This window comes from Ensifer adhaerens (assembly GCF_020035535.1).
Classification (GTDB): Bacteria; Pseudomonadota; Alphaproteobacteria; order Rhizobiales; family Rhizobiaceae; genus Ensifer.
Window position 1 is genome coordinate 3,759,255 of record NZ_CP083349.1, and the last position, 57,357, is coordinate 3,816,611.

Annotated in this window: 52 protein-coding genes (2 of these 52 running past the window's edge); 30 read left to right on the top strand and 22 right to left on the bottom strand. The window is 61.3% G+C overall.

Annotated elements, in window-relative coordinates:
• Both LAC81_RS18275 and LAC81_RS18280 read left to right on the top strand, forming a co-directional pair.
• Nucleotides 1–732, top strand: the 3' portion of a protein-coding gene (locus tag LAC81_RS18275; RefSeq protein WP_223725930.1) for an NAD-glutamate dehydrogenase. Its footprint begins 4,062 nt before the window's first position; the window shows 732 of its 4,794 coding nt (coding positions 4,063–4,794); the start codon falls outside the window, past its left edge; it ends in the stop codon at nt 730–732.
• A gap of 131 nt (nt 733–863) precedes the next feature.
• Entirely contained in the window at nt 864–2,291 is a 1,428-nt protein-coding gene (locus tag LAC81_RS18280; RefSeq protein ID WP_223725931.1) for an MFS transporter, read from the top strand.
• Between the two features lie 58 nt (nt 2,292–2,349).
• On the opposite strand, the gene purH is transcribed toward LAC81_RS18280, so the two are convergent.
• The 4 genes from purH to htpX all read right to left on the bottom strand — a co-directional run bounded on the left by purH (nt 2,350) and on the right by htpX (nt 8,349).
• On the bottom strand, nt 2,350–3,960 hold the full coding sequence (purH, locus tag LAC81_RS18285) for a bifunctional phosphoribosylaminoimidazolecarboxamide formyltransferase/IMP cyclohydrolase (protein ID WP_223725932.1): 1,611 nt from the start codon (nt 3,958–3,960) through the stop codon (nt 2,350–2,352).
• Nucleotides 3,961–4,083: 123 nt separating this feature from the next.
• Nucleotides 4,084–5,769, bottom strand: coding sequence for a heparinase II/III family protein (locus LAC81_RS18290; protein WP_223727855.1), 1,686 nt, complete (start codon nt 5,767–5,769; stop codon nt 4,084–4,086).
• A gap of 211 nt (nt 5,770–5,980) precedes the next feature.
• Nucleotides 5,981–7,390 carry an RsmB/NOP family class I SAM-dependent RNA methyltransferase gene (locus LAC81_RS18295; protein WP_223725933.1) on the bottom strand — a complete coding sequence of 470 codons (1,410 nt, stop codon included), beginning with the start codon at nt 7,388–7,390 and terminating at the stop codon, nt 5,981–5,983.
• Nucleotides 7,390–8,349, bottom strand: coding sequence for a zinc metalloprotease HtpX (gene htpX, locus LAC81_RS18300; RefSeq protein ID WP_223725934.1), 960 nt, complete (start codon nt 8,347–8,349; stop codon nt 7,390–7,392). The genes LAC81_RS18295 and htpX overlap by 1 nt, the downstream gene beginning before the upstream one ends.
• Nucleotides 8,350–8,474: 125 nt before the next feature.
• Between htpX and LAC81_RS18305 the strand changes: the two genes are divergently transcribed.
• Complete coding sequence (locus tag LAC81_RS18305) at nt 8,475–8,675, top strand: DUF1674 domain-containing protein (protein ID WP_223725935.1); 201 nt, start codon at nt 8,475–8,477, stop codon at nt 8,673–8,675.
• Nucleotides 8,676–8,835: 160 nt separating this feature from the next.
• Here the strand turns inward: LAC81_RS18305 and acs are convergent, their stop codons facing one another.
• On the bottom strand, nt 8,836–10,785 hold the full coding sequence (gene acs, locus LAC81_RS18310) for an acetate--CoA ligase (protein WP_223725936.1): 1,950 nt from the start codon (nt 10,783–10,785) through the stop codon (nt 8,836–8,838).
• 227 nt (nt 10,786–11,012) lie between these two features.
• Between acs and LAC81_RS18315 the strand changes: the two genes are divergently transcribed.
• Entirely contained in the window at nt 11,013–11,714 is a 702-nt protein-coding gene (locus tag LAC81_RS18315) for a DUF1013 domain-containing protein (protein WP_043624204.1), read from the top strand.
• A 74-nt stretch (nt 11,715–11,788) separates the two neighbouring features.
• On the opposite strand, the gene LAC81_RS18320 is transcribed toward LAC81_RS18315, so the two are convergent.
• The gene (locus LAC81_RS18320; protein WP_223725937.1) at nt 11,789–12,175 is read right to left on the bottom strand and encodes an ectoine synthase; all 387 of its coding nucleotides are present in this window, start codon (nt 12,173–12,175) and stop codon (nt 11,789–11,791) included.
• Nucleotides 12,176–12,313: 138 nt separating this feature from the next.
• Here LAC81_RS18320 and LAC81_RS18325 point away from each other — a divergent pair, with 138 nt between their 5' ends.
• The gene (locus tag LAC81_RS18325; RefSeq protein WP_419195832.1) at nt 12,314–13,183 is read left to right on the top strand and encodes a LysR substrate-binding domain-containing protein; all 870 of its coding nucleotides are present in this window, start codon (nt 12,314–12,316) and stop codon (nt 13,181–13,183) included.
• A gap of 45 nt (nt 13,184–13,228) precedes the next feature.
• On the opposite strand, the gene LAC81_RS18330 is transcribed toward LAC81_RS18325, so the two are convergent.
• Together LAC81_RS18330 and LAC81_RS18335 are read right to left on the bottom strand one after the other, a co-directional pair.
• On the bottom strand, nt 13,229–15,136 hold the full coding sequence (locus tag LAC81_RS18330) for an AMP-binding protein (protein ID WP_223725938.1): 1,908 nt from the start codon (nt 15,134–15,136) through the stop codon (nt 13,229–13,231).
• A gap of 191 nt (nt 15,137–15,327) precedes the next feature.
• Complete coding sequence (locus tag LAC81_RS18335; RefSeq protein WP_223725939.1) at nt 15,328–15,987, bottom strand: YggS family pyridoxal phosphate-dependent enzyme; 660 nt, start codon at nt 15,985–15,987, stop codon at nt 15,328–15,330.
• A gap of 223 nt (nt 15,988–16,210) precedes the next feature.
• On the opposite strand from LAC81_RS18335, the gene leuS reads away from it, so the two are divergent.
• The 3 genes from leuS to holA are packed head-to-tail and all read left to right on the top strand — an operon-like array spanning nt 16,211 to nt 20,404.
• Entirely contained in the window at nt 16,211–18,838 is a 2,628-nt protein-coding gene (gene leuS, locus LAC81_RS18340) for a leucine--tRNA ligase (RefSeq protein ID WP_223725940.1), read from the top strand.
• Nucleotides 18,825–19,358, top strand: a complete 534-nt coding sequence (lptE, locus tag LAC81_RS18345; protein ID WP_113541286.1) for an LPS assembly lipoprotein LptE — start codon at nt 18,825–18,827, stop codon at nt 19,356–19,358. Before leuS ends, lptE begins: the two co-directional genes overlap by 14 nt.
• 11 nt (nt 19,359–19,369) lie before the next feature.
• Nucleotides 19,370–20,404: a DNA polymerase III subunit delta gene (gene holA / locus LAC81_RS18350; RefSeq protein ID WP_223725941.1), complete on the top strand. Its 1,035-nt coding sequence runs from the start codon at nt 19,370–19,372 to the stop codon at nt 20,402–20,404.
• 200 nt (nt 20,405–20,604) lie between these two features.
• Here holA and LAC81_RS18355 read toward each other — a convergent pair whose 3' ends face one another.
• From LAC81_RS18355 to hemE, 8 genes are all read right to left on the bottom strand, one after another.
• The gene (locus tag LAC81_RS18355; RefSeq protein WP_113541288.1) at nt 20,605–21,495 is read right to left on the bottom strand and encodes a ParB/RepB/Spo0J family partition protein; all 891 of its coding nucleotides are present in this window, start codon (nt 21,493–21,495) and stop codon (nt 20,605–20,607) included.
• Between the two features lie 35 nt (nt 21,496–21,530).
• On the bottom strand, nt 21,531–22,325 hold the full coding sequence (locus LAC81_RS18360; protein ID WP_223725942.1) for a ParA family protein: 795 nt from the start codon (nt 22,323–22,325) through the stop codon (nt 21,531–21,533).
• A 15-nt stretch (nt 22,326–22,340) separates the two neighbouring features.
• On the bottom strand, nt 22,341–22,982 hold the full coding sequence (gene rsmG / locus LAC81_RS18365) for a 16S rRNA (guanine(527)-N(7))-methyltransferase RsmG (RefSeq protein WP_223725943.1): 642 nt from the start codon (nt 22,980–22,982) through the stop codon (nt 22,341–22,343).
• A complete protein-coding gene (mnmG, locus tag LAC81_RS18370) occupies nt 22,979–24,862 on the bottom strand; it encodes a tRNA uridine-5-carboxymethylaminomethyl(34) synthesis enzyme MnmG (protein ID WP_223725944.1) in 1,884 nt (627 codons plus the stop codon). The genes rsmG and mnmG overlap by 4 nt, the downstream gene beginning before the upstream one ends.
• A gap of 101 nt (nt 24,863–24,963) precedes the next feature.
• Nucleotides 24,964–26,292: a tRNA uridine-5-carboxymethylaminomethyl(34) synthesis GTPase MnmE gene (gene mnmE / locus LAC81_RS18375; protein WP_223725945.1), complete on the bottom strand. Its 1,329-nt coding sequence runs from the start codon at nt 26,290–26,292 to the stop codon at nt 24,964–24,966.
• 369 nt (nt 26,293–26,661) lie between these two features.
• The gene (rho, locus tag LAC81_RS18380) at nt 26,662–27,927 is read right to left on the bottom strand and encodes a transcription termination factor Rho (RefSeq protein ID WP_093233478.1); all 1,266 of its coding nucleotides are present in this window, start codon (nt 27,925–27,927) and stop codon (nt 26,662–26,664) included.
• 193 nt (nt 27,928–28,120) lie between these two features.
• The gene (gene hemJ, locus LAC81_RS18385) at nt 28,121–28,663 is read right to left on the bottom strand and encodes a protoporphyrinogen oxidase HemJ (RefSeq protein ID WP_113541293.1); all 543 of its coding nucleotides are present in this window, start codon (nt 28,661–28,663) and stop codon (nt 28,121–28,123) included.
• Nucleotides 28,660–29,691: a uroporphyrinogen decarboxylase gene (hemE, locus tag LAC81_RS18390; RefSeq protein WP_223725946.1), complete on the bottom strand. Its 1,032-nt coding sequence runs from the start codon at nt 29,689–29,691 to the stop codon at nt 28,660–28,662. The genes hemJ and hemE overlap by 4 nt, the downstream gene beginning before the upstream one ends.
• 405 nt (nt 29,692–30,096) lie before the next feature.
• Here hemE and LAC81_RS18395 point away from each other — a divergent pair, with 405 nt between their 5' ends.
• The 5 genes from LAC81_RS18395 (at nt 30,097) to dnaQ (ending at nt 33,809) form a co-directional block, all read left to right on the top strand.
• Nucleotides 30,097–30,918 carry a pyruvate, water dikinase regulatory protein gene (locus LAC81_RS18395; protein ID WP_113541295.1) on the top strand — a complete coding sequence of 274 codons (822 nt, stop codon included), beginning with the start codon at nt 30,097–30,099 and terminating at the stop codon, nt 30,916–30,918.
• 142 nt (nt 30,919–31,060) lie between these two features.
• Nucleotides 31,061–31,660 (top strand): Maf-like protein, encoded by a 600-nt coding sequence (locus LAC81_RS18400; protein ID WP_223725947.1) that lies wholly within the window; start codon nt 31,061–31,063, stop codon nt 31,658–31,660.
• Entirely contained in the window at nt 31,653–32,510 is an 858-nt protein-coding gene (locus tag LAC81_RS18405; RefSeq protein WP_113541297.1) for a shikimate dehydrogenase, read from the top strand. The genes LAC81_RS18400 and LAC81_RS18405 overlap by 8 nt, the downstream gene beginning before the upstream one ends.
• Nucleotides 32,510–33,112, top strand: coding sequence for a dephospho-CoA kinase (coaE, locus tag LAC81_RS18410; protein ID WP_223725948.1), 603 nt, complete (start codon nt 32,510–32,512; stop codon nt 33,110–33,112). Before LAC81_RS18405 ends, coaE begins: the two co-directional genes overlap by 1 nt.
• Nucleotides 33,105–33,809, top strand: a complete 705-nt coding sequence (gene dnaQ / locus LAC81_RS18415) for a DNA polymerase III subunit epsilon (RefSeq protein ID WP_113541299.1) — start codon at nt 33,105–33,107, stop codon at nt 33,807–33,809. The genes coaE and dnaQ overlap by 8 nt, the downstream gene beginning before the upstream one ends.
• 62 nt (nt 33,810–33,871) lie before the next feature.
• On the opposite strand, the gene secB is transcribed toward dnaQ, so the two are convergent.
• Nucleotides 33,872–34,375: a protein-export chaperone SecB gene (gene secB / locus LAC81_RS18420; protein ID WP_113541300.1), complete on the bottom strand. Its 504-nt coding sequence runs from the start codon at nt 34,373–34,375 to the stop codon at nt 33,872–33,874.
• Between the two features lie 200 nt (nt 34,376–34,575).
• Nucleotides 34,576–35,082: an FxsA family protein gene (locus tag LAC81_RS18425; RefSeq protein ID WP_223725949.1), complete on the bottom strand. Its 507-nt coding sequence runs from the start codon at nt 35,080–35,082 to the stop codon at nt 34,576–34,578.
• A gap of 130 nt (nt 35,083–35,212) precedes the next feature.
• Between LAC81_RS18425 and LAC81_RS18430 the strand changes: the two genes are divergently transcribed.
• From LAC81_RS18430 to gyrB, 5 genes are all read left to right on the top strand, one after another.
• Nucleotides 35,213–35,917, top strand: a complete 705-nt coding sequence (locus LAC81_RS18430; RefSeq protein WP_223725950.1) for a Tim44/TimA family putative adaptor protein — start codon at nt 35,213–35,215, stop codon at nt 35,915–35,917.
• A 15-nt stretch (nt 35,918–35,932) separates the two neighbouring features.
• Nucleotides 35,933–37,036: a murein transglycosylase A gene (locus tag LAC81_RS18435; protein ID WP_223725951.1), complete on the top strand. Its 1,104-nt coding sequence runs from the start codon at nt 35,933–35,935 to the stop codon at nt 37,034–37,036.
• A complete protein-coding gene (locus LAC81_RS18440) occupies nt 37,029–37,598 on the top strand; it encodes a Smr/MutS family protein (protein ID WP_223725952.1) in 570 nt (189 codons plus the stop codon). Before LAC81_RS18435 ends, LAC81_RS18440 begins: the two co-directional genes overlap by 8 nt.
• The gene (locus LAC81_RS18445) at nt 37,595–37,972 is read left to right on the top strand and encodes a helix-turn-helix domain-containing protein (RefSeq protein WP_113541305.1); all 378 of its coding nucleotides are present in this window, start codon (nt 37,595–37,597) and stop codon (nt 37,970–37,972) included. The genes LAC81_RS18440 and LAC81_RS18445 overlap by 4 nt, the downstream gene beginning before the upstream one ends.
• Before the next feature lie 135 nt (nt 37,973–38,107).
• A complete protein-coding gene (gyrB, locus tag LAC81_RS18450; RefSeq protein WP_223725953.1) occupies nt 38,108–40,543 on the top strand; it encodes a DNA topoisomerase (ATP-hydrolyzing) subunit B in 2,436 nt (811 codons plus the stop codon).
• A 63-nt stretch (nt 40,544–40,606) separates the two neighbouring features.
• Here the strand turns inward: gyrB and LAC81_RS18455 are convergent, their stop codons facing one another.
• Nucleotides 40,607–41,200: a nitroreductase family protein gene (locus tag LAC81_RS18455; protein WP_223725954.1), complete on the bottom strand. Its 594-nt coding sequence runs from the start codon at nt 41,198–41,200 to the stop codon at nt 40,607–40,609.
• Nucleotides 41,201–41,451: 251 nt separating this feature from the next.
• Between LAC81_RS18455 and gabD the strand changes: the two genes are divergently transcribed.
• Both gabD and hpaI read left to right on the top strand, forming a co-directional pair.
• Nucleotides 41,452–42,906 carry an NADP-dependent succinate-semialdehyde dehydrogenase gene (gene gabD, locus LAC81_RS18460; protein ID WP_223725955.1) on the top strand — a complete coding sequence of 485 codons (1,455 nt, stop codon included), beginning with the start codon at nt 41,452–41,454 and terminating at the stop codon, nt 42,904–42,906.
• A gap of 127 nt (nt 42,907–43,033) precedes the next feature.
• The gene (gene hpaI, locus LAC81_RS18465; protein WP_223725956.1) at nt 43,034–43,840 is read left to right on the top strand and encodes a 4-hydroxy-2-oxoheptanedioate aldolase; all 807 of its coding nucleotides are present in this window, start codon (nt 43,034–43,036) and stop codon (nt 43,838–43,840) included.
• Here the strand turns inward: hpaI and LAC81_RS18470 are convergent.
• Complete coding sequence (locus LAC81_RS18470) at nt 43,834–44,922, bottom strand: mannitol dehydrogenase family protein (RefSeq protein ID WP_223725957.1); 1,089 nt, start codon at nt 44,920–44,922, stop codon at nt 43,834–43,836. The genes hpaI and LAC81_RS18470 overlap by 7 nt on opposite strands.
• 19 nt (nt 44,923–44,941) lie before the next feature.
• The gene (locus LAC81_RS18475; protein ID WP_223725958.1) at nt 44,942–45,820 is read right to left on the bottom strand and encodes a GntR family transcriptional regulator; all 879 of its coding nucleotides are present in this window, start codon (nt 45,818–45,820) and stop codon (nt 44,942–44,944) included.
• Between the two features lie 219 nt (nt 45,821–46,039).
• Here LAC81_RS18475 and LAC81_RS18480 point away from each other — a divergent pair, with 219 nt between their 5' ends.
• From LAC81_RS18480 to LAC81_RS18520, 9 genes are all read left to right on the top strand, one after another.
• Complete coding sequence (locus LAC81_RS18480; protein ID WP_223725959.1) at nt 46,040–47,545, top strand: UxaA family hydrolase; 1,506 nt, start codon at nt 46,040–46,042, stop codon at nt 47,543–47,545.
• Nucleotides 47,546–47,584: 39 nt separating this feature from the next.
• Entirely contained in the window at nt 47,585–48,604 is a 1,020-nt protein-coding gene (locus LAC81_RS18485; RefSeq protein ID WP_223725960.1) for an aldo/keto reductase, read from the top strand.
• A gap of 168 nt (nt 48,605–48,772) precedes the next feature.
• Nucleotides 48,773–49,762, top strand: a complete 990-nt coding sequence (locus tag LAC81_RS18490) for an ABC transporter substrate-binding protein (RefSeq protein ID WP_034801640.1) — start codon at nt 48,773–48,775, stop codon at nt 49,760–49,762.
• Nucleotides 49,763–49,857: 95 nt separating this feature from the next.
• The gene (locus LAC81_RS18495) at nt 49,858–51,411 is read left to right on the top strand and encodes a sugar ABC transporter ATP-binding protein (protein ID WP_223725961.1); all 1,554 of its coding nucleotides are present in this window, start codon (nt 49,858–49,860) and stop codon (nt 51,409–51,411) included.
• A 39-nt stretch (nt 51,412–51,450) separates the two neighbouring features.
• On the top strand, nt 51,451–52,428 hold the full coding sequence (locus LAC81_RS18500) for an ABC transporter permease (RefSeq protein ID WP_223725962.1): 978 nt from the start codon (nt 51,451–51,453) through the stop codon (nt 52,426–52,428).
• Between the two features lie 32 nt (nt 52,429–52,460).
• A complete protein-coding gene (locus LAC81_RS18505; protein ID WP_223725963.1) occupies nt 52,461–53,483 on the top strand; it encodes a zinc-binding alcohol dehydrogenase family protein in 1,023 nt (340 codons plus the stop codon).
• Between the two features lie 321 nt (nt 53,484–53,804).
• Nucleotides 53,805–55,079, top strand: coding sequence for a polyhydroxyalkanoate depolymerase (gene phaZ, locus LAC81_RS18510; RefSeq protein WP_223725964.1), 1,275 nt, complete (start codon nt 53,805–53,807; stop codon nt 55,077–55,079).
• A 146-nt stretch (nt 55,080–55,225) separates the two neighbouring features.
• Nucleotides 55,226–55,645 carry a DUF2852 domain-containing protein gene (locus tag LAC81_RS18515; protein WP_223725965.1) on the top strand — a complete coding sequence of 140 codons (420 nt, stop codon included), beginning with the start codon at nt 55,226–55,228 and terminating at the stop codon, nt 55,643–55,645.
• 103 nt (nt 55,646–55,748) lie between these two features.
• Nucleotides 55,749–56,501, top strand: a complete 753-nt coding sequence (locus tag LAC81_RS18520) for a M48 family metallopeptidase (protein WP_223725966.1) — start codon at nt 55,749–55,751, stop codon at nt 56,499–56,501.
• A gap of 24 nt (nt 56,502–56,525) precedes the next feature.
• Here LAC81_RS18520 and LAC81_RS18525 read toward each other — a convergent pair whose 3' ends face one another.
• Nucleotides 56,526–56,720 carry a YqaE/Pmp3 family membrane protein gene (locus tag LAC81_RS18525; protein WP_077968711.1) on the bottom strand — a complete coding sequence of 65 codons (195 nt, stop codon included), beginning with the start codon at nt 56,718–56,720 and terminating at the stop codon, nt 56,526–56,528.
• A 157-nt stretch (nt 56,721–56,877) separates the two neighbouring features.
• Here LAC81_RS18525 and LAC81_RS18530 point away from each other — a divergent pair, with 157 nt between their 5' ends.
• Nucleotides 56,878–57,357, top strand: partial view of a phosphoribosylanthranilate isomerase gene (locus LAC81_RS18530; protein ID WP_223725968.1) — the 5' portion only. It continues 195 nt past the right edge of the window; only the first 480 of its 675 coding nucleotides appear in the window; the start codon lies at nt 56,878–56,880; the stop codon falls past the right edge of the window.

Genomic DNA, 57,357 nt, shown 5'->3' on the forward strand with positions numbered 1-57,357 from the left:
GTGCTGGCGCTCGACGGCTTCGACCTGCCGCGGATCTATGACGAGATCGACGCGCTCGACAACAAGATCGGCGGCGGCCTGCAGAACATCCTCTACCAGGAAGTGGGCCGCATCTTTACGCTCGTCACCGAGCGGGCGCTGCGCACCCATGCGGCGACCGGCTCGGTCTCCGAGGCGGTATCGCGCCTCGGCGATGGCCTGCAGAAGCTGCGCGCGACCATGCGCACTGCAGTCTCCGGCGAGAGCGCCGAAGAAGCACGGTTGAAGACCGCAGCCTTCGTCGAGGGCGGCGTCCCCGCCAAGCTCGCCGAGGAAATCTCGGAACTGGCGCTGATGACGCTCGTGCCCGAGATCATGCAGATTGCCGCTGAAACCGGCGAGACGCTGAGCCGCACGGCGCAGGGCTACTTCGCCGTCACCGACACGCTTCGGATCAACCGCCTGCTGGCGGCGTCCGATCGCGTTCCGGCAACCGAGCAGTTCGAGGCCATGGCTCTGTCACGCGCCGTCTCCGATATCGCCGCTGCACGGCGCGATATCACCGCAGCAGCGCTGCGCGAGCAGAAGAAGGAACGCAATCCGGTTGCCGCCTGGGAAGAAAGCGAACGCGTCCGTGTCGCCCAGGCGACCGGTCAGCTCCGACTTTTGACCGAGAAGGGTGAAACCACGCTCGCCAAGATCACCGTCGCTGCAGGTCTCCTCAACGACCTGGCACGCGGTAGGGCGAAGTAACAGGACGAAGGTGGATGCGGGCAGTTTTTTTGTCCGCATCCTGCTCCGGACCTTTGGGAATCGGTTCAATTGAAGATAGGCTGCGCCGCGCGTTCTGAAGACGCGCGGCGCAGTCGTTTCGGGAGGGGACCTTGCAGATTTCGGCCGAGAGGACTGAAGACCAGCCACGCACGTCCCGTGCGGGCATTGCCGGCTGGATGCTGTTCGACTGGGCGGCGCAGCCCTTCTTCACCGTCATCACCACCTTCATCTTCGGCCCCTATTTCGTTTCCCGGCTGACGGAGGACCATGCCGTCGGCCAGGCGATGTGGGGCTATACGCTGACCGTTTCGGGCATCATCATCGCGGTTCTTTCTCCGGTGCTCGGCTCGATCGCCGACGCCACCGGGCCGCGCAAACCCTGGATCGCCTTCTTCGCCGTCATCAAGATCGCATCGCTGGCTATGCTCTGGTTCGCAGCCCCGGGCTCGCCGATCCTCTATCCAGCGATCTTCATGATCCTTGCAAGCATCGCGGCCGAGTTCTCGATCGTCTTCAACGATTCGATGATGCCACGCCTGGTGCCGGAGAAGGACGTGGGGCGCATTTCCAACATCGCCTGGGGGCTCGGCTATCTCGGCGGCATGATCGTGCTCATTGCCGTCGTGGCGCTGCTTGCCGGAAGTCCTGAAACCGGCAAGACGGCCCTTGGCATCGACCCTCTGTTCGGTCTTGATCCGGCAAAGGGGGAGGATGCGCGCATCACCGGACCGATCTCCGCCATCTGGTACCTCGTCTTTATCCTGCCGATGTTCCTGTTCACGCCCGATGCCACCAAGGCGGCGATGTCTCTCAGCAAGGCAACCGTCACTGGCCTCAGGGAGCTCAAGGGCACCCTCGGCGAGCTTCGGGAAAGGCCCGGAATCTTGCGCTTTCTCATCGCGCGCATGATCTTTCAGGACGGGGTCAATGGTCTCCTGGCGCTCGGCGGCACCTTCGCGGCCGCGATGTTCGCGTGGCAGACCCTGGAGCTCGGCGTCTACGGCATCATTCTCAACGTCGTCGCGATCGGCGGCTGCCTCTGTGCGAGCTGGCTGGATGCGCACCTTGGCTCCAAGGTGATCGTCACCGCCAGCCTGATCTGCTTGACGATTGCCACGATCGGCATCGTCTCGACGGGTCCAGGCTTCACGCTCTTCGGGCTGCTACCGCTGTCGATGGAAGATACCGGCGGCCTGTTCGGAACGGCCGCCGAAAAGGCCTACATTCTCTACGGCCTGCTCGTTGGCGTCGCCTTCGGCCCCGTTCAGGCCTCATCGCGCTCCTACCTCGCCCGCAGCGTCAGCCTGGACGAGGCTGGTCGCTACTTCGGCCTCTATGCATTGTCCGGCCGGGCCACATCGTTCCTCGCCCCCGCATCCGTTGCCACGATTACCCTTGCAACGGGGTCGGCAAGAATCGGCATGATGGCACTGATCGCCTTTCTGGTGATCGGCCTGCTGATCCTTCTGCGCACGCCCTATCCGGCCGATGATGGACGCAAAAAAGCCGCCGCATCCTGGGGACGCGACGGCTTCTGACTGGTTGGTGCCTTGGCGGCCAATTCCGGACAGACGCCCAGCGCCCATCCAGACGATCTTAGTGGCGGAAGTGGCGCATGCCGGTGAAGACCATGGCGACGCCATGTTCGTTCGCAGCCGCAATCACCTCTTCGTCGCGCATCGAGCCACCCGGCTGGATGACGGCGGTGGCGCCCGCCGCAATCGCCGAGAGCAGGCCATCGGCAAACGGCAGGAAGGCTTCGGAAGCAACGGCCGAGCCTTTGGTCAGTGGCGTTGCAAGACCCAGCGCCTTGGCGGCTTCTTCGGCCTTGATCGCGGCAATGCGGGCCGAGTCAACACGGCTCATCTGCCCTGCGCCGATGCCGGCCGTCTGGCCGTCCTTGGCGTAGACGATCGCATTCGACTTCACGTGCTTCGCCACCTTGAAGGCGAACTTCATGTCTTCGAGTTCCTGTGCAGTCGGCGCGCGCTTGGTGACGACCTTGAGTTCGAGATCCTCGACCATGCCGTTGTCACGCGTCTGCACCAACAGGCCGCCCGAGACAGTCTTGGCAGCAAGGCCCGGAACACGCGGGTCGGGCAGGCCACCGGTCGCAAGCAGGCGCAGGTTCGGCTTGCGGGCAATCACCGCCTTGGCCGCGTCGCTGACGGCAGGCGCGATGATCACTTCGGTGAAGAGCTTGACGATTTCTTCAGCCGTCTCCGCGTCAAGCTCCTGGTTGAGCGCGATGATGCCCCCAAAAGCCGAGGTGGAATCGCAGGCAAGCGCCCGGCGATAGGCTTCGGCAAGCGTCGGCGCGGTGGCAACGCCGCAAGGATTGGCATGCTTGATGATCGCGACCGCCGGTGCCTTCTCAGGCAGGAACTCAGCCACCAGTTCGAAGGCGGCATCCGTGTCGTTGATGTTGTTGTAGGACAGTTGCTTGCCCTGCAGCAGCGCCGCGGTGGCGACGCCTGGGCGGTTCTCGCCCGTCAGGTAGAAGCCGGCCTTCTGGTGCGGGTTTTCGCCGTAGCGCATTTCTTCCTTGAGCACACCGCCGATGACGCGGTGGCGCGGCATCGGGGTGTCGAGGGCCTCGGCAAACCAGTTGGAAATCGCAGCGTCGTAAGCCGCGGTGCGGGCATAGGCCTTGGCCGCCATCTTCTGGCGGAAGGCATAGGTCGTCTTGCCGGAAGCAAGCTCTTCGAGCAGCACGGAATAGTCGGCCGGATCGGTGACGATCGTCACATAGGCGTGGTTCTTGGCCGAGGCGCGGATCATTGCCGGGCCGCCGATGTCGATGTTTTCGACCGTCGTCGGATAGTCGCCGCCCTTTGCCCGGACTTCCTCGAAGGGATAGAGGTTGATGATCGCGAGGTCGATCGCGGTGATGCCGTGCGTCGACATGGCGGCAACATGATCGGCATCGTCGCGGATCGCCAAGAGGCCGCCATGCACGCCCGGATGCAGCGTCTTGACGCGACCGTCCATGACTTCAGGAAAACCGGTCAGTTCGGAAACGTCGCTTACCGGCAGGCCAGCCTTCGAGAGTGCCTTGTGCGTGCCGCCCGTCGAAACGAGTCGGATGCCCTTTTCGTACAGGGCGCGCGCGAGCTCGACGACGCCGGTCTTATCGGAGACGGAGAGGAGGGCGGTGCGAACCGTAACCTCGTTCGGGGCGGGGATTTTCTTGGAGGCGACAGCCATCACCATGCTCCTTTGGCGGCGCCGGAGGCCCGGGAGAAGGTCCGGCGATTGGGATGGCTGCCCGTTACCATAGCTTGTCTGCCGAAGGAACCTCCGCGGGACGGAAGCGCTAAAATAAGCACCTCAGTTCGCGCGGGAGAAGGTCCACTGGATCTCCGGCTGGCGAGCGACGGTGAAGGTTACGGTCAGTTGCGATGACGCGCGTATGCCCGAGGGATCGGCAAAGAAGATGTCCTCTTCGACGGCGAGCTCCCCATCCTGGCAGGCAAAGAGCCAGATCTCGCCATCCGGCGCCGTCAGAAAGATTTCGCGCGCGTTGTTCTGGCGGATGCCGACAGCCGGATGAATATGGAAGCGCGCCACCGCCGTCGCCGTATCGGCCTCGTCCGGATCACTGCCATCGGCACGCGACAGCCGGTCGCGACCGCGGATCATGCGGCCGCCGTTCAGGACGCCGATGTCGCGCTCGTGCACCAGGCCGAAGGCAGCAAGATAGCCATCATGGCTGGCCGTCACCGACTCCAGACCGCCGGGCTCGTCCTTGCGCGTCACCGCGACCTTGGAGACGCCTGTCGTCATGATCGGCCCGAGGAAACGGGATTGTGAGAAACGCGACGAGGACGTGTCGTTGACGGTGACCGTCGAATGCGCTGCAGTCGTGCGCGAAATCTGCCGGAAACGATCGCCGGCAAACTTCGGTGCGCCAGAATTGACGACAAAGCGCGTCTTGCCCGAGGACATTTCGAACGACAGGCAGCCGGCATGGGCGCTTCGCGAAAGATCAACGGAAAGCGGCCGTCCGGTATCCATGATTACGACCGTGTTCTCGACCGCAAGGCGCTCGTAATGCGCATGCGGCAGCGAACGGAACGGCTCTCCCGCCGTCTCGTCATAGCGCAGCACCGAGGCCAGTTCATGCGCCAGGACAGACGTCGCGCCGTTGAACAGCGCCAGTTCGCCCCCCTGGTGCCGGAAGAAGCGCAGGGCCGGATACATCCGGTCGATGCACGGGATCAGCCGCGACGGCACATCATGGCCGAGATTGACATAGGTTTGCCTAAGCGGCAGCAGGTCGAGCAGCAATTCGAGCCCGGCCCGCGGACTACGCGAGCAATGGCTGCCATCCGGCAGGATCTGTCGGTCGAGCTCGAGATCGAGATGGCGCGAGGCCTTGCGGATGGCGCTCGGCGAAGCGGGCATGGAGACTGATGCCATGGCGAGCGCAAGCCGCACCCTAAGCCTCGCCTCGCCATCACGCACCGTCTCGGCAATATGGCGAAGATAACGTACCTGAAGCGCAAGGCTCTTCAGGAACCGGCGATAGAAGCCATGTTCCGCATTGCGCAGAACCACCGGCGAATGCGAAAGCCAGGCGATGATGCGCTGAGCGATGATATCCGGATCCCAGGCGATGCCGCCAAGATCGCGGCCATGGGTGGCGATCCAGTCGTCGACGATTTGGCGCAAGCGCACATAGCCGGCATCCTCGCGGATCGCACGCAGGTGTCTCAGCCAGCCGAAGGAATGCAAGCGCGCCGCGAATTCGCGTGACGGCAAGTCGATCTCGAACGGCGACTCGCCTTCCGTATCGAGGACGCGGCCGGCAAGCGGAAAGCGCCCGGCGAGAATTTCTTCGGCAACGAAGGGATCGACGGCTCGAAGATCGGTCGGCGCGACAATCAGGCGGTTGGGCGTCGAACCGGTAAAACGCAAAGTGGAGACGCGGCCGATCGATAGCCGGCGCGACACACGACGCCAGCCTTCACGCACATACAGGTAAGAAAGCCTCCGCCTGCCGGAAAACAACATCAACGCCGCCGGTTTCCTCATTTCTGGCACGACCGCTCAAACGTCCGAACGGGCGATGGTCTCGCGCCAGCCGCCGCATGGTGCCAGAGAGACCGTTAAACTTTTATCAATACTGTCATCTTTGATAGGCCTCCGACGCGAAAGCGTCAAATGACGCGACAAAACAGGGCCTTGAGCCCCATTTTGACAGGCCTGAACTCAATCGGCGGTGCTATTTGCGGCGAATCACCGCCGCGTAGAAGCCATCGAGACCGCTTGCGAAGGGTGCATCGAGCGGCAACATGGCCGGCGTGGTGCGCATTTCGCCAAGTGGCGTGATCGCATCCTCAAGCCCCGGCCAATCCGCTGCCGAAATCGCAATGCGTTCATAGGCAGCGCCGGAGCCGACCACTCGTTCGACGACCTCTTCGCCTTCGAGCGGATCGAGAGAGCAATTGGAAAAGACGACAATGCCGCCGGGCTTGACCACGGTAAGCGCGTGGCGGAGCAGACGCTCCTGCAAGGCAGCGAGCTTTGCGATATCCTCCGGCCCCTTTGTCCACAGCACGTCAGGGTGGCGACGCGTCGTACCGGTCGAAGAGCAGGGCGCGTCGAGCAGCGCCGCATCGAACAGCGTTTCCGGCTGGAAGTCGGCCATGTTGACCTCCTTCGTCTCGGCCTCGAGGCCAAGCCGCTTCAGATTGCCCTTCAACCGACGCAAGCGGCTGCCGGACTGATCAAGCGCCGTCACTTCGGCGCCGGCGAGAATGAGTTGAGCAGTCTTGCCGCCCGGTGCTGCACAGAGATCGACGACCCGCTTGCCGGCGAGATCGCCGAACAGTCGCGCCGGTATCGACGCTGCAGCATCCTGCACCCACCAGGTGCCTTCGTCGAATCCGGCTAAGGAAGGGATGGAACCGGAGAATGCGCCAAGACGAACAGAACCGGTCGGCAGGACGGTGCCCCCGAGACGCTCGGCCCAACCAGCGGGTTCGGACTTGACCGACAGATCGATAGCCGCCGGTGTGAGCTGCGCTTCGGCGATCTGCTGGGCTGGTCCTGCGCCGTAGCGGGCAACCAGGCGCTCGAAGAACCAGTCCGGCATCGCTGGTAAATCACGCACGCTTTCGAGAATAGCGTCCTTCTCACGTGACAGGCGCCTGAGAATGGCATTCACCAGATTGGCGAAACGCCGATTGCGTGGGTCCCCCTGCGCTTGCTCCACCGCGAGGTCGACCGCAGAATGGTCCGGCACATCGAGATAGAGGATCTGCGCCGCAGCCACGGCAAGCACGTGCTCGAGCGCCCGCGCACCCTCCGGCAGGGGCGTCTGCAGCAGGGAATTGATGGCGGCTTGGATGCGCGGGAGATGGCGAAGAGCGGAGTTCAGGATCGCCCGAACCAGAGCGCGATCGGCCTCATTGAGTTCGCGATAGGCCGGATTGCCATGCTCATTGTCGAGCATGCCGTCGAGCGACGTCTTGCGGTCGATGACCGCCGCCAGGATCTTCGCGGCGGCCTGACGCGCCCTCAAGCCCGGTTTTTCCGGGCCGCGAGGGGCAGCGGCGGGTTTCGATTTCGCGGCAGCTCCGTTTCGGTGCGATCGTTTCGGGCGTGAATCGTTTTTGTTTTCTGCGGACATCAGGACCAGGGACCTTTGGGCGGTTCGGAACCACCGCGACCCCAACCGGTAGAGGGCACAGAGCGCGATTTGCGCACGGGATTATCAGCACGGACCGGCGGCGTCGAGACCGAAGACATTTCCTGGGCCATTTGCTCCAGGGCCGCAATGCGGTTTTCGGTGTTCGGATGGGTCGAGAACAGGTTGTCCATGCGTTCGCCGGAAAGCGGATTGATGATAAACATGTGCGCCGTCGCCGGGTTGCGCTCGGCATCGTCATTGTGAATCTGATGCGCCGCACCGGCAATCTTCTGCAACGCCGAGGCCAATGCCATAGGTTTGCCGCAGATCTCGGCGCCGCGCCGGTCTGCCGAATATTCACGGGTACGACTGATCGCCATCTGCACCAGCATCGCCGCCATCGGCGCCACGATCATCGCAACCAGCGTGCCGACGAAACCGAGCGGGTTGTTGTTCTCCCGGTTGCCACCGAAGAAGAAGGCAAAGTTGCCGAGCATCGAGATGGCCCCGGCGAGTGTTGCCGTCAGCGTCATCGTGAGCGTATCGCGGTTCTGTACGTGTGCCAGTTCGTGCGCCATCACGCCCGCCACTTCATCATAGGTGAGTGCGTGCAACAGGCCGGTGGAGGCGGCAACCGCAGCGTTTTCCGGGTTGCGACCAGTGGCGAACGCATTCGGCTGCGGGCTGTCGATCACATAGACGCGCGGCATTGGCAAGCCGGCGTTTCGGGCAAGGTCACGGACGATGCCGTAATACTCCGGCGCGCTGCGCTCATCGACCTCTTGGGCGCGATACATACGCAGCACCATCTTGTCGGAGTTCCAGTAGGAGAAGAAGTTCATGCCCGCGGCCATGACGAAGGCGATCATCATGCCGCCGCGTCCGCCGATGACAAAGCCCACCGCCATGAACAGGGCGGTCATGACTGCAAGCAGCATGGCGGTGCGGACAAGGTTCATCAAAGTCTCCGGGGTCGTCGGTGTTTCACGTGAATCAGGGTTCCCGTCGGGGGAACGGCATCCTATATGATGGGTGCAAACGCCCCGTTCTTCAATATTGATGCTCGAATCCGGATACCGTTCAGATGCAGAACGACAATGACAACGCCCCCGATCGCCCGAAAAAGCCATTGCCGCCCGCGGCCATACGCGCGCTGAAGGAGGCCGAGGAGCGGCGACAGACGGAGGCCAAGAAAGAAGCGCCACCGGAGATCGGCGGTCGCGGCGGTGAAGATCCCGCCCGCTACGGCGATTGGGAGATCAAGGGTCGGGCAATCGACTTTTGAATTTGAGGCCGGAATCGTCAGCCTTTAGCTGCCATCTGAATCCGGCTCATGAAATCGAGCTGTGGCAGAACGCTGCCCGTGGCGATGCCGAAATTCTCTTGCCAGACTTGTTCAGTCGAAACAGCCGCTGCACATATGCAATGTGCAGCGGCCGTTAATGTCAGGCCTTGTTCTGGCGGTTGGCGATCAGATCATCGACGACAGCCGGATCGGCGAGCGTCGAGGTGTCGCCGAGCGCGCCGAAATCGTCCTCGGCGATCTTGCGCAGGATGCGCCGCATGATCTTGCCCGAGCGGGTCTTCGGCAGGCCGGGCGCAAACTGGATCTTGTCCGGCGTGGCGATCGGTCCGATCTCTGAGCGGACATGCTTCACCAGTGCCGCACGGAGATCGTCATTGCCGATCTCGCCGGCCATCAGCGAGACGTAGCAGTAGATGCCCTGGCCCTTGATCGGGTGCGGATAGCCGACGACGGCAGCTTCCGAGACCAGGTGATGCGACACCAGTGCGGATTCGACTTCTGCCGTACCGAGGCGGTGGCCGGAGACGTTCAAGACGTCATCGACGCGACCGGTGATCCAGTAGTAGCCGTCTTCATCGCGACGGCAGCCGTCACCGGTGAAATACTTGCCCTTGTAGGTGGCGAAATACGTTTGGCCGAAGCGTGCGTGATCGCCGTAGATCGTGCGCATCTGGCCCGGCCAGCTGTCCGTGATGCAAAGATTGCCGTCGGCAGGACCTTCGAGCACGTTGCCCTCATTGTCGACGAGTTGTGGCTGAACCCCGAAGAACGGCCGGGTGGCGGAGCCGGGCTTGAGGTCGGTCGCACCCGGCAGCGGTGTGATCAGGATGCCGCCGGTCTCCGTCTGCCACCACGTATCGACGATCGGAGACTTCTGCTCGCCGACGACGTTGTAATACCACTCCCAGGCTTCCGGGTTGATCGGCTCGCCGACGGAGCCAAGCAGACGAAGCGACGAGCGCGACGAACGCTTCACGAAGTCGTCGCCAGCCCCCATCAGCGAACGGATCGCAGTCGGCGCCGTATAGAAGACGTTGACCTTGTGCTTGTCGACTATCTCCCAGAAACGTCCGGCATCCGGGAAATTTGGAACACCTTCGAACATGACAGTCGTCGCGGCATTCGCGAGCGGACCATAGACGATATAGGAGTGACCGGTAACCCAGCCGACGTCGGCGGTGCACCAGTAGACCTCTCCATCGCGATAGTCGAAGACGTATTCATGCGTCATCGACGCATAGACGAGGTAGCCGCCGGTCGTATGCAACACGCCCTTCGGCTTGCCGGTCGAACCCGAGGTATAGAGGATGAACAGCGGATCTTCCGCCTTCATCTTCGCCGGCTCGCAATGCGGCTTCACCGTGGCCGTTTCCTGGTGATACCAGAGGTCGCGGCCCGGTGCCCAACCGATCTTGCCGCCGGTGCGGCGCACGACCAGTACCTTGTTGACGATGACATGCTGCTTGGCAGCGATGTCGATCGCCGTGTCGGTGTTTTCCTTGAGCGGGACCGGCTTGCCGCCGCGTACGCCCTCGTCGCAGGTGATGACGAAGGTGCTCTCGCAGTCGACGATACGCCCGGCCAAGGCGTCCGGCGAGAAGCCGCCGAAAACGACCGAATGGATCGCACCGATGCGGGCGCAAGCGAGCATCGCATAGGATGCTTCCGGGATCATCGGCATGTAGATTGTGACGCGGTCGCCCTTCTTCACTCCGTGCTTTTTCAAGACGTTCGCGAGGCGACAAACTTGCTCGTAGAGCTGGTTGTAGGTGATCTTCTTGTCGATATAGGGGTTGTCGCCTTCCCAGATGATCGCCGTCTTCTCACCATGCGTCTTCAGGTGGCGGTCGATGCAATTATAGGAGACGTTGGTCAGGCCGTCTTCATACCACTTGATCGAGACCTTGCCCTTGAAGGAGGTATTCTTGACCTTGGTGTAGGGCTTGAACCAATCGATCCGCTTGCCGTGCTTGCCCCAGAACTTGGCCGGGTCCGAAACACTCTCCTCGTACCACTTCAGGTAAGTGGCGTTATCAAGCAGCGTCCGGCTCTTGGCAGACTTCAACACCGGATAGATCTTGGCGGACATATTTTCCTCCCTACGCATTCCTAGTGCGGCTCGCCCCTCCTAGGGCGACCCCGTTTCGCGCACATTCATAGCAGGTCAAATGCCCGCCGCAATTAGACAAAAGGACATTTGGAACTGAAGAATTGCAATTTCGCGACAACGACGGTATAGAGGCCCACATTTCCCGGAAATCAGTGGTAGACTCCACGGCCCGCGACACCGGCGCGGCGGACAAAAGGACTATATCCATGGCTCAGCAACTGCTTATGCCCAAGGCGACGGCCGTCTGGCTCGTTGACAATACCGCGCTGTCCTTCGACCAGATCGCGCAGTTCTGCAAGCTGCATCCGCTTGAAGTAAAGGCGATCGCCGACGGTGAATCCGCGCAGGGCATCAAGGGCCTCGACCCGATTGCGACGGGCCAGCTTTCGCGTGACGAGATCGCTCGCGCGGAAGGAAACCCCAACCACAAGCTGAAGCTTTCCGAGCCGAAAGTCCGTGTCCCCGATAGCAAGCGCAAAGGTCCGCGTTACACGCCGGTGTCCAAGCGCCAGGATCGCCCGAACGCCATTCTCTGGCTCGTGCGCAACCACCCCGAGTTGAAGGACGCGCAGATTTCTCGCCTCGTCGGCACGACCAAATCGACGATCGAGCAGATCCGCGAACGCACCCACTGGAACTCGGCCAACCTGACGCCGATGGACCCGGTGACCCTCGGCCTCTGCTCGCAGATCGACCTCGACCTCGAAGTCGAACGCGCCTCCAAGGGCCGTCCTCTGCCGACGGCCGCCGAACTCGGCCAGACGCTGGAATCGGCTCAGGAGACCGAAAAGCTGGGCTTCAGCTACGAGCGCGAGGAAGAGAAGGAAATCGACGCCGATGCCGTCTTCGCCAAGCTCAAGTCGCTGAAGTCGGACCGCAAGGACGAGGACGAAGACGATCATTACTGATCGCCGTCCAACGCGATGAAAAAAGCCCGGATCGGCGATCCGGGCTTTTTTGTTGGCCAGTCTCCAGTACGTGTTCAGTAAGCCGAACCGGATGGATCATCGAGGTTATGGCGCTCGGTCCCTTCAAGCGGCGGATTGAAGATGCTGACGAGGATCAGGTCTTCGTCCTTGCCGCCACGCAGATAGTGTTTGTCGTGCTGGTCCAGCACATAGATGTCGCCCTTGTTGATCGGGAAAACCTTGCCCTGCATATCCTCCACCTCACCATGGCCGGCGATGCAGTAACACGCCTCCAGATGGTTGCGGTACTCCAGCAACGATACGGTGCCGGCGCGCACCACAGTGTGGCATACGGTGAAACCCATACCATCCCTTTCAGTCAGCAGGCGATGGCTGGTGCCGCTGCCCCATTCCACGAAATGATCGGTTGCTTCGATCTGCTCCAGGCTGCGCACGAACATGGACCTCTCCATCTGTAAGGATTTCTATTGTCAGCGGACGAGATTTCCGACCCGTTGCCGCGATAGAACCAGTATCCGTTGACAACGGCAGCCAATCAAACGACGATTCCTCAAGGGATTCATGAGGAATATTTACAGATGATGTTGCCTCCGCTCGGCATGCTGCGTGCCTTTGAAGCCGCGGCGCGTCTGGCCAGCTTCTCTCGTGCCGGGGACGAGCTGCACGTGACGCACGCGGCCATCAGTCACCAGATCCGGCTGCTGGAGGAGTGGTTCGGTCGACCGCTCTTCGTGCGCGAGAAGCGTGGCGTAAAACTGGCATCCGAAGCCGAGAGCCTGGCCGCGGTGCTGACATCGACATTCGAGCGCATCGCTGCGGAAACGGAGTTGCTGCGGCAGAATGCCAGAACGCAGGTGAGCGTCGCCTGTATTCCATCGATCGCCACCCGCTGGCTGATACCGGCGCTCGGCGATTTTCTTGGCCGCCACCCCGAGATCGACGTCAAGGTCGTCTACGCGATGGCCGAGCAACAACTGCGCGAAACCGGCTGTGATGTCCTGATCACGCTCGGCGCCGACGACGGCGAGGGGACCCGATCCAACCGGCTGTTTTCACGAATCAACCGGCCGGTTGCGAGCCCGCGTTACATCGAGCGGAAGGGCGGGTTGAACAGCGTGCAGGCGATCGCTTCCGCCGATCTGCTGCATGACGAGACTGCGTCGCGCTGGCGCGATTGGTTCGCGAAGGCGGGGGCGGCAACAGGACAAACTCTGCGGGGGCCCATCTTCCAGGACTTTAACCTTCTCGCCACGGCCGTCATCGCCGGCCATGGTGTGGCCCTTTGCCCGATCGAGGTTTTCCGGCGGGAGATCGAGAACGGCGACCTGGTGATCCTGTCCGATATCGCCACCCTCGAAGAGGAAAGCTACTTTCTCATCACCAAGAAAGCGCGCTCAAAGGCAATCGCCGCGTTTGGCGATTGGTTCGCGGCGATCGTCAATGCCTGATGCGTGCACCGCGATGCATGCATCATAAGCCGGCTCAGAAATCCTCTACAGGCCGATGCCCCGATCATGCAGGACCAGGGTGATCTCGTCGAGAATGACCGGATCATCGATCGTCGCCGGCATCTTCCAGGGTTGCCGATCGGCGATCTTCTGGATCGTGGCCCTGAGGATCTTGCCCGAACGCGTCTTCGGCAACCGCTTGACGCAGATCGCCATCCGGAAAGCCGCCACCGGCCCGATGCGTTCGCGCACGAGGCTGATGACTTCGCGTTCGATTTCCGACGTTTCACGGGAAACATTGGAGTTGATCACCAGGAAGCCCGCCGGCACCTGGCCTTTCAGATCATCGGCAATGCCGATGACGGCGCATTCGGCAACATCCGGATGGCTGGCGCAGACTTCCTCCATCGCCCCCGTCGAAAGCCGGTGGCCAGCAACGTTGATAATGTCGTCGGTCCTGGCCATGATGAAGATATAGCCGTCCTCGTCGAGGTAACCGGCGTCCGCGGTCTTGTAGTATCCAGGGAACTCGTCAAGGTAGGCCGCGCGGAAACGATGGTCGGCGTTCCAGAGCGTCGGCAGACAGCCGGGCGGCAATGGGAGTTTCACGACGACATTGCCGAGCGTGCCCGGGGCGACCGGATGTCCGGCATCGTCGAGAATCTGGACATCATATCCCGGCAACGGGACCGCCGGAGAACCATATTTGACCGGCAGCAGGCCAAGACCCATGGGGTTGCCAGCCACCGGCCAGCCGGTCTCGGTCTGCCACCAATGATCGATGACGGGCACGCCAAGCGCTCTCTCCGCCCAACGGATCGTATCCGGATCCGCCCTTTCACCGGCCAGGAACAGTGCGCGGAAGCGTGACAGGTCGTAGCGGTCGACATAGGAAGCGTCGGGGTCCTCCTTGCGGATCGCCCGTAGCGCTGTCGGCGCGGTAAACATTACCGTCACCCCGTGCTCGGCGATGATCCGCCAATAGGTCCCGGGATCGGGCGTGCCGACAGGTTTGCCTTCGAAGAGGATCGACGTGCTGCCGTTCAAGAGCGGACCATAGACGATATAAGAATGACCCACGACCCAGCCGATATCCGAGGCGGCCCAGAACACTTCGCCGGGCCGCACACCGAAGAAATTCTCCATGGACCATTTGAGTGCGACCATGTGGCCGCCATTGTCACGCACCACGCCCTTAGGCTGGCCTGTCGTGCCCGAGGTATAGAGCACATAGAGTGGATCGGTGGAGGCAACGGGTGTGCATCCAACCTCTTCGCCCGCCTGCTTCGCCGCCGCCAACGCCGCAGCGAAGTCGACGTCGCGTCCCTCGGTCATGGTGGCTTCAGCCATTTCCCGCTGAAAGACGAGGCAATGCGTCGGCTTGTGGGTCGCAATTTCGAGCGCTGCGTCCAGCAGCGGCTTGTAGGCCACGGTTCGGCCAGGCTCGATGCCGCAGCTTGCCGACACCACGAGCTTCGCCTGGCAATCGTCGATGCGGACCGCCAACTCGTTGGCGGCAAATCCGCCGAAGACCACGGAATGCACGGCTCCGATGCGCGCGGCAGCCAGCATGGCAACCGCTGCCTGCGGGATCATCGGCATATAAATGATGATGCGGTCGCCCTTGCCGACCCCGAGCCCCCGATAGACGGCGGCCAGCGCCTTCACATCGGCAAGCAGTGCCGCATAGGAGATGCGTTCCACCCGGCCGGTGACCGGACTGTCATAGATGAAGGCGATCTGCTCGCCGCGCCCCGCCTCGACATGACGGTCGAGACAATTGTAGCAGGTGTTCGTCGAGCCACCGGCATACCAGTGCCCATAGGTGCCGCCTTCGGCATCAAAGGCGCGTTGCGGACGCTCGAACCAGTCGATCGCGTCGGCAGCGCCGGACCAGAAACCTTGCGGATCCGCCTTCCAGGCGGCGTACACTTCGGAATAGCGACTCGCCATTTCCGTTCCTCCCTATGCATGTTGCCGGACATGTTCCGGCCTCCTCGTGCACAAGGATAGGCTAATGAGTGGGCAGGGGAACCCCGACGAAAGCGGTATAAGTCGAGATTGAGCGATTCCAGCGAAGTGAAACGATTTCGCGTCCGCAGTTGCGCAAAACAATGAGGGGGAGCGTCCTCAACGCTCCATCGTCAGCGTGCGCCGAAAATGGCGGAACCGACCCGGACACTGGTGGCGCCGAACAGCACAGCCGTCTCGAAATCGCCAGACATCCCCATCGAGAGTTTTTCGAGCTTGCAGGCGGCGGCAAGCTTGGCGAGCAGAGCGAAATGCGGGCCCGGATTTTCCTCAACCGGGGGAATGCACATCAGCCCCTCAATCTGGAGGCCCAGTTCGTGGCGGCAGAGATCGACGAAGGCAACGGTCTCTTCGGGTCGGATGCCGGCCTTTTGTGGCTCGAGCCCGGTGTTGACCTGGACGTAAAGCCTGAGATTCCGACCTTGCTTCTGCATTTCCGCAGCGAGCGCACGGGCAATCTTGTCGCGGTCGACCGTCTCGATGACATCGAACAGGGCAACCGCCTCGGCCGCCTTGTTCGACTGCAGCGGGCCAATCAGGTGAAGTTCGAGGCCTGCTGTCTCCGCCTTCAGTTCCGGCCACTTGCCCTGAGCTTCCTGCACCCGGTTTTCACCGAAGACCCTCTGGCCTGTCGCGATCACCGGCCGAATGGCATCGGCATCGAAGGTCTTGGAAACAGCGACCAGCGTGACGGCGCCCTCGGCCCGATCAGCAGATTTCTCAGCCGCCTGAATCCGGCTCACGACATCCTGCAACCGCTCTTGAACTTCCATGGACCTGCTCTCCGACACGGGATTTTCAAACCACTCACCGAGGGGCTTAGGCAAAGTTGGTCGACTTGCCAAGCTCACTGCCACACCGGCAGGCTCAAATCCGCCAAAGTGTCGCGGCAAACCCTTCAAAAACTTGACCGTCAGGCGGTTTCGTGGTGAAGGTCACCCCAAACATCATGAGGCGCCCCTATGCGCCGCAGAACTTCCGGAACATCGAAAAGACATGTCTAGCGAACGATACAATCCGCGTGATGCCGAGCCCCGTTGGCAACAGGAATGGGAAAAGAAAGAGGTCTTCCAGACCGAGAACGACGATCCGCGCGAAAAGTACTACGTGCTCGAGATGTTCCCCTATCCCTCGGGCCGCATCCACATGGGCCACGTGCGCAACTACACCATGGGTGACGTAGTGGCGCGCTACAAGCGCGCCCGTGGCTTCAACGTGCTGCATCCCATGGGCTGGGACGCCTTCGGCATGCCGGCCGAGAACGCCGCCATGGAGCGCGGCGTGCATCCGGCAAGCTGGACCTACCAGAACATCGCCTCGATGAAGGCACAGCTGAAGGTCATGGGCCTGTCGCTCGACTGGAACCGCGAATTCGCGACCTGTGACCCCGCCTACTACCAGCGCCAGCAACACCTGTTCCTGGACTTCCTGGAAAAGGGCCTCGTCTATCGCAAGCAGTCCAAGGTCAACTGGGATCCGGTCGACAACACCGTGCTCGCCAACGAGCAGGTAATTGACGGCCGCGGCTGGCGCTCGGGCGCGCTGGTCGAACAACGCGAACTGACGCAATGGTTCTTCCGCATCACCGACTTCAGCCAGGAACTGCTCGACGCCCTCGACACGCTGGATCAGTGGCCCGAGAAGGTGCGCCTGATGCAGAAGAACTGGATCGGGCGTTCGGAAGGTCTGTCGCTGCGTTGGGAACTCGTTGACGGCACCGCGGGCGACGCAACCGAGCTCACCGTCTACACGACCCGACCGGACACGCTCTTCGGTGCCTCGTTCCTGGCGATCGCCGCGGACCATCCGCTGGCCAGGCAGGTAGCGGCCACCAACGCGGAAGTCGACGCATTCTGCGAGGAGTGCCGCCGTGCCGGCACCTCGCTCGCCGCTCTGGAAACGGCCGAAAAGAAGGGCATCGATACCGGAGTTCGCGCCAAGCACCCGCTCGACCCGAGCTGGGAACTGCCGGTCTATGTCGCCAATTTCGTGCTGATGGACTACGGCACGGGCGCCATCTTCGGCTGCCCTTCCGGCGACCAGCGCGACCTCGACTTCGCCCGCAAGTACGACTTGCCGGTCGTTCCCGTCGTCATGCCGAGGGATGGCGATGCCGCGACCTTCGCCATCGGTGACGAGGCCTATATCGGCGACGGCGTAATGATCAATTCGCGCTTCCTCGACGGCCTGTCGACCGAAGAAGCCTTCGAGACGGTCACTTCGAAGCTCGAAAAGGGAACGCTCGACAGCACGCCGCGTGCCGAGCGCAAGGTGAACTTCCGCCTGCGCGACTGGGGCATCTCGCGCCAGCGCTATTGGGGCTGCCCGATCCCGGTCATCCATTGCGAAGACTGCGGCGTCGTGCCGGTTCCCAAGGCAGACCTCCCGGTCGTGCTGCCGCCAGACGTTACCTTCGACAAGCCGGGCAATCCGCTCGACCGTCATCCGACCTGGCGCCACGTTGCCTGCCCGCATTGCGGCAAGGACGCTCGGCGCGAGACGGACACGATGGATACCTTCGTCGATTCGTCGTGGTATTTCACGCGCTTCACCGCGCCGTGGGAAGACAACCCGACCGACCCCAAGGTCGCCAACCATTGGCTGCCGGTGGATCAGTATATCGGCGGCATCGAGCATGCGATCCTGCACCTGCTCTACTCGCGCTTCTTCACCCGCGCGATGAAGGCGACCGGCCATGTGGCAATCGACGAGCCGTTCAAGGGGCTCTTCACCCAGGGCATGGTCGTGCACGAAACCTATAGCCGCGGCGAAGGCGCCCAGCGCGAATGGGTAACGCCTGCCGAGATCCGCATCGAGGAGATCGATGGGCGCCGCCGCGCCACTCTCCTGGAGACCGGCGAAGAAATCGCCATCGGCTCGATCGAGAAGATGTCGAAGTCGAAGAAGAACGTTGTCGACCCCGACGACATCATCGCTTCCTACGGCGCCGATACGGCGCGCTTCTTCGTTCTCTCCGATTCGCCACCGGACCGTGACGTCATCTGGTCCGAAGCCGGTGTCGAAGGTTCACATCGTTTCGTCCAGCGCGTCTGGCGCCTGCTGAGCGAAGCCGCTGAGAAGCTGCGCGCGATCGAAGCTGCGCCGGCACTTGAAGGCGAGGCGCTCCCGGTTTCACAGGCCGCGCACAAGACGCTGCGCGCGGTTGAGGCGGACTACGACAAGCTCGCCTTCAACAAGGCCGTTGCGCGCATCTATGAGCTCGTGAACACGCTTGCCGCGCCGCTGACCCAGGTTGCCGCCGGCAAGGCGGACGCGGCGCTCGCGGGTGCTGTGAAGGACGCCACGTCGATCCTCATCAACCTGATCGCCCCGATGACGCCACACCTCGCCGAGGAATGCTGGCGCGAGATCGGCGGCGAAGGGCTGATCGCGGAGAGCGGCTGGCCGACTTTCAATCCAGCGCTGGTCGTCGAGAACGAAATCACACTTCCGGTGCAGATCAACGGCAAGAAGCGCGCTGATTTGACAATCGCCCGCGATGCAGATCAGAGTACGATCGAAAGCGCCGTCCTGGCGCTCGAGGCCGTCAAGTCCGCGCTCAACGGCAGCAGCCCCAAGAAAATCATCGTTGTGCCCCAGAGGATCGTCAATGTCGTTGTCTGATAGAGCTGGCTTCCGCATTCGGTCGATCCCGATGCTGGCAGGTGTTCTTTTGCTGACCGCGCTCGCCGGCTGCCAGGTCAGGCCGCTTTATTCCGATCCCGTCGGGACCTCCACGGCAATGGCAGCGATCGAGATTTCCGACGCTGACGACCGCGTTGAGCAAGAAGTGCGCAACGCCCTGATCTTCCTGGCGGCAGGCGGACAAGGCGAACCGGTGAACCCGCAATATCACCTGGCGCTTGAGGTCACGACCCGCGCCATGGGCGTGCTCTACGATCAGAACAAGGACCGTGTCGATCGCGCCAGCGCCGGCCGCATCGTCGTCAAGGCGGACTATAACCTGACGAAGATCGGTACGGGCGAGACGATCAAGTCCGGCAACCGCACGGCGGTCGCGCTCGTCGATTTCCCCGTTCAGGAATTTGCCAAGGTGCGCGCCGTTCGCGACGGCGAAAACCGCGCCGCGAAGGAACTGGCAGAGCTGATCCGGGCTGATATCGCCGCAGCCCTCAGCCGCTAGTCGGTGTCGGAATGAGCGAAGTCAAGTCGCACGAATTCGACTCCTTCCTCCAGAAGTCTGCCGGTGTCTATCGGTTGTTCATTTTCTACGGGCCCGATCGCGGGCTCGTTTCCGAACGCGCTTCGGCACTTGCCGCGCGTTGCGGCGTGCCGTTGGATGATCCATTTTCCGTCTTGAAACTCGATGTCAGCGAACTGGCGCAATCGCCTGGCCGCTTGCTCGACGAAGTCAATTCCATTGGTCTCTTTGGCGGCGAAAAGCTCATCTGGGTGCGAGGCGCAGCCAACGAGAAATCGCTCGTCGATGCCATGGGCCTTCTGGCTGCCGAACCACCGTCCGGGAGCTACGTGATCGTCGAGGCCGGTGACCTGAAAAAGGGCGCAGCACTCCGCAAGATCGGCGAGACGGCCCGCTCAGTCGCCTGTATCGCCTGCTACAGCGATGACATCCGCGGCCTGCAGGCCCTGATCGACAAGGAGCTTGGCGACGAGAAGCTGGGAATCACGCCGGCCGCCCGTGCGCGTCTGGTAGAGGCGCTCGGCGGCGACCGCCTGGCATCGCGCAACGAACTGCGCAAGCTTGCCCTGTATTGCCGTGGCAAGAGCGCTGTCGATGAGGAAGACGTGCTCGATATCGTCGGCGACGCCAGCGCCATTTCCGTCGACGACGCGGTCGACGCCGTATTGAAGGGCGATCTCGACGGCCTGCTGCACGCCATGCAAAAGATCACCACCTCAAAAACGCCGGCATTTCTGGTGCTGCAAGCCTGCCTGCGACAGTTCCAGCAGCTCGACGTGATGCGCGCCGAAATGGATGCCAGCCGCCAGCAAGCGGGCCAGGTAATTGCCACGCTGGGCCGCGGTCTGCATTTTCGACGCAAGCCGATCGTCGAAGCCGCATTGAAGCAGTGGACGGCACCGGCAATACGCCGTGAACTCAATCGTCTGCAGACGACCATCTTCCAAAGCCGAAGCCGCGCCAGCCTCGAAGAAAGCCTGGTTCTGCAGAACCTCATGGCAATCGCCGTGCAGTCCGCACGGCGTTGAAGCGATTGGTTCGAAGGCACGCCAGGCCTCTATCTGCCTTCGTCTTTCTAAAACCAAGGCTTTCCTCTAGATCCGGACAGGCATCCTCAAGGGGGTGGCCGACGGGCCTTCGCGCAAAAAGAAAGATAAATCAATAAATAAGACGCGCCTCACGTGCGGGGCGCGCCTGTCCATCGTTCAGAAATGTCGGGGCAATACGCTCAGCGGCGCTCGAGCAGACGGCAAATTTCCTCGAGCTGATCGAGCGTCTTGTAGGCGATGCGAAGATGGCCGCCCGATGCCTTGTGATTGACGGTAACTTCAAGACCAAGGCTATCCGACAGGGTTCGCTCAAGCGCCAGCGTGTCCGCATCCTTTTCGTCACGGCGGGCCGTCTTGCCGAAATTCGGATCGTTCTGGGCACGGATGTCGTTCTGCGCAATGCGTTCGGCGTCACGCACCGAAAGTCCCTTGGCGACAATCGTGCGGGCCAGGGTCGCAGGATCCGATGTGGGAATAAGCGCCCGTGCGTGACCGGCAGAGAGCGCGCCTTCAGACAGCATGTCGCGCACCGGCTCCGGAAGTTTCAGCAGCCGCAGGCTGTTTGCGACGTGACTGCGGCTCTTGCCGATGATTTCACCGAGGTCATTCTGCGTATAACCGTGTTCGGCAATCAACTGCTCGTAGCCGAGAGCCTCGTCGAGCGGGTTGAGATCGGAGCGTTGAACGTTTTCGACGATCGCGATCTCAAGCGCCGTACGATCATCGACGTCACGGATGATAACCGGAATTTCGGTGAATCCGGCTAATTGTGCTGCCCGCCAGCGGCGTTCGCCAGCGATGATCTCGTATCGATCGACGCCGATGGTACGAGCGACAACGGGCTGGACAATACCGTGCTGGCGGATCGAATTGGCGAGATCCTGAAGCTCGGCTTCATCGAATTGCCGGCGTGGGTTGCGCGGGTTGCGCGACACGAACTCAATGGGCACTCGGCGATCGGGATTGACCGGGGCAGGGGCCGAAGCACCCGCCTGCAACGGTTGGTCCATCTCGCCGATCAACGCCGCCAGTCCGCGACCAAGCCGTCTCTTCGAGCTATCGTCGTTCATATCGTCACCCGAGTTAAATTACGCTACCGAAATGATTATGCCGCCTTGCGTTGGCGCTCGCGCTGTATCACTTCCGATGCCAATTGCAGATAGGCCTGGCTTCCAGCGCATTTCAGATCATAAAGGATCGCAGGCTTTCCGTAGGACGGCGCCTCGGAAACGCGAACATTGCGCGGAATTAGCGTGTGATAGACCTTGTCGCCAAGATGGGTCCGTACATCACTGACGACCTGTTGTGCGAGGTTGTTGCGCGAGTCGAACATCGTCAGCACGATGCCCTGAATGTCCAGCGCCGGATTCACCGATCGGCGAACCTGGTCTACGGTCTCCAACAGCTGGCTGAGACCTTCCAGGGCGAAGAACTCGCATTGCAGCGGTACCAGCACCGAATGCGCGGCGGCCATAGCATTCATCGTCAGGAGATTGAACGATGGCGGGCAGTCGACGAGAATGTAGGAGTATTCCATGGCCGCCGGGCTAACCAACGCCTTACGCAGCCGGAAGACCCTGTCGGCTTCCTGCGAGATTTCCATTTCGACGCCGAGTAAGTCCATCGTCGATGGCACGATCGAGAGATTCGGTACGGCAGTTTGCTGCACAATCTCTCCAATACCGTGAGAACCCATCATCAGCTCGTAGGACGAGAGATTCCGATCACGCCGCTGAATGCCCAGGCCCGTACTGGCGTTACCCTGCGGATCGAGATCAACGATGAGAACCCGCTCGCCGATCGCCGCCAAAGCCGTTGCCAGATTGATGGCGGTCGTCGTTTTGCCGACTCCGCCCTTCTGATTTGCGATTGTGATAATCCGATTTCTAGCGCCAAACATGTTTCCGCTCGCCGATCACTGAACCTTGCGTGACAGATTTGCAATCTCGAGCACAACAGAGTCCGGCTCGATGACGCTTGGATGTTTTACCAGATCGAATTGGTAGCGGCCAATGGCTTTGTCGATTTCGCGTTGGTAATCCCGCCCTTTGTGGAAGTAGGCGACGGTTTTGCGCTCCTCAGACAGCATCCATGGTGCGGAATAGTCGAGTAGCAACGTCAAATCGGCGAGCGCACGCGCAGAAACGGCGTCCGCGCGTGGAATCGCTTTTCCGGCTTCCTCGATTCGAATCGGATGAACGGACCCGCGCGCGCCTGTTTCGGCCAAGGCCACACGCAGAAATGCTGCCTTCTTGTTGTTGCTTTCAACGAGATGCACCCAACCGTCTGCGAACTCCGAGAGATAGATTGCCGTAATGATACCTGGGAAACCGCCGCCACTGCCTAGATCAACCCATGTTTTGGGTCCGGGCGACATTTGCACGAGCTGCAAGCTATCCACGATATGGCGGCGCCAGAGATCTTCAATCGTCGAAGGTGCAACGAGATTGATCGACTTTGCCCATTTTTGAAAAAGCCGAGCGAAATGCCCCAATCGTTCATTCGTTTCACGTGAAACACGCAGTCCGTTCAACACATCGACTGGACTCGTCTTCATTGTGCACTTGCCTTATCTTCGCGTTCTACGGTTCCTGGCTGACGCTTCAACCAGGCCAGGATTAACGACGCGGCGGCCGGCGTCATCCCATCCACCTTCATCACCTGCGACAGATTTCGCGGTGCGTGCTGCTTCAGCTTCTGCTTCAACTCATTGGACAATCCGGACAGTTTGTCAAAGTCAAAGCCATCCGGAATGATCAGGTTCTCTTCACGGCGGATGCCGGCAATATCGGCAGCCTGCCGATCCATATAGACCGCATAGGCTGCGTCGATTTCCAGCGCCTCAACAACCCGCGGACCGATCGCCGACAACTCCGGCCAGATCGGCAACAGGGCAGAGATCGACTGTTCCGGATAAGAGAGAATCTCAAAGGCGGTGCGGCGCTGGCCATCCTGATTCAGCTTCAGTCCGTGGCGGTTGCCCTCGGCAGGCGTCACCGAGAGGCTCTTCAACAATCGACGGCCATCATCGAACTGCGCGCGCCAATCGATAAAGCGCTCGCGTCGCGCATCTGAAATGCAGCCGAGCTCCATTGCAAATGGTGTCAGACGCGCATCAGCATTGTCCGCGCGCAGCGACAGACGATACTCGGCGCGAGAGGTGAACATCCGATAGGGCTCGGTAATACCACGCGACGTCAGGTCGTCGATCATGACGCCGATGTAGGAGTTGGTGCGGCTGAAGATTACTTCCGGCCGGTCGGTCGCCAACAATGCCGCATTCAAGCCGGCGACCAATCCCTGCGCACCCGCTTCTTCGTAGCCTGTCGTCCCGTTGATCTGCCCCGCCAGGAACAGGCCGGGCATCTTGCGCACCGCCAGCGTCGCATTCAGCTCGCGCGGATCCACATGATCATACTCGATCGCATAGCCGGGCTGCAGGATCGACACATTCTCCAAGCCGGGGATCGTGCGAATGAACGCCTCCTGGATATCGGCGGGCAGTGATGTCGAGATCCCGTTCGGATAGATGGTGTCATCGTCGAGACCTTCCGGCTCCAGGAAGATCTGATGGCCGTCGCGTTCGCCAAAGCGAACGATCTTGTCTTCGATCGATGGGCAGTAGCGCGGACCGACGCCCTCGATCTGTCCCGAGTACATCGCCGACTTACCGATGTTGTCGGCGATGATCTTGTGCGTCGCCTCAGTCGTACGGGTCACGCCACAATCAATCTGGCGGTTCAGAATATGGTCGGTCATGAACGAGAAGGGTACCGGGTCCTCGTCCGGACCTTGCCGTCCAACCTTGTCCCAGTCAATCGTACGTCCATCCAGGCGCGCCGGCGTGCCGGTCTTCAGTCGGCCGAGCTTCAAACCGTAGCGAAGCAACGTACCCGAAAGACCAATAGAGGGCTCTTCGCCAACGCGGCCCGCGGGGATCTTCTGGTCACCAATATGGATCAGCCCTTTCAGAAAGGTGCCAGTCGTCAAAACTACAGACGTCGATGCAAAGGTCCGGCCGTCCTTCATGACGACGCCGCCGATCTTGCCATCCGCTTCGATTAGGTCGAACGCGTCGCCCTCGACAACCGCTAAGTTGGCAATGGCGTTGATCTCGCGCTGCACCGCTTCGCGGTAAAGCCGACGGTCCGCTTGGGTGCGCGGCCCACGAACAGCCGGCCCCTTGCGTCGGTTAAGGAGCCGAAACTGAATGCCGCCGGCGTCCGCGACACGACCCATCAAGCCATCCATCGCGTCGATCTCGCGCACGAGATGGCCCTTGCCCAACCCACCAATCGCTGGATTGCAGGACATAACGCCGATGGTCGACGCCTTGTGGGTGATCAGTGCTGTGTTGGCCCCGAGCCGTGCAGCGGCAGCGGCCGCTTCGCAACCGGCGTGGCCTCCGCCAATGACGATGACGTCAAACTGGATCATTGCTTCATATCTCCAAGCCAGCACTGCGTCGCACCGGCACGAATCGTTTCACGTGAAACACAACGAAGGACTCGCAAACGTTGTATCGTTGTTTCCACAGACTATTTTCCGATACAGAATTCGGAAAATATCACATCCAATAGGTTCTCGACATCCACCCGACCGGTAATCCGTCCAATTGCGTCACCTGCGAGGCGAAGCTGCTCAGCACGGATATCGAGACCTTGCTTTTCTCCGGCCAAGCTTTGTTCGATGGCGCGGAGAGCCTGGCGCAGGCTATCAACGTGACGTCGGCGTGAGGGCAAGGCGAGCGACGTCCGGCCGCTGAGATCGGGGAGGTGGCCCGCGATCGCATTCAAGAGGCGATCCATGCCTTCACCCGTTCTGGTAGAGATCAAGACATCCGCTTCACCGGTAGCCCAATGCCGATCAGAGCGATCGATTTTCGTCGCCACCCGCAACACGGGTGCGCCGTCATTGCTGATATCGGAGAGAGATCCAAATCCGCGTGCTGTCTCGGACAGGAGAAGGATCAGATCCGCTCGTTCGATAACTTCTCGCGCGCGACGGATACCCTCTTGCTCCACTCGCTCCTCGGTCTCACGCAGTCCGGCAGTGTCGAAGAGTTTAACAGAGAATCCGGCTAATGAAAGATCGACCGAAAGGACATCACGAGTCGTTCCGGCGACTTCGGTAACGATCGCGATATCCCTCTGTGCAAGTGCATTGAGCAAGCTCGACTTGCCGGCATTCGGCGCGCCGGCGATAACGATCTTCAATCCATCCCGAATGATCTCGGCGATCGGTGCATCCGCAATATGTGCGGCGATTTCCTGTGCAAGCGTCGACATGTCGCGCCAGATGCGTTCGCTTACCGAACCAGGCACATCGTCCTCATCGGCAAAGTCGAGCTCGGCTTCGATCATTGCTCGCGCATGGGTCAGACGATTCGCCCAGCTGGCATAAACTTTCGATTGTCCACCACCCGAATGTTCGATCGCGAGGCGACGCTGCATCTCTGTTTCGGCCACGATCAGATCGGCAAGTCCCTCGACTTCCACAAGATCCAGCTTGCCATTCTGGAAGGCGCGTCGTGAAAACTCTCCCGCCTCCGCATGGCGCAATCCTTCGAAACCGGAGAGCGCCTCAAGCAGGGAGTTGACCGCCGCGCGACCGCCATGAATCTGAAACTCAGCGCAATCCTCACCCGTGAAGGAGGCAGGTCCGCGAAAATAGAGAACGAGGCCGCTGTCAATCACGAGACCGTTGCGAGACCGAATCGATTTCAGTGTCGCCGTCCGCGGTGAGGGGAGCTCGCCACACAATGTCTCCAGGACCGTTGCGGTATGCTGCCCGCTGACGCGCACGACAGCCACGCCAGCGGGTAGGGCGCCGCTGGAAAGCGCATATATGGTGTGGATCGCTGTCATTGGTCTACCTGGAAGACCGCGGAGCGGCTAGGCGCCGTCGGTCGGCATATTTGGGATTGTCTTAGTTCCTGACCCGAATGTTCTGCTTCGCGGAAGATACTCACGCGGAGCGAAAGCCGTATCTCGAAGGAGCGGAGTGCTTATGCCGAAACGGCGTTGAAATATCAAGGTCCTGTCGCAACCTGCGTTCCATGATCGACGGCGTGTTTCACGTGAATCAGCGCGCGCGATGCAGGCTAACAGTCATGGAAATCTGAAATTCATTGCGAGACCGAATCGATGCAGGTGTTGAATCCGGCTAACTTTCCGGAAATGAAAAACCGGCCGATGATGCGTCGGCCGGTCTTTGACGTCGATATAGGACGCGTCTTAAGTATTCATCGAGTCGAAGAAATCGCCATTGTTCTTCGTCTGCTTCAGCTTGTCGATGAGGAACTCGATAGCGTCGGTCGTACCCATCGGCGCCAGAATACGGCGGAGAACGAAGATCTTCTGCAGATCCTGGCGCGGCACCAGGAGGTCTTCCTTACGCGTTCCCGACTTGAGGATGTCCATAGCCGGGAAGATGCGCTTGTCTGCGACCTTGCGGTCCAGCACGATTTCCGAGTTACCGGTACCCTTGAACTCTTCGAAGATGACTTCGTCCATGCGGCTGCCGGTATCGATCAGCGCGGTCGCAATGATCGTGAGCGAGCCACCTTCTTCGATGTTGCGGGCCGCACCAAAGAAACGCTTCGGGCGCTGCAGGGCGTTGGCGTCGACACCACCGGTCAGAACCTTGCCGGATGAAGGAACGACCGTGTTGTAGGCGCGGCCGAGACGGGTGATCGAGTCGAGCAGAATGACGACATCGCGGCCGTGCTCGACGAGGCGCTTGGCCTTTTCGATGACCATTTCAGCAACCTGGACGTGGCGCGTCGCCGGCTCGTCAAAGGTCGAGGAGACGACTTCGCCCTTCACAGAACGCTGCATGTCCGTCACTTCTTCCGGGCGTTCGTCAATCAAAAGGACGATCAGATAACATTCCGGATGATTGGCAGTGATCGAATGCGCGATGTTCTGCAAGAGAACGGTCTTACCGGTGCGCGGCGGCGCGACGATCAGGCCACGCTGGCCCTTGCCCAGCGGCGCCACCAGGTCGATGACCCGGGCCGAGAGATCCTTCGAGGTGGGGACCTCGAGTTCCATCTTGAAGCGTTCGTTCGGATAGAGCGGCGTCAGGTTGTCAAAGTGAACCTTGTGTCGGATCTTTTCCGGATCGTCGAAATTGATGGTGTTGACCTTGAGCAGAGCGAAGTAGCGCTCGCCTTCCTTCGGTCCGCGGATCGGGCCCTCGACCGTGTCGCCAGTCTTCAGGGAGAAGCGGCGGATCTGGGAAGGCGAGATGTAGATGTCGTCGGGACCGGGAAGGTAGTTTGCGTTCGCGGACCGGAGAAAGCCGAACCCATCCTGCAGCACTTCAACGACGCCTTCGCCGATGATTTCGATATCCTGTGCCGCGAGCATCTTGAGGATCGCGAACATCAGCTCCTGCTTGCGCATCGTGCTGGCGTTCTCCACCTCGAGCTCCTCGGCAAAGGCGAGCAGATCGGTCGGCGTCTTGTTCTTGAGTTCTTGTAGCTTCATTTCAGCCATGAAGGATCCATGTTTGGTATGGGTAGTGGAGAGATGGCGAGTATTCGTTGGGGAGCTGCGGCTGGAAAGGCAGGCTCTTGTCTTTGTCACAAGCCATGAAGAGGAGATGGTGGAAAATAGCGATTCACGTGAAACCCTGCAAGGGGCTGTCGCAAATTAGAAACGACTATTGCAAATCACGAATCGATTAAATTCAGAACGGCTTCACCACCACCATGATCACGATGAGAATCATCAGCAGCGTCGGAGCCTCGTTCATCAGTCGCCAGTAGCGCGCATCGTGCTTGTTTTCGTCGCGCTGGAATTCACGGACAGCGCGGCTGAAGCGCATGTGGACGGCTGTCAGCAACACCACGAACAGAAGCTTGGCATGCAGCCAACCACCCTGGAAGCCATAGACGCTCCAGGCGAGATAAAGCCCGAGCACCCATGAAATCATCATTGCCGGGTTCATGATGACCTTCAGGAGCCGCATCTCCATCATCTTGAAGGTTTCCGACTGTGCAGAACCCGGCTCGGCGTCGGTGTGGTAGATGAAGAGGCGCGGCATGTAGAGAAGCGCCGCCATCCACGACATCACCGCGATGACATGCAGCGCCTTGATCCAGAGATAGAGATCATCCGGCCGCCAGACAAAAAGACCGACAAGAAGCGCCGCGAAACCGCCGAGCGCAATCGCCGCCCTGAGCCGCGCCCTGTTGCCAGGGGCCTGATCGGTCTGCTTCTCCGCCATTATCGCGCTCCGCGAACTCGTGCGACCAACGCCGACACGTGTTCCGGATCCGCCTGCGGCGTGATGCCGTGGCCGAGATTGAAGATCAGCGGCCCATGGCCGAGCGCGTCGAGAATACGGTCGATACCGTCTTCAAGCGCTCTGCCACCGGCAACGACCCGCATCGGATCGAGATTGCCCTGGATGGGTCCCTCCTTCTGCAGATCCTTGGCGAAGGACAGCGGCACGGTCCAGTCGAGACCGATGGCGTCGGCACCTGTTGCCTGGCGGTAGGTCTTCAAAAGCTGCCCCGCGCCTTTTGCAAAAGCGATGATCTTTGCGTGAGGCCGCTGTGCTCGGACAGAAGCAATCATGCGCTGAACCGGCTTGACTGCGTAACGGGCGAATTCTTCCTCACCGAGAACGCCCGCCCAGGAATCGAAGATCTGCACAGCGTCGGCGCCGGCATCGATCTGCCGCACGAGATAGTCTGCCGAGACATCCGCCAGGAATGACAGCAGCTGATCGAAGACTTCGGGGTTGCGGTAGGCGAAGAGCCGGGCAGGGGCCTGGTCCGGCGTCCCGTGTCCGGCGATCATATAGGTCGCAACCGTCCAGGGAGCGCCACAGAAGCCGAGCAGCGTCGTTTCCGCGGGGAGTTCGGTCCGCAGCCGCGAAACCGTCTCGAAGACAGGCTGGAGGTGCTCAGCGATGCCCTCCGGCTTCAGGCGCAGGATACCGTCGACATCGATGGGATCCATTCGTGGCCCATGACCTTCTTCGAAGCGCACACTGCGTTTCAGGGCATCGGGGATGACCAGGATATCGGAGAAGAGAATGGCGGCATCGAAAGCGTAGCGACGGATCGGTTGCAACGTGACCTCGACTGCGAGGTCGGGCGTGTAGCAGAGATCGAGGAAGCTTCCGGCTTCAGCGCGTGTTGCCCTGTACTCCGGCAAATAACGGCCCGCCTGGCGCATGAGCCAGATCGGAGGAGGCGACACCGTTTTCCCTGCCAAAACCTCCAGAACCTTTCTGCGCGTTTCGGTCACGGATCACTCTCCCAATATAAAATCAAAGATATTTAGAAGGTTTCTATTTCTTAGAGTCGGTGGGTATCAAGGATTAAAACATCCCAGCGAGTTGTCCACGACCATGGTTTGGGATCAGGCGCGGTGGGAGAACGATTGGCCAGTTTGGAAAAACAGTGCGCAGAGGCGAATAAACGCCTTTCGATTCAGTCGATTAGCGAAATCCCACTTTTGGCCAGGCTTGTGGACAAACGGTTGATACGCGTGACACTTTGTCATCGCCGCGAGTCTTTTCCACATTTGCCGCGGAGCGCTTTCCGCGGCTGCGTCAATTGTGAATAAGTCGGCAGTTTTCCCCTTGCCTGGATCGGGGCCGCGTCGTTAGCTGTTCTTATCCCGGCTTATCAACAGCAGCAGGAGAATTGCGTGGAGAACAAGAAAAACTACTTCCACCTTCACCTGATTTCGGACTCGACCGGCGAGACTCTGATCGCTGCGGGGCGTGCAGCGGCCGCTCAGTTTCAGAGTTCGCATGCGCTCGAACATGTCTATCCGCTGATCCGCAACCGCAAACAGTTGCTGCAGGTTCTCGATGCGATCGATGGCGCGCCCGGCATCGTGCTCTATACGATTGTCGACCGGGATCTCGCCGATGTCATCGATCAGCGTTGCCGCGAGATGGGTGTCCCTTGCGTCTCGGTGCTCGATCCGATCATCGACCTCTTCCAGTCCTATCTCGGCTCACCGTCGCGACGTCGCTCCGGCGCCCAGCATGTGATGGATGCGGAGTATTTTGCCCGCATCGACGCGCTCAACTTTACTATGGACCATGACGACGGCCAGTTGCCCGCCGACTTCGACGAGGCGGATGTCGTTCTCGTCGGCATCAGCCGCACATCGAAAACGCCGACCAGCATCTATCTCGCCAACCGCGGCATCAAGACGGCCAATATCCCGATTGTCCCGGGCGTGCCGTTGCCCGAAAGATTGATGGAGGCGACGAAGCCGCTCGTCGTCGGTCTGATTGCCACGGCCGATCGCATCTCGCAGGTGCGTCAGCACCGGGTGCTCGGAACGACGCAAGGGTTCCACGGCGATCAGTATACGGACAAGGCCTCGATTACCGAGGAGCTCAAATATGCCCGCTCGCTCTGCGCCCGTAACAATTGGCCGGTCATCGACGTCACCCGCCGTTCGATCGAGGAGACCGCGGCGGCAATCGTTGCCCTGCGTCCGCGTCTGCGCTAGAGCCGAATAACGAAATGTGCCTGCGGTCTTCCGCCCCGCCATCCCGCTCTTACTTAAAAGAATGGATCACGGCGACGATTTGGGTCGAGCCGACCCCAGGTCACGTGATAGACCCGAATCGAACAATACGGGAACCTGCTTGATGTTACCTTCGCTCGTCTTGGCCTCGGCAAGCCCGTTTCGTCGCGCGCTCCTGGAAAATGCCGGCCTTGTTTTCGAGGCGAAGGCAGCCAGAATCGACGAACGTGCGCTGGAAAAGCCACTCGAAGATGCTGGAGCCGCACCGGAAGCCGTAGCGCTGGCGCTTGCAGAAGCAAAGGCGCGCGATGTGATCAGGCATTTCGGTGATGCGCTGGTGATCGGCTCGGACCAGACCATGTCTTTGGAGGCACGGGTCTATCACAAGCCGAAGGATATGGCGGAAGCGGCCCAGCATCTGCTGTCGCTGTCGGGCAAGACCCATCGCCTGAACAGCGCCATTGTGCTTATGCGCGGCGAAGAGGTCGTCTGGCGGCACGTCTCTTCGGCTCACATGACCGTGCGGCCGCTGACGGCCGACTTCGTAGAGCGTCACTTGCAGCGTGTCGGCGAAAAGGCGCTTTCGAGCGTCGGCGCCTATCAGCTGGAGGGCGAGGGGATTCAGCTCTTCGAAAAGATCGAGGGCGACTACTTCACCATCCTCGGTCTTCCGATGCTGCCGTTGCTCGCCAAACTTCGTGAACTGGGAACGATCGATGCGTGATTCACGTGAAACATTTGTTAACCACGCCTTCGTCACCGGCTATCCGATCAAGCATTCCCGGTCGCCACTTATCCATGGCCACTGGCTGAAACAGCTGGGTCTGCCCGGCAGCTACCGTGCGCATGAGGTCAAGCCGGAAGAATTCGCAGCCTTCATTGCCAGCCTCAAGGACGGAACATCCGGCTTTAGCGGCGGCAACGTCACCATCCCCCACAAGGAGCTTGCCTGTCGCCTGGCGGATCGGCCGGATGAACTGAGCCAGGAACTCGGCGCCGCCAACACTCTATGGGTTAGGGATGGCGAGGTGCATGCCACCAACACCGATGGCCGCGGCTTCGTTGCCAATCTCGATGAGCGGGCGACCGGCTGGGACAAGACGTCGACTGCGGTGGTCCTCGGCGCCGGCGGTGCCAGCCGTGCCATTATCCAGGCCGTCCGTGACCGTGGCATAAATACGATCCATGTCGTCAATCGGACGGTCGAGCGGGCGAGGGAACTCGCCGACCGTTTCGGACCGTCGGTTGAAGCGCATCCGCTGGCCGCGCTGGAAGAGGTCATGACCGGCGCAGGCCTGTTCATCAATACCACCTCGCTCGGCATGGATGGCAGTGAAGCGCCGGCGATCGATTTCGGCGTCATGGCACCCGGCGCCGTCGTCACCGACATTGTCTATGTTCCCCTGAAGACGCCGATCCTCGCTCAGGCGGAGGCGCAAGGTTTTGCGATCGTCGACGGTTTGGGCATGCTTCTCCACCAGGCTGTGCCCGGCTTTGAACTCTGGTTCGGCTGTCGGCCGACGGTCGACGCCACGCTTCGACAACTCATCATCGATGACATGGACAGACACTGATGATTATCCTCGGGCTCACAGGTTCGATCGCCATGGGCAAATCGACGGCGGCCCAGATGTTCCGCGACTTCGGCGTTCCGGTGAACGATGCCGACGAGGTCGTGCATGAACTTTATCGCGGCGAGGCGGTGGCGCCGGTCGAGGCGGCCTTTCCCGGAACGACGAAAGACGGCGAGGTCGACCGGGCCGAACTGTCGCGCCAGCTCATGGGAGCGCCGGGTCGGTTGCGCGAACTGGAGGCGATCGTTCATCCGCTCGTGCGCAAGAGCGAGCAGGAGTTTCTGGCGAAGAACGCGGCCGCCGGCGAGCCTTTTGTCGTCTTGGACATTCCGCTGCTGTTCGAAACGGGCGCGGAAAAGCGGGTCGATCGCGTCGTCGTGGTGACCTGTTCGGCCGATCTCCAGCGGGAGAGGGCACTGAAGCGCCCTGGAATGACCGAGGAAAAACTCGCGATGATCCTTGCGCGGCAGGTGCCGGACAGCGAAAAGCGTAAACGCGCCGACCACATCATCGATACCAGCGACAGTTTCGACGTCACTCGCAGCCAAGTGAAGGCCGTCGTCGACCAACTCGTAGCCAGCAACGGAGACGCGGATGCGTGAGATCATCTTCGATACGGAAACGACCGGCCTCGACAATCGTGAGGACCGAGTGATCGAAATCGGCGGTGTCGAACTCGAGAACCAGTTTCCGACCGGCCGCACGCTGCACATCTTCGTCAATCCCGGCAGCCGCAAGGTTCACCCGGACGCACTCGCGATCCACGGGATTACCGATGACTTCCTGAAGGACAAGCCGCCTTTCGCCGATGTCGTCGATGAGATCCTCGAATTCTTCGGTGATGCCCGGTGGGTCGCGCACAACGCCACCTTCGACATGGGCTTCATCAACGCCGAGTTCGCGCGTCTGGGATTGCCGCCGATTGCAATCGATCGTGTGACGGACACCCTGGCGCTCGCCCGACGCAAGCACCCGATGGGACCGAACTCGCTCGACGCGCTTTGCCGTCGTTACGGTATCGACAATTCGCACCGCGCGAAACACGGCGCTCTTCTCGACTCCGAACTGCTCGCCGAAGTCTATATCGAGATGATCGGCGGTCGCCAGGCGGCACTCGGTCTTGTCTCGACGAAGTCGGCGGGACAGTCGATCGAGCTCGACGATGCGCCGATCGTCATCGGCCAGCGCCCGCGTCCGCTGCCGAACCGGCTCTCGGAGGACGATCTTGCGGCGCACGCTGCGCTGATTGCGAAGATCGGCGGCAAGGCGATCTGGGCGAAATACGAACCCCAGGAATAAGCAGGCATGAAAAAAGCCCGGCGCGAGCCGGGCTTTTTTATCTCAGCGTTCTGAAATTCAGATCAGTTCGCGGTTTCGTTCGAATTGGAAACCTGGGCACGGACCTTTTCTTCGGCCATGCGCTGCGCGAACATCTGCGCGAAGTCGATCGGGTCGATCATCAGCGGCGGGAAGCCACCGTTGCGGGTCGCGTCGGCAACGATCTGACGCGCGAACGGGAACAGCAGACGCGGGCACTCGATGAAGAGCAGCGGCAGCATGTGCTCCTGCGGGAAGCCTGCAACGCGGAAGACCCCGCCATAGGCGAGTTCGACGTTGAAGAGAACGCGGTCGCCGTCCTTGGCCTCGGCATTCAGCGAGAGAACCACGTCGAAATCGTTCTCTGCGAGCGGGTTGGCGTTGACGTTGACGTTGATATTGATCGACGGCGCCTTGTCACGGGCCTGCAGCGAACGCGGAGCGCCCGGGTTTTCGAAGGAAAGATCCTTGATATACTGGGCGAGGATGTTCAGCGTCGGGCTCTGCTGCGCGCTGCCGTTGCCGTTGGATGCGGTATCAGTCGTCATAAGGGTTCCTCGACAAAAATAGGTGAGGCCATCTAGCATTTCGGCCTAGGGCTTACAACCCTGCGGACCCAGCGCTTGCAGCCGGATACGCTGCCTTTGCTCCAAACCGCGAAGCCGGGAATATGCTCCGGAATATGGGCGACAGAGTGCCCTATAAGCACAGAGTGCCCTATAAGCATTGTTTCCAACAATGCTCTTCGCTAGGGCCGGTGGCGATTGCCTGATTGCGGTGGATCCTCCTCGTCCGTGCGCGAAAATTCGCCTTCGTCGAGATCGATGACGCGCGGCGAGGGGCGTGGCTCGCGCGGGTCGTTTTGCGGGTGCCAGCTTGTCCCGGAGGCCGCGGTCACGATCGTCATCTTCTTGCGCAGAAAGGCGGCAACGGCGTTGCGGACAAAGGGCAGGAACAGGAGGAGGCCGATCACGTCGCTGACGAAACCCGGTACGACGAGCAGGATCGCGGCGACGAACAACAAGGCACCGCCAATCACCTCTCGACCCGGGTCACTGCCGGTGCGGGTGGCATCCTGCATCCTGCGAATGACGGTAAATCCCTGGACTCTCAGCAAGATCACACCCACAAATGCGCTGAGCAGCACCAGAAGCAGTGTCATCAAAAGGCCGATCTCGCGACCGACCACGACGAAGCCGGCGATCTCGGCGAATGGAAGCCCGAAGATGATAAGAGGGATAAGAAATGAACGCATCAATGCTGCCCGAATATGAAACTTGGTGTCACATCCCGTTCTAAGGGTGCGACATCGCCATTTGAATGATCTATTCTTGCGGACTATATGGAATAGCCACGAGAAATTCTAACAGCGGTTCCGGGTGGAAATGGGCTCTTTCGACTTCATCACGTTTTTTTTCCTGATCGCCGCGGTGGTCATTTTCCTGCAACTGCGCAGCGTCTTGGGCCGCCGGACGGGGAGCGAACGGCCGCCCTTCGATCCATATTCGTCGCGAGACATGAGCCAGGGGCCGGAAAACGGTGACAAGGGCAAGGTCGTGCAGTTGCCGCGACGCGACAACGCGGACGAAGATGCGGGTCGTTACGAATCGGTCGATGCCTTTGCCAAGGCGGGCACGACGCTGAACACGCAACTTCGGGCGTTGAGCGACGCTGATCCGAGCTTCGACCCCAAGGAGTTCGTCAACGGCGCCAAGATGGCTTACGAGATGATCGTCATGGCGTTTGCGGATGGCGACCGTAAGACGTTGAAAAACCTGTTGTCCCGCGAGGTCTATGAAGGTTTTGATGCGGCGATTACCGATCGCGAGCGCAAGGGCGAAGTCGTCAAGTCCACCTTCGTCGGCATCGACAAGGCCGACATCATTCACGCTGAAGTGAAGGATAGTGAAGAGAACATCACGGTCCGTATCGTCAGCCAACTGATTTCGGCGACCTATGACAAGCAGGGCGGCCTGATCGACGGCGATGCCGAGTCGGTTGCCGAGGTCAACGATCTCTGGACCTTTGCGCGAGACATCCGCTCGCGTGATCCGAACTGGAAGCTGATCGCCACCGAATCCGAAAACTGAGCGGAACTGGCGACGATGTCCTTTCGACTTGAACCCGTCAGTTTCGACGATCTCCCGGGCTGGCGGGACGACGACCCGACAAAAGTGATCGAGGCGATGCGTCGCTGTCGGAAGCACGTCTCGACAGCGAAACCCTATCGCACGGGTTCGCTCGGCATCTCGGTCGATGATCTGACACCGGCCTTTTCGGCTTCATCGGTGGATATCGATTCAGCTGAGGGTGCGCGGACTTTCTTCGAGAAGCACTTCGTACCGTTCCGGATCGGGCCGGAAGCCGGTTCCGGTTTTGTTACCGCCTTCTACGAACCGGAAATCGACGTTCGTGCCCAGGCGGACGAGACCTATCGGTACCCGCTCTACCGCCGCCCTGCGGATTTGATCGATATCGACGATACGAACCGGCCCGACGGCATGGATCCCTATTTCACTTTCGGTCTTTCCGAGGGTGGCCGGATCGGCGAGTATCCGGACAGGAAAGCAATCGAGCAGGGTTGTCTTGCGGGCCGCGGCCTCGAGATCGCCTATGCGAAGTCCAAGGTCGAAGTTTTCTTCGTTCATGTGCAGGGCGCGGCACGCCTCCGATACCCGGATGGTTCGCGTCGCCGTGTCACCTATGCCGCCAAGACCGGCCACTACTTCTCCGCGGTCGGCAAGCTCTTGATCGAGCGCGGCAAGATCGATGCCGCGACCGTCTCGATGATGAGCATTCGCGACTGGCTTGAGGCGCATCCGGACGAGGTCGATGAGGTCCTCTGGCACAACAGGTCATTCATCTTCTTCCGCGAAGCCGCGGTCGAAGACGAGCACTTGGGGCCGATTGCCGCCGCCAAGGTCGCGCTCGAGCCGGGACGCTCGCTGGCGGTGGATCGCCTGATCCACACGTTCGGCGTGCCGTTTTACGTCGCAAGCGACAGCCTGACGCGCCTGGACGAAGGCAAACCCTTCCGGCGCCTGATGCTGGCGCTTGATACCGGTTCGGCGATCGTCGGCCCGGCACGCGGCGATATCTTCACCGGTTCCGGTTTTGAGGCGGGCGAACGGGCAGGAGCGGTCCGTAACACTGCCGATTTTTATGTTTTCGTTCCCAAGGCGGCCGCGGCACGATACGGCAATGCCTAAGGAAAAGAAGCTTTCAGCAGAGGATCGCATTCTCTGGGGCAAGGTTGCCCGTTCGGCGAGACCGATGCCGGGTCGCCTCGACGACCTGATGGACATGCTTGCCGAGGACGAGCAGGCAAAGCCGCAAGAAGAGCTGAAGGCCAAACAACAGCAGCAACCACCGACAGGCGCCGTTGAGCAGCCGGGCATCGCGCTGACGAAGAAGTCTGGCGACAAGGTGCATCACCCGCTTGAGAAGCCGGTCAAGCGCAAACTTGCCAAGGGGCGCCTGACCCTCGAAGCGCGGATCGACCTGCACGGCATGATCCAGAGCGAAGCGCATGGCCTGCTCCTGCAGTTTCTCTTGAGGGCACATGAACGTGGGTTGCGCCATGTCCTTGTGATCACCGGCAAGGGCACTTCTTTCGGCAGCGACGGTGCGTTGAAAAGGGCGGTGCCACTCTGGTTCTCACTTCCCGAGTTCCGCCCGCTGATCTCGTCCTATGAGCAGGCCGCCCGCAACCACGGCGGCGAGGGCGCCCTCTACGTACGGTTGGCGCGTGCGCGAGGCGGCGCGATATGACGCCCTTCGGCGAGGCACTGCGCGAACTCAGGCGCAGGAAAGGCGTGTCGCAAAAACAGATGGCGGCAGCGATCAACGTCTCCGCCGCCTATCTCTCAGCTCTCGAACATGGAAAGCGCGGGGCGCCGAGTTTTGATTTTCTCCAGCGGGTGGCGGGCTATTTCAACGTGATCTGGGATGAGGCGGAGGAATTGTTCCGCATTGCCAACGTTTCCGCCCCGAAAGTTGTTCTGGATACCTCGGGCCTGACGCCGGAACACACGGCCTTTGCCAACCGGCTCAGTGAACAAATCCGCGCTTTGTCGCCGGAGACGATCCGCAAGCTGGAAGATGTTTTGGAAAAAGCCACATTTCCTGATAATGACAGGGGATGAACACCTGTTTCCGGCCGCCGCCCGGCGATCCGGGATTTGGAACCTTGGACAAATTTTCTATAGTCCACGAGGCGTCCGAGACGTGATTCGCAACGAATCACCATGTCCGAAGAACCTGGAAAGACCCGTAGCTGAATGACCGATATTCCTGAGACCGAAGCCGGCGCCAGCGCCGAATATGGTGCCGATTCCATCAAGGTGCTGAAGGGCCTGGATGCCGTCCGCAAGCGGCCGGGCATGTATATCGGCGACACGGACGACGGTTCGGGTCTGCACCACATGGTCTACGAGGTCGTCGACAACGCCATCGACGAGGCGCTGGCCGGCCATGCCGATATCGTGACGGTGACGCTCAATCCGGATGGCTCGGTGACGGTGACGGACAATGGCCGCGGAATCCCCACGGACATTCACAAGGAAGAGGGTGTCTCGGCGGCCGAGGTCATCATGACCCAGCTGCACGCCGGCGGTAAGTTCGACCAGAACTCCTACAAAGTTTCGGGCGGTCTGCACGGCGTCGGCGTGTCGGTGGTCAATGCGCTTTCGGTTTCGCTGAAGCTGAAGATCCGGCGCGCAGGCAAGGTTCACGAGATGAGCTTCACCCACGGTGTTGCTGACGGCTCTCTCGCCGTTACCGGCGAGGCCGGCGATGCGACCGGCACCGAGGTGACGTTCCTGCCGAGCAGCGAGACGTTCACCAAGACCGAGTTCGACTACAACACGCTCGAGCACCGCTTGCGCGAACTCGCTTTTCTGAATTCAGGCGTTCATATCATCCTCACTGACAAGCGCCATTCGGATATCCGCCAGGACGAGATGATGTATGAGGGCGGTCTGGAGGCCTATGTTGCCTATCTCGACCGCGCCAAGAAGCCGTTGGTACACAAGCCAGTATCGATCCGCGGCGAGAAGGACGGCATCACCGTCGAAGTGGCGATGTGGTGGAACGACAGCTATCATGAAAACGTGCTCTGCTTCACCAATAACATACCGCAACGCGACGGCGGCACGCATATGGCGGGCTTCCGCGGTGCGCTGACCCGGCAGGTTACGTCCTATGCCGATACGTCCGGCATCACGAAGAGGGAAAAGGTCACGCTTCAGGGCGAAGACTGCCGCGAAGGCCTGACGGCCGTGCTTTCGGTGAAGGTTCCGGATCCGAAGTTTTCGTCGCAGACGAAGGACAAGCTCGTTTCTTCGGAAGTCCGCCCGGTTGTCGAAAGCCTCGTCAACGAAGCGCTCAGCACTTGGTTTGAAGAGCATCCGACCGAAGCCAAGATCCTCGTCGGCAAGGTGGTCGAAGCGGCGGCCGCCCGCGAAGCCGCCCGCAAGGCGCGCGAACTGACACGCCGCAAGGGCGCGCTCGATATCTCGTCGCTGCCAGGCAAGCTTGCCGACTGCTCCGAACGCGATCCGGCCAAGTCAGAAGTCTTCCTGGTGGAAGGTGACTCGGCAGGTGGCTCCGCCAAGCAGGGCCGTTCGCGCGAAAATCAGGCAATCCTGCCGCTGCGCGGCAAGATCCTCAATGTCGAACGCGCCCGCTTCGACAAGATGCTGTCGAGCCAGGAAATCGGTACGCTGATCACCGCGCTCGGCACCTCGATCGGCAAGGACGAGTTCAACGCCGACAAGCTGCGCTACCACAAGATCATCATCATGACGGACGCCGACGTCGACGGCGCGCACATTCGCACCCTGCTGCTCACCTTCTTCTTCCGTCAGATGCCGGAGTTGATCGAGCGCGGCCACCTCTATATCGCCCAGCCGCCGCTCTACAAGGTGACGCGCGGCAAGTCGGCCCAGTACCTGAAGAACGAGCAGGCACTGGAAGACTACCTGATCACGATGGGCCTGGAAGAAGCCACGCTGGAACTGGAATCGGGCGAAGTGCGGGCCGGCCAGGATCTGCGGGAAGTCATCAACGACGCGCTCCGTCTGCGCAATCTGATGAACGGGCTGCATTCGCGCTACAACCGCTCGATCGTCGAGCAGGCAGCGATCGCCGGCGCCCTGAACGTCGAGCTCAACGGCCAGCGCGATGCCTATGAGGCGGTCGCCGCTGAGGTCGCCCGTCGCCTCGACGTCATCGCCGAGGAAACCGAGCGCGGCTGGACCGGTACGGTCACGGCCGAAGGCGGTCTCCGCCTCGAACGCATGGTCCGCGGCGTCAAGGAAGTTGCCGTGCTCGACATGGCGTTGATCGGTTCGTCCGACGCCCGATACATCGATCAGCTTTCCGCGAAGCTCAAGGAAGTCTACGCCGCCCCGCCGGTCCTGCGCCGTCGCGACGGTACCCTGGAAATCAGCGGACCGCGTGCGCTTCTCGACGCGATTTTCGCGGCCGGTCGCAAGGGTCTCTCGATGCAGCGCTACAAGGGCCTTGGCGAAATGAACGCCGAGCAGCTTTGGGAAACGACGCTCGATCCGAACGTCCGCTCGCTGTTGCAGGTTCGGGTCACCGACGCCACCGATGCCGACGGTCTGTTCTCGCGCCTGATGGGCGACGAGGTCGAGCCGCGCCGCGACTTCATTCAGGAGAACGCACTGAGCGTCGCCAACCTCGACATCTGATCTTTCCGGAGATCATTGGCAGTTGAGATCCCGGTGCCGCGTGGCACCGGGATTTTTTGTTTATTAGCCCTTGAACTGGCCCTCGAAAGCGAACTCGCTGACCGGCTTGCGCTGGCTCGGGATTTCCCGCGCACGCAGATCGTCCGGTAGCGTCGAGGGATCGGCAAGCCGACCGATCGCAACGGCGGCTTCGACGCGGTGGTGCTCGGGAACGTTCAGGGCGTGCATGGCCTTGTCGCGGTCGATACCCGCCATGCCGTGGGCGTGCCAACCGGAAAGCGAAACCTGCAAGGCAAGGCTGTACCAGGCCGAGCCTGTGTCGAAGGCATGCGTATAGGCATGCCGCATCTCGCCGTTCTGCGCCTGGTTATGCGTCCTTGAAATGACGATCAGAAGTGCTGCCGCGTTCTTTGCCCAGCGCTGATTGCCCTCATCAAGAATGTCGAGCAGCACCGGGAAGTGTTCCGTCCCGCGGCGGGCATAGACGAAGCGCCATGGCTGCCGATTGCTCGCGGAGGGCGCCCAGCGAGCCGCTTCGAAGAAGGAAAGGAGTACGCTTTCGTCGATCTCCTCGTTGGTGAAGGCGCGAGGCGACCAGCGCTCCAGGAACATGGCATCGATAGGATAATCGGCTTTTCTGTTGTCGGTCGCCGTCATGGACATGCCTCTTCTCTGTGATCTCTAACTCTTCGGCCGCGCGGCGCCTGATCCGGCCCTGCGCCTATGGCTCGATTCGTTTCGGACGCTACATGAGGTCGCGTGTGGATGAAACGGGGTTGGACGCACGCAGACGTGAGCGCGCTGGCATCCGGTGAGCGCCAGGAAAGTGCAGAAACGGTCGCGTGGGTCATTGCCGTTTCCAAGAAAAAAGTTGTATAAGTTCTGTAGATTTCGAGAGAGGACGGATCATGTCGTTTAAAGACCCATCATTGTTTCGCCAGGCAGCGCTCGTGGGCGGCGAGTGGATCGAGGCGGACTCGGCAAACGCGATCGAGGTGAACAACCCGGCGACGGGTGAGATCATTGGCCGGGTGCCGCGGCTCGGCGCCAAGGAGACCAAGGCTGCGATCGAAGCGGCGCGTCTGGCCCAGAAAACCTGGGCGGCGCGCACGGCCAAGGATCGCGCCGGGGTCCTGCGCAAGTGGTTCGATCTGATGATCGAGAACAAGGAAGACCTCGGCCGCATCCTGACGCTGGAGCAGGGCAAGCCGCTGGCGGAAGCCACCGGCGAGATCGTCTATGGTGCAAGCTTCGTCGAATGGTTCGCCGAAGAGGGTCGCCGCATCTATGGCGACCTGATTCCCGGCCATCAGCCCGACAAGCGTATCCTGGTCATGAAGCAGCCGATCGGGGTCGTCGCGGCGATCACGCCGTGGAACTTCCCCAATGCGATGATTACCCGCAAGGCCGGCCCGGCATTTGCGGCCGGCTGCGCCATGGTGCTGAAGCCGGCGGCCCAGACGCCGTTCTCGGCGATCGCGATCGCCATTCTTGCCGAACGCGCCGGCCTGCCGAAGGGCCTGTTCAGCGTCATCACCGGTTCCGCCCGTGAGATCGGCGCCGAAATGACCTCGAACCCTGTCGTCCGCAAGCTGACCTTCACCGGCTCGACCGAAGTCGGTGCCGAGCTCTATCGCCAGAGTGCCGGCACCATCAAGAAGCTCGGCCTCGAGCTTGGCGGCAATGCGCCGTTCATCGTCTTCGACGATGCCGATCTCGATGCGGCGGTCGAAGGCGCGCTGATCGCCAAGTTCCGCAACAACGGCCAGACCTGCGTCTGCGCCAACCGCATCTATGTGCAGGACAATGTCTATGACGCCTTCTCCGACAAGCTCGCCAAGGCGGTCGCCAAGCTGAGGATCGGCAACGGTCTCGATGAAGGCGTCATCCTCGGCCCGCTGATCGACAAGGCGGCACTGGAAAAGGTGGAAGAACACATTGCTGACGCCACCGCCAAGGGCGCCCGAGTGATCCAGGGCGGCAAGCGCCACACGCTCGGCGGTACTTTCTACGAGGCGACGGTTCTGGCCGATGTCACCCAGGCGATGGCGGTTGCGCGCGAGGAAACCTTCGGGCCGGTCGCTCCGCTCTTCCGCTTCACCGACGAGGCGGATGTGGTCGAGCAGGCAAACGACACCGAATTCGGCCTTGCCTCCTATTTCTACGCCAAGGATCTCGCCCGTGTCTTCCGCGTCGCCGAAGCGCTGGAATACGGCATGGTCGGCGTCAATACCGGGTTGATCTCCACGGCGGAAGCGCCGTTCGGCGGCGTCAAGCTTTCGGGCCTTGGCCGCGAGGGCTCGCGCTACGGCATCGAGGAGTTCACCGAGATCAAGTACGTCTGCCTCGGCGGCGTTGCGTAAGATACGGTACCCAATCTGAAAAACCGGCCGGAAAGTTCTGGCCGGTTTTTTTCTTTGCCGATAGAAATCTCGTGATTGCGGGATTGAGGCATCACTCGTCCCGCCGCATTGCAGGAGGAGACGACCCATGCCGGCACCGAGGAACCCCTTTAAAGCAGCTCTGCGCGAAAACCGCTTCCAGCTGGGGCTGTGGGTGGCGCTTGCCAGCCCCTATGCCGCCGAAGTGGTTTCCGGCAGCGGCTATGACTGGCTGCTGATCGACGGCGAGCACGCGCCGAACGATATTCCGCTGCTGTCGGCGCAGTTTCGCGCCGTCTCCGCATCGAAGAGCCATCCGATGGTTCGTCTGCCGGTTGGCGATACCGTGCTGATCAAGCAGATCCTCGATACCGGCGCGCAAACCCTGCTGATCCCGATGGTCGAGAGCTTGGAGCAAGCACAGCAGCTGGTGCGTGCCACCCGGTATCCGCCGCATGGCGTTCGTGGCGTCGGGGCTGCCCTCGGGCGTGCCTCGCAATTCGGCCGCATCGGCGACTATCTCCAGACCGCCGGCGACGAAATCTGCCTGATCCTGCAGATCGAGAGCAGGGCGGGCCTTGCCGCCATTGATGAAATTGCCGCGCTCGATGGTGTTGACGGCCTCTTCATCGGCCCCTCCGATCTGGCAGCCGACATGGGCTATCTTGGCAAGCCGGGTCATCCGGAGGTGCGTGCGGCGATCGCCGATGCGTTCGAACGCATCAAGAAGGCCGGAAAGGCGCGAGGCATCATGACGCTCGATCTCGAGCAGGCGCGAGACTATCGCGAGATGGGCGCTGATTTCATGGCGATCGGCACGGATGTCACCTCGCTCGTGCGCGCGACGACCATACTGCGCCAGGAGTTTCTCGGCGAGCCGACGTCGGCTCCGAAGAAGCAGGAATCCGGCTACTGATCGCAGATTGCTGCGAGCTCGGGCATGGCTACGCTCGGGCTCCAGCGCCGGAAGTCGGCGATCCGGCGCTCGATCTTTTCTCGGTGATGGTTGGCGATATCGCCTAAACGGTGGTCGAGGAACGGGTTTCTGAAGCGTTCCAGCGTCGCGGCAACATAGTCTTCCGCTTCGCTCTCCAGGCGCTTTGCCGCGAAAGCCACGATCACTTCGGATCGATAGATGCGGTCCAGCCGCGCGGCGATGCCGGCGTCGGCCAACATTTCCCGAACGGTCTCGTTCGCGTCACGGCCTTCCCTGAGCCAGAGATCAGCCAAGACCGTATGGCCGAGATTGAGGATGTGAAGTTTCAGCTTCTCGTAGGGCGTCAGGTCGTCCACGAGCTTCACGCACGGATGGATGCAAGGGAGCCGTAGCCCGGGCTGGTTCTCGATCGCCCAGAGCGCATAGGGCTCAGCAATCGCACCGGCAGGCTCCAGCGGCTCGGAGACGATGCGGTCGACCAGCGTGTTGGCCCAGACGACGTCCTTGCCCAGCCAGTCGATAAAGGCGCTGTTTCCGATCCGCTCCGCCGCGAGACGCAGCATCAATGCCTTCAGCACGTCACCATTGCGTGACACGAGTTCGCAGGGAAGCATCGTCAGGGGACGCCCGCCCGCGTCGAAGCGCGCCTTCAAGAGCAAAAGCAGCTTGCCCGGAAAGGAACGGGGAACTTCCGTTGTCAGATCGTCCTCGCCGATCTGGTAGCCCGTGTCGCCGGTATTCGAGATCAGGATTTCGGCATCCTCGGCGACAATCGCCCGGACCTCGCTCCAGTTTTCGGCGGTCGAAAGCGCCCGCGACACACTGGTCACCTGCTGCGTCTCATCGATCTGCGCTCCAGCTCGGATGCCGCGGATGATGACGGGAAAGCCTTCGGGACGGGCAAGCGCTGCAAGACGGCCGGAGCGTTCGCTGGACCCGGTCGTCTGCACGATCGTGATCGGTCCTACGGCCTCTCCCGTCTTCAACGCCTCGCTGACAAAGAGGTCGGCATGCGCCTGAAGAAAGCGGCTTGTTCCGAATTGTACGATCGGCGTCGTCATGTCCTGCCCCGATAGCTGGCTATGGAATGGATTGGAGAAGAGTTTCGCGCGCCGACTGGAGATGCCGGCGGCAGGCGTGTTCGGCCTTTGCGGGATCGTGCGAGCGCAACGCTTCGATATAGGCGAGGTGTTCTTCCAATGCGCGGGCGTTGCGCTGGCGGGCATTCGTCTTGTTCCACTGGTAGTGATAGTGGAAGACGATTGCGATGATGTCGTAGAAATCGACGATGAACCGGTTGCTCGATGCCTTGTGCACCAATAGGTGGAACTGCTCGTCGAGTTCGGAGAACTCCCGGTAGCGGTTGTCGATGTCGGCGAGGATATCGCGGTGCAGGGTCTCGATTTCCCTAAGCTCTGCCCAGGCCGGATGGTCGTCAGGCAAGGAGACGAAGCGTGCGGCAGAGCGCAGCTCGAACATCTCTCGCACTTCCGTCAGTTCCAGCGCGAACTCTCGGGTAAAGCCTTTCAGGATCCAGTGGCTGTTCGGCCGCTTCTCGATCAGGCCGAAGCGGCTGAAGCGGATCAGGAATTCGCGCACGCTGGTCGTGCCGGTCCCAATGTCCCGCGCCAGTTCCAACTCGTTGATCTGCATGCCGGGCTCTGCACCGCCGGCGAGAATCCGGCGCATGAAACTGCGCTCGATGATTTCGGCGAGTGAATCGGTCTCTTCCGTGGGGAAGTAGTCGTCGGGGCGGGGCTGCCGCAGCACGTTCTTTTTTCGTTTGTCCCAGGCGATCAGCTGCAGTTCCTCGAAGCGGCTGAGGATCGCGCGCACCGTCGTGCGGCTGACGCCGAGAACCTGCCCGAGTTCCGGCTCGGAGGGCAGGGAGGATGTGTCCGCCAGGAGCTTCAGGCAGCGGTTATAGGCATCCTTGAAGACGGTGTTCTGTTTTGCCATGGCAAGATCCGGCCGGTTCGAAATTGTCTGCGTCTGTCAGCGACGCTCCTCTATCGCGACGATCCGGTTTTGTCTCCGTCTGTCGTCATCATCCCTGCTTCTCCCGCACTTCGATCGTTGGCCCGGCGTGGTGGCCGACGTTTTCGCTATAATACCCATTGACGGCAATCTGTCTATTGTAGATAAAAGACAGAACAAAAATCAGTTAGGGAGAGATCGGTGTCTGCGCCGTCCACCATCCTGCTCGCACCTGAGGACAATGTTGTCGTGGCGACGCTGGCGATTGCCGCTGGCGATGCCCTGCCGAACAATGTTCTTGCCGCAGCGAAGGTCGATGCCGGTCATAAGATCGCGATCCGTCCGATCCGCGCCGGAGAGCCGGTCGTCAAATACGCCCAGGCCATCGGCCGGGCGACCGCCGATATTGCGCCGGGCGACCACGTGCACTCCCATAACCTCGCCTTCGACAAGGACCGCTTGGCGATCAGCCCGCAGGGAGCGCCGGAAGTGGCAAGCGATGCCGACAGGGCGCGCACCTTCATGGGCTATCGAAGAGGTGATGGCCGGGCGGCGACGCGAAACTACATCGGTGTCGTCGCCAGCGTGAACTGTTCCACCACGGTCTGTCGTGCCATCGCCGAGGAGGCGAACCGGCGCATTCTGCCGAGATATGAGGGTATCGACGGTTTCGTGCCGATCGTGCACGATCAGGGCTGTGGCATGTCGTCAACCGGCGACGGCATGGCCAACCTGCACCGCACGCTCGCCGGCTATGCCCGCCACGTCAATTTCGGCGGCGTGCTCATGGTCGGCCTCGGCTGCGAGGTCAACCAGCTGACCCTATATGGCCAGAGCGGCGCTGGCGCCGAAAAACGGCATTTCAATATCCAGGAAGCCGGCGGCTCCCGCCGTTCGGTGGAAAAAGCCCTCGGAATTCTTGAGGAAATCGCAGCCGAAGTCGGCAAGGAGCGCCGTATTGCAATCCCCGTGAGCGAGATCATCGTCGGCCTTCAATGCGGCGGGTCGGATGGGCTTTCGGGCATCACCGCCAATCCGGCGCTCGGCGCGGCCGTCGATATCCTTGCGGCAGCCGGAGGCACCGCAATCCTCTCGGAGACCTCGGAAATCTACGGTGCCGAGCATCTGCTGCGCAGCCGGGCGGTCAATGAGGCGGTGGCGGTGAAACTCGATGGCCTGATTTCCTGGTGGGAGAATTATGTAGCGATGCATGGCGCTTCGCTCGACAACAATCCTTCGCCAGGCAACAAACGGGGAGGTCTGACCACTATCCTCGAAAAATCGCTCGGCGCTGTCGCCAAGGGCGGCCGCTCGCCGCTGAACGCGGTCTATCGTTACGCCGAGCGCGTCACCGAGCACGGCCTCGTCTTCATGGATACCCCTGGCTACGATCCGGTATCGGCCACCGGACAGGTGGCTGGCGGTGCCAATGTCATCGCCTTTACCACCGGTCGCGGCAGCTGCTTCGGCTGTCGTCCCGCGCCGTCGATCAAGCTCACCAGCAACACGGCGCTCTACCGGGCGATGGAAGAGGACATGGATATCGATTGCGGTGTGATCGCTTCGGGGGAGGCGAGTATTGCCGGTCTCGGCCGGGAGATCTTCGACCTGATCGTCGAGACCGCCTCTGGCCGCAAGACCAAGAGCGAGCTTTTCGGCTACGGCGACAATGAGTTCGTGCCCTGGCATCTGGGGGCAACGCTCTAAATACGTAACGACTGGCATCCTTGGAGGAGGAGACGGGGAATGCAGACGAGACGGATCGGTCGAACCGAACTATCGGTCACCGAATTTAGCTTTGGTGCCGCCGGCCTCGGTGGGCTCTATCGCGAGTGTACCCGTGACGCGGCAATCGCGACATTGGATGCTGCCTGGGGTGCGGGCCTGCGCTATTTCGACGTGGCGCCCTATTACGGGCTCGGACTTGCCGAGCGCCGGGTCGGCGATTTCCTCAGCGACAAGCCGCGCGAACAATTCGTCCTTTCCACCAAGGTCGGACGTCTCCTGCATCCGGTGCCGGAAGACAAGGTGCCGGATTACTCCTACGTCAAGCCGCTCAATTTCGACGTCGAGTACGACTACAGCTACGACGGCATCATGCGCTCCGTCGAGTTCAGCTACACCCGTCTCGGACTCAATCGCATCGACATCCTCTATGTGCACGATATCGGCATCTACACCCATGGTGCCGCCCGCAACGCCGTTTACATGAGGCAATTGCTGGAGGGCGGCCTGAAGGCGTTGGAGGAGCTGAAATCCTCGGGAACGATCGCCGCCTATGGTCTCGGCGTCAACGAGGTGCCCGTCTGTCTTGAGGTCATGCGCCAGGCCGATATCGACTGCATCCTGCTGGCCGGCCGTTACACCTTGCTCGACCGCTCGGCCGTCGCCGAACTGCTGCCGCTCTGCGAGAAGAAACAGACTTCGCTCATTGTCGGCGGGGTCTTCAATTCGGGCATCCTGGCGACGGGTCCGGTCGAGGGGGCACATTTCGATTACATGCCTGCAACGGAAGATATCCGGCAAAAGGTTGGCGCCATGGAGACGGTCGCCCGCGGTATGAGCGTGCCGCTTGCTGCGCCCGCCATGCAGTTTCCGCTCGGTCATCCCGTGGTCGCCTCGGTGCTGCTCGGCACCGCCAAGCCGGAGAGCCTGAGGCGCAACATGGTGCTCGCCGGACGCAGGTTTTCCGCGTCCGATTTCGCGGCTTTTGAACCGTTCACGCTGGTCGCGCCGGAGCTCGGGGACGAGCCGGTACGGGTCTAGCGGGTGGGGGCCGCCTCGCGGCCTGAAATGCTGTTCCGGCAGCTTGCCAAGCCGGAATTGTCGTACTAGCATTCACATATGTTTTTTATCGATAAAAGGTCGATAAGCCAGCACCTGCGATCGATCTCCAAGAAGTGGAACACGGTGCACTGAGAGGAGAAACCTGGGATGAGCATTCTGAAAAGCAGCCTTACCCGTCGCGCCTTTACCGCCTTGGCCGGCGCCGCGATGATCGCCGGCATGTCGCCGGTCGCATCCTTCGCGCAGGACGTGACGATCCCGATCATCGTCAAGGACACAACGTCCTTCTACTGGCAGATCGTGCTGGCCGGCGCGCGCGCCGCTGGCAAGGACCTGGGTGTCAATGTACCGGAACTCGGCGCTCAATCCGAGTCCGATATCAACGGCCAGATCAGCATTCTCGAGAACGCGGTCGCCGGCGCACCGGCTGCTGTCGTCATTTCGCCGACGGAATTCAAGGCGCTCGGCAAGCCGATCGATGAGGCGGCGAAGGCCGTTCCGATCATCGGCATCGACTCTGGTGCCGACTCAAAGGCCTTCTCGTCCTTCCTCACCACCGACAACGTTCAGGGCGGCCGTATCGCTGCCGATGGACTCGCTGCGGCGGTCAAGGAAATGAGCGGCAAGGAAGAGGGCGAAATCGCCATCATCACTAGCCTTCCGGGCGTCGGCTCGCTCGACCAGCGCCGCGAAGGCTTCCTCGATCAGGTCAAGACCAAGTATCCGGGCTTCAAGGTCGTCGTCGACAAATATGCCGACGGCCAGGCGACCACCGGCCTCAACATCATGACCGACCTGATCACCGCCAATCCCAACCTTGTCGGCGTGTTTGCGTCGAACCTGATCATGGCGCAGGGCGTCGGCCAGGCGATCGCCGAAAACAAGCTCGGCGACAAGATCAAGGTGATCGGCTTCGACAGCGACGACAAGACGGTCGGCTTCCTCAAGGAAGGCGTTCTGGCCGGTCTCGTCGTTCAGGATCCCTACCGCATGGGCTATGATGGCGTGAAGACAGCGCTCGCGGTCTCGAAGAAGGAAAAGGTCGAGGCGAACGTGGATACCGGCGCCAATCTGGTGACCAAGGCCAACATGGCCGAGCCGAAGATCGACGCTCTCTTGAACCCGAAGGTCAAGTGACAACGGCTGCGGCGGGCGTCTAGCCTGCCGCACCCGCTTGCGACCGGGAACGAGGACCGGTCGCAAGCGATCTCTGCGATGGGAGGAATGCGCAGATGACCGAGTTGCAAGAGGCGCGCGACGTCAGGACCGAAGGCCTGCAGGTGGCAACACGCCATCCGGTTCCGAAGGGCGAGCCGATCCTGGAATTGCGCGCGCTGCAGAAGAAATACGGCGCCGTGGAAGCCTTGAAGCCGGCGTCGCTGACCTTTCTCTCCGGTGAAATTCACGCGATCGTTGGCGAGAACGGCGCCGGCAAGTCGACGCTGATCAAGCTTCTGACCGGCGTCATCAAGCGCACGTCGGGTGAAATCTTCTGGTGCGGCAAACCCGTCCAGCTCGGTACGCCGCAGGAGGCGATCGAACGCGGCATCAACGCCGTGCACCAGGAAGTCGTGCTCTGCGCCCACCTGACGGTGGCGTCCAACATGTTTCTCGGCGACGAAATCAATCGTAACGGCCTGATGCGAAAACGCGCCATGACCGATGCGGCCCAGCGCGTGCTCGATGATCTCGGCTTCAACCTGCCGGCAGGCGCCGTGCTCGGCAGCCTGACGATCGGTCAGCAGCAACTCGTCGCCACCGCACGCGCCGCCATGCGCGGCACCCAATTCCTGATTTTCGACGAGCCGACCGCCTATCTCACGCGGCAGGAATCGGCGCAGCTCTTTCGCCTGATCCGCAGACTTCAGGCGGAGGGTGTGACCATCGTCTATATCAGCCACCGCATGGAGGAAGTGTTCGAGCTTGCCGACCGCGTCTCGGTGCTGCGCGATGGCACCCATGTCGGGACCCGCAAGATCGGCGAAACGAACGAGGCGGAGCTGATCGCGCTGATGATCAACCGCACGATCGAGCAGATCTACCACAAGGAGCATTTTCCGCCGGGTGACGTCATCGTCGAAACGCGAGGTCTGAGTGGTCCCGGCTTTCAGGATGTATCGCTGACCGTTCGGGCAGGCGAGATCGTCGGCCTTTACGGGCTGATCGGAGCGGGACGCAGCGAGTTCGCGCTCGGCCTCTATGGCCGACATCGCCCGAGCGCCGGCGAGGTCTATTGGCAGGGGCGCAAGGTGGAGATCGCCAGCGAACGCACGGCGATGGATCTCGGCATTGCGCTGGCTCCGGAAAGCCGCCGCGATCAGGGCCTGTGTCTCAACCTGCCGATCGGTCTCAACATCAACCTGCCGGTCTTTAACCGCTTGACGCGCGGCCTGACGATTAACGGCCAACAGGAGCGGGAGAATGCCGACCGGCAGATCCGCGACCTGAAGATCAAGACGCCGTCGCGCCGTGTTCTCGCTTCCGCCATGTCGGGCGGCAACCAGCAAAAGATCGTCATTGGCAAGTGGCTGAGCCATGGCGCCAAGCTTTTCATCTTCGATGAGCCGACCGTCGGCGTCGATGTGGGCACCAAGGCGGAGATCTATCGCTTGTTCGCGCGACTCCTGGAAAACGGGGCGGGCATCATCCTGATCTCGTCCTATCTGCCCGAGGTCTACGAGCTTGCGGATCGGCTGCACGTGTTCCGGCGCGGCCGGCTTGTTGCGAGCCACGACTATCGCGCCGCGAGCCACGAGGAAGTGCTGACGCAGGCGATTGGCGTTTGAACCGATAAAAACAAACTGAGGGATGCAGGGAGGAAGACGATGAGTGCGGAAACGGTGGAGAGCGGCGCCAGTGCGGCGCCACGCAAGGGCGTAAGCATTCTGTTCGGCCTCACCCTGCTGGGGCTGCTCCTGTTCCTCTGGCTGCTGCTTGGCCTGGCCACCAACAGTTTCTGGACGCCAAACAACATCAGCAACCTGCTGCGCCAGGGGGCGATGACCGCGATTCTTGCGGTCGGCCAGACCTTCGTCATCATCACCGCCGGCATCGACCTTTCGGTCGGCGCCGTGGTCGGTTTCACCAGCGTCATCGTGGCATGGCTGCTTGCGGCCGGCATGCCGCTCTGGGCCGCGATCATCCTGACGCTCGCCTTCGGGGTGCTGATCGGCGCCTTCCATGCCTTCGGCATCGTGCGCATGGGGCTGCCGCCCTTCATCATCACGCTCGCGACCCTGACCTCGCTCCGCGGTATCGGCCTCTTGATCACCAACGGCTCGACGATCTCGATCACCAACGAGGCCTTCACCAATTTCTCGCGCGCGGACTTCCTCGGTGTGCCGAGCCTGTTCTGGATGGTGATCGTGGTGGCGATCCCGGCCTATGTCTTCCTGCACCTGAGCCGTTTCGGCCGCTATCTCTTCGCGGTTGGGTCGAACAGCGAGGCGGCGCGCCTCTCCGGCGTCAACGTTCACCGCACCATCTATCTTGCCTATATCCTCTCCTCGACCTGCGCTGCCTTCGTCGGCCTGTTGCTCGCCTCGCGCATCGGCATCGGCAACGCCACGCAAGCCGAGGGCTGGGAACTGCAGGCGATCGCCTCGTCGGTCATCGGCGGCACCAGCCTCTTCGGTGCAGTCGGCTCGGTGCATGGGCCGCTGCTCGGCGCATTCATCCTCGCGACGATCAACAACGGCGCCAACCTCCTGAACGTCAACTCGTTCTGGCAGCGCATCATCACCGGCGTCCTGATCATCGTCATCGTCTATTTCGACCAACTCCGGCGTCGCAGCGCCCGCTAGGCGCCGACACCGAACATTCCGTGGGAACTGTCATGAAAGCCGTGCTCTGCCTTGAACCCGGCCACCTGGAGGTCGTTGACCGCCCGCCGGCTGAGAATGTGCCTGACGGTTGGGTGCGCCTCGCCGTCAGCCATGTCGGCATCTGCGGCACCGACTACCATATCTTCGCCGGCAAGCATCCGTTCCTCAAGTATCCCAGGGTCATGGGTCACGAGATCTCGGCAACCGTGATTGCCGGTGGCCGCGGCACGGCGATCGCGCCCGGCACGTCTGTCGTGGTGAACCCCTATCTCTCCTGCGGCAATTGCGTTGCCTGTCGAAATGGTAAGCCCAACTGCTGCACCGCCATCCAGGTTCTCGGCGTCCATACCGATGGTGCCTTCTGTGAAGAGATCGTCGTGCCGGAGGCTAATCTTTATCCGGCACATGACCTCACACCGGAGGCGGCCGCCACCGTCGAATTTCTGGCGATCGGTGCCCACGCGGTACGTCGTGCCTCCGCCGGGGCCGGTTCACGGGCGCTGGTCATCGGCGCAGGGCCGATCGGTCTCGGCACGGCGATCTTCTCGCGCATCGCCGGCCATCAGGTGACGCTCGTCGATACCAGCACCGAGCGGCTGGACTTTGCAGCCCGAAAGCTCGGCTTCGCCGAGGGTATCGTCGCTGGCGCCGACATGGCGTCACGCATAGCCGATGCGACGGGCAGGGACGGGTTCGATGTGGTCTTCGACGCCACCGGACATGGTGGTTCGATGCAGGCCGCTTTTGCCTATGTCGCCCATGGCGGCATCCTGGTCTTCGTCAGTGTCGTGAAGGACGAGATCCGCTTTTCCGATCCGGAATTTCACAAGCGCGAGATGACCTTGATCGGCAGCCGCAATGCGACCCGCGAAGACTTCGATCATGTCGTCGCATCGATTGCTTCCGGCCTTGTGCCGGTCGAGGCGCTGATCACTCACCGCACGACGCTGGAGGGTGCGGTGGCCGATCTTCCGCGCTGGGCAGAAGAAAAGGCGGGTCTGGTCAAGGCAATCGTCAAGGTGGCTGCTGCATGAGCGAGGGCGGCCTTGCTGCATTGCCGCAGGGGCTGCCCCGGACATTCGCTCCATTTTTCCCTGAAAATGCTCTGCATCGGCTCTCAACGCACGAAAATAGCGGAAAACCGCCAGTTTCGGACAAGCTCGTTTGCAAATCGTCAGGAATCCAGATTCATTCTGGTCTCAGGCCTTGTATCGAGGCGTGACGGGTATATTTGTTGCACTGCACAAGAAAAATGGTAGTCTGGCACCGATTGCGGACACCAAGACAAACAATCGCAAGCTTGCGTCCGACCGGGAGCGGCGTTGTCGTTGATTGAACCAAGGGGTACGCTTCCCATGTTCTACCAGCTCTATGAATTGAACCATGCCATGATGGCGCCGTGGCGTACGGCTGCCGATGCCATGCGGCTTGCCTTCAGCAATCCGATGAACCCCGTCTCGCACACCTATTTCGGTCGTGCCGCCGCTGCGGGGCTCGAAGTGTTCGAGCGTTCCACTCGCCGCTATGGCAAGCCGGAGTTCGGACTTCCAACGACCGAGGTCGACGGCGCGTCTGTCTCCGTCTACGAGCGCATCGTCTGGCGCGCGCCTTTCTGCAACCTCATCCATTTCGAGCGTGCCCTGCCCAAGGGGCGTGCCGCCGACCCGAAGGTGCTGGTGGTGGCGCCGATGTCCGGCCACTACGCGACGCTGCTGCGCGGCACGGTGGAAGCCTTGTTGCCGCATTCCGACGTCTACATCACCGACTGGATCGACGCCCGCATGGTGCCTCTCAGCGAAGGCACCTTCGATCTCGATGACTACATCGACTACGTCATCCAGATGCTGCACTACCTGGGGCCGAACACCCATGTGATCGGCGTCTGTCAGCCGGCAGTGCCGGTCCTCGCAGCCGTTGCGCTGATGGAAGCGGTTGATGATCCGCTGTCGCCGGCGACGATGACGCTGATGGGCGGACCGATCGATACCCGTATCAACCCGACGGGCGTCAATCAGCTGGCCGAGCAGCGGCCGATCGAATGGTTCCGCGACAATGTCATCATGCCGGTGCCGTGGCCGCAGCCGGGCTTCATGCGCATGGTCTATCCGGGTTTCCTGCAGCTTTCCGGCTTCATGTCGATGAACCTCGACCGGCATCTGATCGCCCACAAGGAGTTCTTTGCCCATCTGGTCAAGAACGACGGCGATGCGGCCGAAAAGCATCGGGACTTCTACGACGAGTATCTGGCCGTCATGGACCTGACCGCCGAATTCTACCTGCAGACCGTGCAGGTGGTGTTCATGCAGCATGCGCTGCCCAAGGGCGAGATGATGCATCGCGGCAAGCGCGTCGATACGACGGCGATCAAGAAGGTGGCGCTGCTCACGGTCGAAGGCGAGAACGACGACATCTCCGGCGTTGGCCAGACGAAAGCGGCGCAGACGATCTGCACCAATATCCCCGACCATATGCGCATGCACTACATGCAGCCGGATGTCGGCCACTACGGCGTTTTCAACGGTTCGCGCTTCCGCCGCGAAATCGCGCCGCGCATCGTTGCCTTCCACCGGGAGCACGCGCGTCACGTGAAGCCGGTGAAGCAGCTGATCAAGGGCGGCAAGTCGGCCTGATCCCATGGTCGGCGCCGTTTTGACCGCGTAGAGTCAAGGGTTTGTCCGATTCCGGGGGAGGGCGTCTTGCACAGCCAAGGGCGCCTTCCCACATCGTTTTCATCGGGCCGCATGGGTGGCCCGGATGATTGCGAGGAATCCTGAAGATGAACCAATCTGCAATGATCCGTCCGGATTGGACGCCCGCGACCATCGCCCTGATGGTGCTCGGCTTCGTGGTCTTCTGGCCACTGGGCTTGGCCATGCTCGCCTACATCCTGTTCGGCGAAAAACTCAAGACGTTCAAGAAAGACGCCAACGATACGGTGGGTGGCATGTGCTCGGCATTCAAGCGCGGCGGTCGCCGTTCCAACTGGACGCATCGCACCGGCAACGCCGCATTCGACGACTGGCGCGAAGCTGAACTTGCGCGCCTCGACGAACAGCGCCGCAAGCTCGACGAAATGCGCGAAGAGTTCGACACCTATGTGCGCGAGCTTCGCCGCGCCAAGGACCAGGAAGAGTTCGACCGCTTCATGCGCGACCGCAAGAACGGCGGCTCCGGCCCGATTGTCGAAGCCCACTAATTTGAAGAAAATGCCTCCGGCGTTTCATGTGAAACGCCGGATTACCCATTCGCGTCTCGCGGCCCTGTAGCCGAAAGCCCCGCGAATCGGTTAGAAAGCCTGCATGTTCCCTTCCTTCAAGCGGCGCATCCAACCTGCACCACCCGCCATGACGCGGCAGATCGAGGTCGCCGGCAAGTCCCTGCCGCTGACGATCAAGCAGAACGCGCGCGCGACCCGCATGACGCTGCGCATCGAGCCCGGCGGCCGGGCACTGAAAATGACGATCCCCCAGGGCCTGCCGGAGCGCGAGGTCAACGCCTTTCTCAATCGCCATCAGGGCTGGCTGATGACGAAGCTTGCCCGCTTCTCCGGCGAGAGCCAGATCGAGGAGGGCGGCTCCATCCTGATCCGCGGCATTTCCCACCGGATCGAGCGCACCGGCAAGATTCGCGGGCTGACGGAAGCGATCCTGGTCGATGGCGAACCGGTGCTGCGCGTCAGCGGCGACGAGGAGCACCTGAACCGGCGCATCGTCGATTTCCTCAAGAAGGAAGCCCGTCAGGATCTCGATCGGCTGGTGGCGATCTATACCGGCCGCATCGGCCGGCGCGCAAAGTCGCTGTCGCTGAAGGACACGCGCAGCCGTTGGGGATCGTGCTCGGCCGATGGCGCGTTGAGTTTTTCCTGGCGCATCGTCATGGCGCCGCCAAAGGTCATTGCCTATCTCGCTGCGCATGAAGTGGCGCATTTGCAGGAGATGAATCACGGTCCCGATTTTTGGGCGCTGTGTGGGAGGCTGTGTCCGGATACGGACGACGCCAAACGATGGCTCCGCCGCAACGGTACGATGCTTCACGCGATCGACTTTGACTGAGCGCGCCCAAAGGCTGTGCGTGCGTTATGCGCGGTAGCGCAGCGCTTCGCGGATCTTCTCATCGGTCTTGTATTGGCTCAGTGCATAAACCGACCAGATCGCCGCCGGAACCCAGCCGATCAGGGTCAGTTGCAGGATCAGGCAGATGAGCCCGGCAAAGGGACGGCCGATGGTGAAAAACTGCAGCCAGGGCAGGATAAGCGCGAGCAACAGGCGCATCATTCTCTCCATTGTGGTAAAATGCATATGGTGAAAGCGCGCCTGCCGCGCAAGGGGCGCAACGGCCGCCGGGACATCGTGCCGGAGGCGCTGGCCGGGGCCTCGCGCGTCGGTTTTTGGCTCGACTCGCGCGACATTTCATGCAAGGTCGCTTCTCATGAAAACCGAAGTGAAGATATGCGGGCTGAAGACCGCGGAAGCGGTTGAGCGTGCTGTCGCGCTCGGAGCATCCCATACCGGCTTCATCTTTTTCCCCAAGAGCCCCAGGAACATCGAGCCTGATGATGCGGGCCGTCTGGCGGAGCGGATTCGCGGCCAGGCGAAGATCGTCGCCGTCACGGTCAATGCCGATAACGACGAGCTCGACGAGATCGTTTCGGCGCTCAACCCCGATATCCTGCAGCTCCATGGCAGCGAGGACCCGGAACGGCTGCTGACGGTCAAGGCGATGTACGGCCTTCCTGTCATGAAGGCCCTTTCGGTGCGCGAAGCGTCGGACCTCGAAAAGATCGACGCCTATGTCGGCATCGCCGACCGCTTTCTCTTCGATGCCAAGCCGCCTGCGGGTTCTGATTTGCCCGGTGGCAACGGTGTTTCCTTTGACTGGAAGCTGCTCGATGCGCTTGACGGAAGCGTC

Coding starts and splice junctions, on each gene's coding strand:
- phaZ (WP_223725964.1), top strand. CDS start 53,805: ATGTTCTACCAGCTCTATGAATTGAACCATGCCATGATGGCGCCGTGG.
- coaE (WP_223725948.1), top strand. CDS start 32,510: ATGATTATCCTCGGGCTCACAGGTTCGATCGCCATGGGCAAATCGACG.
- LAC81_RS18430 (WP_223725950.1), top strand. CDS start 35,213: ATGGGCTCTTTCGACTTCATCACGTTTTTTTTCCTGATCGCCGCGGTG.
- gabD (WP_223725955.1), top strand. CDS start 41,452: ATGTCGTTTAAAGACCCATCATTGTTTCGCCAGGCAGCGCTCGTGGGC.
- LAC81_RS18475 (WP_223725958.1), bottom strand. CDS start 45,820: ATGGCAAAACAGAACACCGTCTTCAAGGATGCCTATAACCGCTGCCTG.
- LAC81_RS18425 (WP_223725949.1), bottom strand. CDS start 35,082: ATGCGTTCATTTCTTATCCCTCTTATCATCTTCGGGCTTCCATTCGCC.
- purH (WP_223725932.1), bottom strand. CDS start 3,960: ATGGCTGTCGCCTCCAAGAAAATCCCCGCCCCGAACGAGGTTACGGTT.
- LAC81_RS18520 (WP_223725966.1), top strand. CDS start 55,749: ATGTTCCCTTCCTTCAAGCGGCGCATCCAACCTGCACCACCCGCCATG.
- rho (WP_093233478.1), bottom strand. CDS start 27,927: ATGGCTGAAATGAAGCTACAAGAACTCAAGAACAAGACGCCGACCGAT.
- leuS (WP_223725940.1), top strand. CDS start 16,211: ATGTCTAGCGAACGATACAATCCGCGTGATGCCGAGCCCCGTTGGCAA.
- LAC81_RS18455 (WP_223725954.1), bottom strand. CDS start 41,200: ATGACGGCGACCGACAACAGAAAAGCCGATTATCCTATCGATGCCATG.
- LAC81_RS18500 (WP_223725962.1), top strand. CDS start 51,451: ATGAGTGCGGAAACGGTGGAGAGCGGCGCCAGTGCGGCGCCACGCAAG.
- mnmE (WP_223725945.1), bottom strand. CDS start 26,292: ATGACAGCGATCCACACCATATATGCGCTTTCCAGCGGCGCCCTACCC.
- LAC81_RS18330 (WP_223725938.1), bottom strand. CDS start 15,136: ATGGCGAGTCGCTATTCCGAAGTGTACGCCGCCTGGAAGGCGGATCCG.
- LAC81_RS18335 (WP_223725939.1), bottom strand. CDS start 15,987: ATGGAAGTTCAAGAGCGGTTGCAGGATGTCGTGAGCCGGATTCAGGCG.
- LAC81_RS18470 (WP_223725957.1), bottom strand. CDS start 44,922: ATGACGACGCCGATCGTACAATTCGGAACAAGCCGCTTTCTTCAGGCG.
- LAC81_RS18320 (WP_223725937.1), bottom strand. CDS start 12,175: ATGTTCGTGCGCAGCCTGGAGCAGATCGAAGCAACCGATCATTTCGTG.
- LAC81_RS18485 (WP_223725960.1), top strand. CDS start 47,585: ATGCAGACGAGACGGATCGGTCGAACCGAACTATCGGTCACCGAATTT.
- holA (WP_223725941.1), top strand. CDS start 19,370: ATGAGCGAAGTCAAGTCGCACGAATTCGACTCCTTCCTCCAGAAGTCT.
- LAC81_RS18355 (WP_113541288.1), bottom strand. CDS start 21,495: ATGAACGACGATAGCTCGAAGAGACGGCTTGGTCGCGGACTGGCGGCG.
- LAC81_RS18405 (WP_113541297.1), top strand. CDS start 31,653: ATGCGTGATTCACGTGAAACATTTGTTAACCACGCCTTCGTCACCGGC.
- gyrB (WP_223725953.1), top strand. CDS start 38,108: ATGACCGATATTCCTGAGACCGAAGCCGGCGCCAGCGCCGAATATGGT.
- LAC81_RS18400 (WP_223725947.1), top strand. CDS start 31,061: ATGTTACCTTCGCTCGTCTTGGCCTCGGCAAGCCCGTTTCGTCGCGCG.
- LAC81_RS18495 (WP_223725961.1), top strand. CDS start 49,858: ATGACCGAGTTGCAAGAGGCGCGCGACGTCAGGACCGAAGGCCTGCAG.
- LAC81_RS18490 (WP_034801640.1), top strand. CDS start 48,773: ATGAGCATTCTGAAAAGCAGCCTTACCCGTCGCGCCTTTACCGCCTTG.
- dnaQ (WP_113541299.1), top strand. CDS start 33,105: ATGCGTGAGATCATCTTCGATACGGAAACGACCGGCCTCGACAATCGT.
- mnmG (WP_223725944.1), bottom strand. CDS start 24,862: ATGATCCAGTTTGACGTCATCGTCATTGGCGGAGGCCACGCCGGTTGC.
- LAC81_RS18445 (WP_113541305.1), top strand. CDS start 37,595: ATGACGCCCTTCGGCGAGGCACTGCGCGAACTCAGGCGCAGGAAAGGC.
- LAC81_RS18295 (WP_223725933.1), bottom strand. CDS start 7,390: ATGTCCGCAGAAAACAAAAACGATTCACGCCCGAAACGATCGCACCGA.
- rsmG (WP_223725943.1), bottom strand. CDS start 22,982: ATGAAGACGAGTCCAGTCGATGTGTTGAACGGACTGCGTGTTTCACGT.
- LAC81_RS18315 (WP_043624204.1), top strand. CDS start 11,013: ATGGCTCAGCAACTGCTTATGCCCAAGGCGACGGCCGTCTGGCTCGTT.
- LAC81_RS18360 (WP_223725942.1), bottom strand. CDS start 22,325: ATGTTTGGCGCTAGAAATCGGATTATCACAATCGCAAATCAGAAGGGC.
- hpaI (WP_223725956.1), top strand. CDS start 43,034: ATGCCGGCACCGAGGAACCCCTTTAAAGCAGCTCTGCGCGAAAACCGC.
- htpX (WP_223725934.1), bottom strand. CDS start 8,349: ATGAACCTTGTCCGCACCGCCATGCTGCTTGCAGTCATGACCGCCCTG.
- LAC81_RS18505 (WP_223725963.1), top strand. CDS start 52,461: ATGAAAGCCGTGCTCTGCCTTGAACCCGGCCACCTGGAGGTCGTTGAC.
- secB (WP_113541300.1), bottom strand. CDS start 34,375: ATGACGACTGATACCGCATCCAACGGCAACGGCAGCGCGCAGCAGAGC.
- LAC81_RS18290 (WP_223727855.1), bottom strand. CDS start 5,769: ATGTTGTTTTCCGGCAGGCGGAGGCTTTCTTACCTGTATGTGCGTGAA.
- LAC81_RS18440 (WP_223725952.1), top strand. CDS start 37,029: ATGCCTAAGGAAAAGAAGCTTTCAGCAGAGGATCGCATTCTCTGGGGC.
- LAC81_RS18515 (WP_223725965.1), top strand. CDS start 55,226: ATGAACCAATCTGCAATGATCCGTCCGGATTGGACGCCCGCGACCATC.
- LAC81_RS18305 (WP_223725935.1), top strand. CDS start 8,475: ATGCAGAACGACAATGACAACGCCCCCGATCGCCCGAAAAAGCCATTG.
- lptE (WP_113541286.1), top strand. CDS start 18,825: ATGTCGTTGTCTGATAGAGCTGGCTTCCGCATTCGGTCGATCCCGATG.
- LAC81_RS18325 (WP_419195832.1), top strand. CDS start 12,314: ATGATGTTGCCTCCGCTCGGCATGCTGCGTGCCTTTGAAGCCGCGGCG.
- LAC81_RS18525 (WP_077968711.1), bottom strand. CDS start 56,720: ATGCGCCTGTTGCTCGCGCTTATCCTGCCCTGGCTGCAGTTTTTCACC.
- acs (WP_223725936.1), bottom strand. CDS start 10,785: ATGTCCGCCAAGATCTATCCGGTGTTGAAGTCTGCCAAGAGCCGGACG.
- LAC81_RS18435 (WP_223725951.1), top strand. CDS start 35,933: ATGTCCTTTCGACTTGAACCCGTCAGTTTCGACGATCTCCCGGGCTGG.